The organism is Palleronia rufa, assembly GCF_000743715.1.
GTDB classification, from domain to species: Bacteria; Pseudomonadota; Alphaproteobacteria; order Rhodobacterales; family Rhodobacteraceae; genus Palleronia; species Palleronia rufa.
This window is the reverse complement of sequence record NZ_JQEY01000012.1, coordinates 54,661-111,200: the sequence shown is the minus strand read 5'-3', so window position 1 is coordinate 111,200 and position 56,540 is coordinate 54,661. Positions and strand designations below refer to the sequence as shown.

The 56,540-nt window shown below is 69.3% G+C and carries 53 protein-coding genes (1 of these 53 running past the window's edge); 32 read left to right on the top strand and 21 right to left on the bottom strand.

Annotated features, from left to right (window positions below):
- On the top strand, window positions 1-460 hold a 460-nt coding region (locus KW83_RS14580), incomplete at its 5' end, for an IS5 family transposase (RefSeq protein ID WP_152563601.1).
- 307 nt (window positions 461-767) lie between these two features.
- Here the strand turns inward: KW83_RS14580 and KW83_RS20070 are convergent.
- From KW83_RS20070 to KW83_RS14525, 10 genes are all read right to left on the bottom strand, one after another.
- A protein-coding gene (locus tag KW83_RS20070) for an IS630 family transposase (protein WP_161785428.1) occupies window positions 768-1,708 on the bottom strand; the annotation gives its coding sequence in 2 pieces (ribosomal slippage) (window positions 768-1,373 and window positions 1,376-1,708; 939 coding nt in all).
- Window positions 1,709-1,799: 91 nt separating this feature from the next.
- Window positions 1,800-2,276, bottom strand: coding sequence for a DUF6505 family protein (locus KW83_RS14565; RefSeq protein ID WP_036180333.1), 477 nt, complete (start codon window positions 2,274-2,276; stop codon window positions 1,800-1,802).
- Window positions 2,273-3,340 (bottom strand): Mrp/NBP35 family ATP-binding protein, encoded by a 1,068-nt coding sequence (locus KW83_RS14560; protein ID WP_036180331.1) that lies wholly within the window; start codon window positions 3,338-3,340, stop codon window positions 2,273-2,275. The genes KW83_RS14565 and KW83_RS14560 overlap by 4 nt, the downstream gene beginning before the upstream one ends.
- A gap of 2 nt (window positions 3,341-3,342) precedes the next feature.
- Window positions 3,343-3,534 carry a DUF6494 family protein gene (locus tag KW83_RS14555; RefSeq protein WP_036180329.1) on the bottom strand — a complete coding sequence of 64 codons (192 nt, stop codon included), beginning with the start codon at window positions 3,532-3,534 and terminating at the stop codon, window positions 3,343-3,345.
- A 57-nt stretch (window positions 3,535-3,591) separates the two neighbouring features.
- Entirely contained in the window at window positions 3,592-5,538 is a 1,947-nt protein-coding gene (locus KW83_RS14550) for a 4Fe-4S binding protein (RefSeq protein WP_036180327.1), read from the bottom strand.
- 66 nt (window positions 5,539-5,604) lie between these two features.
- Window positions 5,605-8,769 (bottom strand): adenylate/guanylate cyclase domain-containing protein, encoded by a 3,165-nt coding sequence (locus KW83_RS20675; protein ID WP_036180322.1) that lies wholly within the window; start codon window positions 8,767-8,769, stop codon window positions 5,605-5,607.
- A complete protein-coding gene (locus KW83_RS21210) occupies window positions 8,766-11,618 on the bottom strand; it encodes an NAD(P)-binding protein (protein WP_036180320.1) in 2,853 nt (950 codons plus the stop codon). The genes KW83_RS20675 and KW83_RS21210 overlap by 4 nt, the downstream gene beginning before the upstream one ends.
- A 225-nt stretch (window positions 11,619-11,843) precedes the next feature.
- The gene (locus KW83_RS14535) at window positions 11,844-12,482 is read right to left on the bottom strand and encodes a DUF3047 domain-containing protein (RefSeq protein WP_036180318.1); all 639 of its coding nucleotides are present in this window, start codon (window positions 12,480-12,482) and stop codon (window positions 11,844-11,846) included.
- 90 nt (window positions 12,483-12,572) lie between these two features.
- A complete protein-coding gene (locus tag KW83_RS14530) occupies window positions 12,573-13,436 on the bottom strand; it encodes a nitrilase-related carbon-nitrogen hydrolase (RefSeq protein ID WP_036180316.1) in 864 nt (287 codons plus the stop codon).
- Window positions 13,433-14,017 carry a GNAT family N-acetyltransferase gene (locus tag KW83_RS14525; protein ID WP_036180312.1) on the bottom strand — a complete coding sequence of 195 codons (585 nt, stop codon included), beginning with the start codon at window positions 14,015-14,017 and terminating at the stop codon, window positions 13,433-13,435. Before KW83_RS14525 ends, KW83_RS14530 begins: the two co-directional genes overlap by 4 nt.
- A gap of 223 nt (window positions 14,018-14,240) precedes the next feature.
- On the opposite strand from KW83_RS14525, the gene KW83_RS14520 reads away from it, so the two are divergent.
- Window positions 14,241-15,011 (top strand): HpcH/HpaI aldolase family protein, encoded by a 771-nt coding sequence (locus tag KW83_RS14520; protein WP_036180309.1) that lies wholly within the window; start codon window positions 14,241-14,243, stop codon window positions 15,009-15,011.
- Between the two features lie 13 nt (window positions 15,012-15,024).
- On the opposite strand, the gene choV is transcribed toward KW83_RS14520, so the two are convergent.
- On the bottom strand, window positions 15,025-16,050 hold the full coding sequence (gene choV / locus KW83_RS14515; protein ID WP_036180305.1) for a choline ABC transporter ATP-binding protein: 1,026 nt from the start codon (window positions 16,048-16,050) through the stop codon (window positions 15,025-15,027).
- A complete protein-coding gene (gene choW, locus KW83_RS14510) occupies window positions 16,047-16,883 on the bottom strand; it encodes a choline ABC transporter permease subunit (protein WP_036180302.1) in 837 nt (278 codons plus the stop codon). Before choW ends, choV begins: the two co-directional genes overlap by 4 nt.
- A gap of 70 nt (window positions 16,884-16,953) precedes the next feature.
- Here choW and KW83_RS14505 point away from each other — a divergent pair, with 70 nt between their 5' ends.
- A complete protein-coding gene (locus KW83_RS14505; protein ID WP_036180300.1) occupies window positions 16,954-17,577 on the top strand; it encodes a glutathione S-transferase family protein in 624 nt (207 codons plus the stop codon).
- Window positions 17,578-17,631: 54 nt separating this feature from the next.
- Here KW83_RS14505 and choX read toward each other — a convergent pair whose 3' ends face one another.
- The gene (choX, locus tag KW83_RS14500) at window positions 17,632-18,564 is read right to left on the bottom strand and encodes a choline ABC transporter substrate-binding protein (protein ID WP_036180298.1); all 933 of its coding nucleotides are present in this window, start codon (window positions 18,562-18,564) and stop codon (window positions 17,632-17,634) included.
- 65 nt (window positions 18,565-18,629) lie between these two features.
- Here choX and betI point away from each other — a divergent pair, with 65 nt between their 5' ends.
- The 17 genes from betI (at window position 18,630) to KW83_RS21000 (ending at window position 37,530) form a co-directional block, all read left to right on the top strand.
- Window positions 18,630-19,232, top strand: coding sequence for a transcriptional regulator BetI (gene betI, locus KW83_RS14495; protein ID WP_051928536.1), 603 nt, complete (start codon window positions 18,630-18,632; stop codon window positions 19,230-19,232).
- Window positions 19,229-20,749 (top strand): choline-sulfatase, encoded by a 1,521-nt coding sequence (gene betC, locus KW83_RS14490; protein WP_036180295.1) that lies wholly within the window; start codon window positions 19,229-19,231, stop codon window positions 20,747-20,749. Before betI ends, betC begins: the two co-directional genes overlap by 4 nt.
- 38 nt (window positions 20,750-20,787) lie before the next feature.
- The gene (betB, locus tag KW83_RS14485) at window positions 20,788-22,245 is read left to right on the top strand and encodes a betaine-aldehyde dehydrogenase (RefSeq protein WP_036180292.1); all 1,458 of its coding nucleotides are present in this window, start codon (window positions 20,788-20,790) and stop codon (window positions 22,243-22,245) included.
- On the top strand, window positions 22,245-22,502 hold the full coding sequence (locus tag KW83_RS14480) for a DUF6552 family protein (protein WP_081904627.1): 258 nt from the start codon (window positions 22,245-22,247) through the stop codon (window positions 22,500-22,502). The genes betB and KW83_RS14480 overlap by 1 nt, the downstream gene beginning before the upstream one ends.
- On the top strand, window positions 22,502-24,160 hold the full coding sequence (gene betA, locus KW83_RS14475; RefSeq protein WP_036180289.1) for a choline dehydrogenase: 1,659 nt from the start codon (window positions 22,502-22,504) through the stop codon (window positions 24,158-24,160). Before KW83_RS14480 ends, betA begins: the two co-directional genes overlap by 1 nt.
- On the top strand, window positions 24,157-25,068 hold the full coding sequence (locus tag KW83_RS14470; RefSeq protein ID WP_036180286.1) for an ornithine cyclodeaminase family protein: 912 nt from the start codon (window positions 24,157-24,159) through the stop codon (window positions 25,066-25,068). The genes betA and KW83_RS14470 overlap by 4 nt, the downstream gene beginning before the upstream one ends.
- 83 nt (window positions 25,069-25,151) lie before the next feature.
- On the top strand, window positions 25,152-26,045 hold the full coding sequence (locus tag KW83_RS14465; protein ID WP_036180283.1) for a TIM barrel protein: 894 nt from the start codon (window positions 25,152-25,154) through the stop codon (window positions 26,043-26,045).
- A gap of 212 nt (window positions 26,046-26,257) precedes the next feature.
- Window positions 26,258-27,244, top strand: coding sequence for a cytochrome c oxidase subunit II (locus KW83_RS14460; protein WP_036180280.1), 987 nt, complete (start codon window positions 26,258-26,260; stop codon window positions 27,242-27,244).
- Window positions 27,245-27,335: 91 nt separating this feature from the next.
- A complete protein-coding gene (locus tag KW83_RS14455) occupies window positions 27,336-29,891 on the top strand; it encodes a cbb3-type cytochrome c oxidase subunit I (protein WP_036180365.1) in 2,556 nt (851 codons plus the stop codon).
- Window positions 29,891-30,274 (top strand): hypothetical protein, encoded by a 384-nt coding sequence (locus KW83_RS14450; protein WP_051928535.1) that lies wholly within the window; start codon window positions 29,891-29,893, stop codon window positions 30,272-30,274. Before KW83_RS14455 ends, KW83_RS14450 begins: the two co-directional genes overlap by 1 nt.
- Before the next feature lie 5 nt (window positions 30,275-30,279).
- Complete coding sequence (locus KW83_RS14445; protein ID WP_407667870.1) at window positions 30,280-30,825, top strand: cytochrome c oxidase assembly protein; 546 nt, start codon at window positions 30,280-30,282, stop codon at window positions 30,823-30,825.
- A 91-nt stretch (window positions 30,826-30,916) separates the two neighbouring features.
- Window positions 30,917-32,071 carry a c-type cytochrome gene (locus KW83_RS14440; protein WP_081904624.1) on the top strand — a complete coding sequence of 385 codons (1,155 nt, stop codon included), beginning with the start codon at window positions 30,917-30,919 and terminating at the stop codon, window positions 32,069-32,071.
- Window positions 32,072-32,167: 96 nt separating this feature from the next.
- Window positions 32,168-32,356, top strand: a complete 189-nt coding sequence (locus KW83_RS14435; RefSeq protein ID WP_036180274.1) for a twin-arginine translocation signal domain-containing protein — start codon at window positions 32,168-32,170, stop codon at window positions 32,354-32,356.
- A gap of 11 nt (window positions 32,357-32,367) precedes the next feature.
- Window positions 32,368-35,520 carry a formate dehydrogenase subunit alpha gene (locus KW83_RS14430; protein ID WP_036180272.1) on the top strand — a complete coding sequence of 1,051 codons (3,153 nt, stop codon included), beginning with the start codon at window positions 32,368-32,370 and terminating at the stop codon, window positions 35,518-35,520.
- A 10-nt stretch (window positions 35,521-35,530) separates the two neighbouring features.
- Window positions 35,531-36,124 carry a formate dehydrogenase FDH3 subunit beta gene (fdh3B, locus tag KW83_RS14425; protein ID WP_036180269.1) on the top strand — a complete coding sequence of 198 codons (594 nt, stop codon included), beginning with the start codon at window positions 35,531-35,533 and terminating at the stop codon, window positions 36,122-36,124.
- 3 nt (window positions 36,125-36,127) lie between these two features.
- A complete protein-coding gene (locus tag KW83_RS14420; RefSeq protein WP_051928534.1) occupies window positions 36,128-37,375 on the top strand; it encodes a formate dehydrogenase subunit gamma in 1,248 nt (415 codons plus the stop codon).
- Window positions 37,372-37,530 carry a hypothetical protein gene (locus KW83_RS21000; protein ID WP_161785507.1) on the top strand — a complete coding sequence of 53 codons (159 nt, stop codon included), beginning with the start codon at window positions 37,372-37,374 and terminating at the stop codon, window positions 37,528-37,530. Before KW83_RS14420 ends, KW83_RS21000 begins: the two co-directional genes overlap by 4 nt.
- A gap of 330 nt (window positions 37,531-37,860) precedes the next feature.
- On the opposite strand, the gene KW83_RS14415 is transcribed toward KW83_RS21000, so the two are convergent.
- Window positions 37,861-38,454, bottom strand: coding sequence for an enoyl-CoA hydratase/isomerase family protein (locus KW83_RS14415; protein WP_036180266.1), 594 nt, complete (start codon window positions 38,452-38,454; stop codon window positions 37,861-37,863).
- Between the two features lie 5 nt (window positions 38,455-38,459).
- On the bottom strand, window positions 38,460-39,218 hold the full coding sequence (locus KW83_RS14410) for an SDR family oxidoreductase (RefSeq protein WP_036180263.1): 759 nt from the start codon (window positions 39,216-39,218) through the stop codon (window positions 38,460-38,462).
- A gap of 161 nt (window positions 39,219-39,379) precedes the next feature.
- Here KW83_RS14410 and KW83_RS14405 point away from each other — a divergent pair, with 161 nt between their 5' ends.
- From KW83_RS14405 to lpxK, 7 genes are all read left to right on the top strand, one after another.
- The gene (locus tag KW83_RS14405) at window positions 39,380-40,795 is read left to right on the top strand and encodes a hypothetical protein (protein WP_036180260.1); all 1,416 of its coding nucleotides are present in this window, start codon (window positions 39,380-39,382) and stop codon (window positions 40,793-40,795) included.
- Between the two features lie 86 nt (window positions 40,796-40,881).
- The gene (locus KW83_RS14400) at window positions 40,882-42,228 is read left to right on the top strand and encodes a TldD/PmbA family protein (RefSeq protein ID WP_036180357.1); all 1,347 of its coding nucleotides are present in this window, start codon (window positions 40,882-40,884) and stop codon (window positions 42,226-42,228) included.
- Window positions 42,215-42,988, top strand: coding sequence for a 3'(2'),5'-bisphosphate nucleotidase CysQ (locus tag KW83_RS14395; protein WP_036180257.1), 774 nt, complete (start codon window positions 42,215-42,217; stop codon window positions 42,986-42,988). The genes KW83_RS14400 and KW83_RS14395 overlap by 14 nt, the downstream gene beginning before the upstream one ends.
- A gap of 149 nt (window positions 42,989-43,137) precedes the next feature.
- Entirely contained in the window at window positions 43,138-43,266 is a 129-nt protein-coding gene (locus tag KW83_RS21725; protein ID WP_268745548.1) for a hypothetical protein, read from the top strand.
- Window positions 43,267-43,291: 25 nt separating this feature from the next.
- On the top strand, window positions 43,292-43,537 hold the full coding sequence (locus KW83_RS14390) for a DUF4170 domain-containing protein (RefSeq protein WP_036180255.1): 246 nt from the start codon (window positions 43,292-43,294) through the stop codon (window positions 43,535-43,537).
- Between the two features lie 11 nt (window positions 43,538-43,548).
- Window positions 43,549-44,670, top strand: a complete 1,122-nt coding sequence (locus KW83_RS14385) for a hypothetical protein (RefSeq protein ID WP_036180253.1) — start codon at window positions 43,549-43,551, stop codon at window positions 44,668-44,670.
- A complete protein-coding gene (lpxK, locus tag KW83_RS14380; RefSeq protein WP_036180250.1) occupies window positions 44,670-45,656 on the top strand; it encodes a tetraacyldisaccharide 4'-kinase in 987 nt (328 codons plus the stop codon). The genes KW83_RS14385 and lpxK overlap by 1 nt, the downstream gene beginning before the upstream one ends.
- On the opposite strand, the gene KW83_RS14375 is transcribed toward lpxK, so the two are convergent.
- Both KW83_RS14375 and KW83_RS14370 read right to left on the bottom strand, forming a co-directional pair.
- Window positions 45,657-46,334 (bottom strand): DsbA family protein, encoded by a 678-nt coding sequence (locus KW83_RS14375; protein ID WP_036180247.1) that lies wholly within the window; start codon window positions 46,332-46,334, stop codon window positions 45,657-45,659.
- On the bottom strand, window positions 46,334-46,870 hold the full coding sequence (locus KW83_RS14370; protein WP_051928533.1) for a DUF721 domain-containing protein: 537 nt from the start codon (window positions 46,868-46,870) through the stop codon (window positions 46,334-46,336). The genes KW83_RS14375 and KW83_RS14370 overlap by 1 nt, the downstream gene beginning before the upstream one ends.
- Window positions 46,871-46,933: 63 nt before the next feature.
- Between KW83_RS14370 and KW83_RS14365 the strand changes: the two genes are divergently transcribed.
- On the top strand, window positions 46,934-48,010 hold the full coding sequence (locus tag KW83_RS14365; RefSeq protein ID WP_036180244.1) for an A/G-specific adenine glycosylase: 1,077 nt from the start codon (window positions 46,934-46,936) through the stop codon (window positions 48,008-48,010).
- Window positions 48,011-48,040: 30 nt separating this feature from the next.
- A complete protein-coding gene (locus KW83_RS14360) occupies window positions 48,041-49,153 on the top strand; it encodes an alkane 1-monooxygenase (RefSeq protein WP_036180241.1) in 1,113 nt (370 codons plus the stop codon).
- Here KW83_RS14360 and KW83_RS14355 read toward each other — a convergent pair whose 3' ends face one another.
- The 4 genes from KW83_RS14355 to KW83_RS14340 are packed head-to-tail and all read right to left on the bottom strand — an operon-like array spanning window position 49,154 to window position 53,741.
- A complete protein-coding gene (locus tag KW83_RS14355; RefSeq protein ID WP_036180238.1) occupies window positions 49,154-50,413 on the bottom strand; it encodes an alpha/beta hydrolase family protein in 1,260 nt (419 codons plus the stop codon).
- Between the two features lie 24 nt (window positions 50,414-50,437).
- The gene (locus KW83_RS14350; protein ID WP_036180235.1) at window positions 50,438-51,472 is read right to left on the bottom strand and encodes an NADP-dependent oxidoreductase; all 1,035 of its coding nucleotides are present in this window, start codon (window positions 51,470-51,472) and stop codon (window positions 50,438-50,440) included.
- A 57-nt stretch (window positions 51,473-51,529) separates the two neighbouring features.
- Complete coding sequence (gene ppsR / locus KW83_RS14345) at window positions 51,530-52,942, bottom strand: transcriptional regulator PpsR (RefSeq protein WP_036180354.1); 1,413 nt, start codon at window positions 52,940-52,942, stop codon at window positions 51,530-51,532.
- Between the two features lie 31 nt (window positions 52,943-52,973).
- Window positions 52,974-53,741: a cobalamin B12-binding domain-containing protein gene (locus KW83_RS14340; protein WP_051928532.1), complete on the bottom strand. Its 768-nt coding sequence runs from the start codon at window positions 53,739-53,741 to the stop codon at window positions 52,974-52,976.
- Between the two features lie 208 nt (window positions 53,742-53,949).
- On the opposite strand from KW83_RS14340, the gene bchF reads away from it, so the two are divergent.
- From bchF to bchB, 3 genes are all read left to right on the top strand, one after another.
- Window positions 53,950-54,441: a 2-vinyl bacteriochlorophyllide hydratase gene (gene bchF, locus KW83_RS14335; protein WP_036180232.1), complete on the top strand. Its 492-nt coding sequence runs from the start codon at window positions 53,950-53,952 to the stop codon at window positions 54,439-54,441.
- A gap of 5 nt (window positions 54,442-54,446) precedes the next feature.
- On the top strand, window positions 54,447-55,721 hold the full coding sequence (locus KW83_RS14330) for a ferredoxin:protochlorophyllide reductase (ATP-dependent) subunit N (protein WP_036180350.1): 1,275 nt from the start codon (window positions 54,447-54,449) through the stop codon (window positions 55,719-55,721).
- Between the two features lie 70 nt (window positions 55,722-55,791).
- Window positions 55,792-56,540, top strand: partial view of a ferredoxin:protochlorophyllide reductase (ATP-dependent) subunit B gene (gene bchB, locus KW83_RS14325; RefSeq protein ID WP_036180229.1) — the start only. The gene runs 802 nt beyond the window's last position; the window shows 749 of its 1,551 coding nt (coding positions 1-749); its start codon is at window positions 55,792-55,794; its stop codon lies beyond the right edge, outside the window.

Here is a 56,540-nt window from a genome sequence, read left to right as displayed (position 1 = left end):
GGAGGTTSGGGCGCTCGAGATTACCGGAAGCGACATCGGTGATGCGCCGGTGATGCCGGATCTGCTCAACCAGATTCCGGCGGACGAGGCGATCGGCAGGGTCACTGCAGACGGTGCCTATGATACCCGCAAATGCCACGACGCCATCGCTGACCGCGGGGCGAATGCCGTCATCCCACCCCGCAAGAACGCCAAGCCGTGGAAGACCGTCACTGCGGGTGCCGTGGCCAGAAACGAGGCCCTGCGAGCTTCGAAATATCTCGGTCGCGCGATCTGGCGAAACTGGAGCGGATACCACCGCCGAAGCCGCGTCGAAACCAAGATGCACTGCGTTAAATTGCTGGGGCAGCGCCTCATGGCGCGGGACTTCGACCGACAAGTCGCGGAAGTCCAGGTCCGCATCGCCGTCATGAACGGCTACACCGCCCTTGGCATCCCTGTCACAGAGGCCGTGGGATGAATCCGTCCGGGGAAAGGGGAATCTCGGGTATTAAAAGCTTTGTGCAACAGAGCCTSWAWGMCTKAGMGATCRSYGWRGMMKTTGACAGTCAACGAACGACGGCGGAGTGCCCTGGTTGCCTGGGGCATCGCTAACTGTGGACCTGCCCAATAAGCGTGTCGCAGCGAGGCAACTCGCTGTATGACGGTACAGATAGAAGCAGGTCCGAGCAGTCGATTGATTGCAAAACCAGCTCTCGGCATGATCGATAGTAGTTGAAAGTCTGTAAGGTGTGCCGAAGGCATGAGGGCGCTAGAGCATGATGAGATTAGCTTGAAGCGTATCCAGTATTGGCGAGGTAGTTCGCGCACTCCTGTGGGCTGAAGCGGTCGAGCAGTGTCCCGATCCTGCGCCACGTTGCCTCCATTGTGCGCTCGGCTGCGTTGCGGAGCATGTGTTTGAGCTTCGAGAAGACCTGTTCAATCGGGTTCAGGTCGGGGCTGTAGGGCGGCAGAAAAAGTAGATGCGCTTTCGCGTTACGGATCGCCTGCCGCACGGCTTGCCCTTTGTGGCTGCCCAGATTGTCCATAACCACCACATCGCCCGGGCGCAGGGTTGGGACGAGCACGTGCGCGACATAAGCCCGGAACGCTTCGCCGTTGACGGGACCGTCCAAAACAAAGGGCGCGTCGATCCGATCATGACGCAGCGCTGCGATAAAGGTCATGGTGCGCCAGTGACCATGCGGGGCCCGCCCGATCAGGCGTTCACCTCTGGGAGCCCAGCCGCGCAGCGGGGCCATGTTGGTCTTGGCCCAGGTTTCATCAATGAACACGAGACGACGGGGGTCGATCCGGCCCTGGTGCCGCTTCCAGCGCACACGGCGGCGGCTCACGTCGGGGCGGTTCTGCTCCTCGGCGAGTTGGGTCTTTTTTTGAACGAGTAGCCCGTGCGGCGCACGAAGGCCCAGACGGTGCGGTAGTCGACCTTGAGCCCGCGCTCGGCCAGTTCCACCACCAGTCCGCGCAGTGTGAACGGCTCCGTTATCCGCTCCAGAAGCCACGCCTCATGCCCGCCTGCAATCTTGCGTGGCGGGTGGCCGCCTGTCCCTGCCGGAGCGCAACTCCCGGTCGCACGCAAACGCTGCGACCACTTCACAACACTGGACGGAGCCACATCCAGGGCCGCTGCGACCTGACGCACGCTCTCGCCCCCCAACAGCCGCGCCATTGCCCTCTCTCGAAGGTCCATTGAAAGTGCTCTACCCACTACTCGCCCTCCATCTTGTGGTCGGCAACAGTGAATCACCAAAATGCAGGCCTGTGAATCCTCTATCGATTCAGGCTGATTTCATCCCGCTCTAGTCCTCTCCGCCGTGGACCGCGAACTGGTCCAGCCCGGCCTCCTGCGGTGAGATCGCGCGGTAGCCTTCCCGCACGCCGCCATCCGTCAGTTCCCGCGTGACCGTGAGAAGCGTGTTGGGGTCATGGTCGCCGCAGAGATCGGCCATCTGCGCCAGTTCCTCGGCCGCGACGGGGCGGGCGGCCGCTTCGGACGGGGCGCCGTAATAGGTCACGAAATGCCGCGCCAGCAGGTCGGTCAGCCGCTCCAGCTCTGCGGGTTCGATCCGGGTGACGGCGACGAAGCTGACCCGACCGCCGGTCTCGACCCCCAGCCAGCCGTTGGTAAAGGCCTGCTTCGCCTTGCCGGCCAGATCGGCCTCGGACCAGTTCGAGAATTCGAACCCGCCGGAGATGCACCACTCCCCGGTCCGCGCGGGGCTGGCGAACACCCGCGTGTCGCTCTCGTCGAAATGGGTCGCGCGGGCCAGGTTCACGCCACCCCCTGCGCCACCAGCGCACGCGCGATGTCGTGGAACGCCTGCGCCTGGGCACTGTCCGGCTGGCTGACCACGATGGGCGCCCCTGAGTCGGAGGCCACGCGGATCTGCAGGTCCAGCGGCACCTCTGCCAGCAGCGGCACGCCCAGCTTGGCCGCCTCCGCCGCCACGCCGCCATGGCCGAACACGTGTTCCTCATGCCCGCAGTTCGAGCAGATATGCGTGCTCATGTTCTCGACCATGCCCAGGATCGGCACCTTGAGCTGGTTGAACATGTCGATCCCCTTGCGCGCGTCCAGAAGCGCCACGTCCTGCGGGGTGGAGACGATGATCGCGCCATCGACCTCGGCCTTCTGGGCCAGGGTCATGGACACATCGCCCGTGCCGGGCGGCAGGTCCACCAAGAGAACGTCCAGCGTGCCCCATTGCACCTGGAGCATCATCTGCTGCAAGGCGCCCATCAGCATCGGCCCGCGCCAGATCACGGCCTGATCCTCGTTCAGCATCAGGCCGATGGACATCATCGTGACGCCATGGTTGCGCATCGGCAGGATGGTCTTGCCGTCGGGGCTGGCGGGGCGTCCGGACACGCCCAGCATCCGCGGCTGCGACGGCCCGTAAACATCGGCGTCCAGCAGCCCCACGCGCCGCCCCTGCTGCGCCAGCGCGCAGGCCAGGTTGGCCGAGACGGTGGACTTTCCCACGCCGCCCTTTCCCGACGCGACGGCGACGATATGGGACACGCCGGGGATCTTCTGCGGCCCCGCCGGTGCCGCGGGCTTGCGCGGCTTGAGGTCGGGCGGCGCCGCGTCCTTGTGGCCGGTCATCACCACCGACACCGACGCCACGCCCTCCATCGCGCTCAGCGCCGTCTCTGCCTCGGCCTTCAGCCCCTCATAGGTCTTGGCGGCGCTCGGCGGGATCTCCATGACGAAGCGGACCGCGCCGGACTCTTCGACGTTGAGCGCCCGCACCACGCCGGAGGACACGATATCCCCGCCCGCCACCGTGTCGGCGATGGACTTCAGCCGTTCGAGGACCTGTTCCCTGCTGGCGGCCACGCTCACTCCTGTCCCTTGATGGTGCCCTTGACCTCATGGGTCAGGTCGAGCGCGTCGATGGTCACCACGGCACGCACGGCGAACGTCTTGCCGGCGGTGTCGTGGGCGCGCATCGCCTCTTCTATGGCCTGCTGGGAGGTGACCCCCAGCTGCTTGAGGAACTTGCGCATGGACATGTTGAACTCGTCGTTCATGGTGTCGCCCTTGTCATGTGTTGGATCTGGGGTCGGCCGGTCAACGCCGCAACCGCGTCAGTGGTCCCGCCGCCGGTTCATATAGTCCTCTGACGTCTGCGTGACGGGCCGCTGTCCCAGCTTGAACGGGCTGTCCTCCGCGTGGGCCTGCGACCGAACCCGGCAATCGTCGCACATCTGGATCATGCGGATCCGGTCTCCCCCGAACATCGGGTGGTCCGCCAGCTTCGCCGTGATCCGCTCGATGGTGGCGCGGGTGCCGAACGGTGTGCCGCATTCCACGCAATCGAACGGCTCTTCTTCCTTGGCGACGCGCTGGTGCAGGGCCGCGTCGGTCAGGTCCAGGCGCGGCTTCAGCGTGATCGCGTCCTCCGGGCAGATGGTCGCGCAGAGACCGCATTGCAGGCACGCGTCCTCCTGAAAGCGCAGCTGCGGACGGTCCGGGTTGTCGCCGAGCGCGCCGGACGGGCAGAGCGAGACACAAGCCAGGCAGAGCGTGCAGGCGGCGTCATCCACCAGCACGGCGCCGTAGGGCGCGCCCTGGGGCAGCGGGATCTGCGCCGCGTCCGGGTGAAGCGCCCGGGCCGATTGCCGGGCAATCTGGCGGCGGGTGCCGATGGGGCGGACCGGACGGGCGACCGGATCTGGTGTGGCGGCCCCATAGAGCGCGTCGGACACGGCATCGGGATCCGGCGTGTCCAGCACGGCGACATGTCCCGACCCGGCGATGGCCTCTGCCAGTGCGGTCTGCGCAGCCAGCGCCACCCGGTCCGCGCCGGGTCCGGGCAGGATCGTGACATGGGTGAAGCCGGCGGCCAGTGCGGCCAGCGCCTCCGCGTGGCCGAAGGCGCCGACGGCGGGAAGGTCCAGCGGGATCACATCCGCGGGCAGGCCGCGCCCGTGGCGCGCCGCCAGCGCGATCATCTCGCGCCCGTGGGCGTCATGGACCAGCAGGCGCGGCGCGGCGCCGCCGGCGTCCAGATAGGTCTTTGCCAGTGTCTGGACCCGGCGCATGGTCAGATCCACCGGCGGCGCGTCGAAGGAGATGGCGCCCGACGGGCAGGCGGCGGAGCATGCGCCGCATCCCGCGCAGATCATGGGATCGACGGTCACGTGGTCTCCGTCCGGGGCAATGGCGCCCGTAGGGCAGAGGTCGAGGCAGCGCGTGCACCCGATCTGCCCGGCGCGGGAATGGGCGCAGAGCGCGGGCTCCAGCCGAACGTGAAGCGGTTTCTCGAACAGGCCGACAAGGTGCGACGCGGCCAGGATCGCGGCATCGACCCCCGCGGCATGGTCGGGATCGGCGCGCAGATAGCCCTCTCGCTTCTCTGGCGCGGGAAAGAGCGGCGTGCCGCCGCGCAGGTCCAGGATCACGTCGCAGTCCGATACGCCGCCGTCGCGGGGCGCGGACAGGGTGAGCGGCCCGCGCCCGCCCGGCTCTACCTGGCGGAGCGCGTCGATCGTGACCGAGAACTGGCCCAGCGCGCCGGTGGCCCGGCGCAGCCGTCCGGTGACGACATCGAACGTCCGCGTGTCCGGGATGGCGCCGACGTCGTCGATCAGTACCGTGACACCCAGGAACGCGCTCAGCCTGTCGGCCGCCGCCAGGGCGACCTCGGACGGGCCCAGGATCAGGCACACGCCGTCGGATACCACGTCGATGGACCGCTCCGGGTTCTTTGGAAGGGCCGCCGCAGCGATCAGCGCGGCCATCTTCGCCGTCGGCGCGTCCGTGTTGTCGGTCCAGCCGGCGCGGTCCCGCAGGTCCAGAAGCTCCGGCATGGCAGCGTCGAGATCGGCGGCCAACTCGGAAAAGACGCGCTCTTCCTGGGTGCAGCAGAGCACAGCCTCACCGTCCCGGATCGCATCCGCCGCGACGCCCAGTTCCGCCGTGCAGAGCGCGCTGCAGGGCGCGCGCACCTCCAGTCCGGTGGCCGCCGACAGGGCGGCGGCGTCGATCTTCTGCGTGCCGAGGCACGTGCATGTGATCATGGTTCTGGCCATGGTGCTCTCCTTGCGGGGTGTGGCGCCGGTCCCGGTCAGGGGGAGGGGCCGCCCGGCGGACAGAGGCTATCCACGATTCCGCTCCGGCGACAACCGGTTTTCTGTCCCGCTCGCCTCCGGCGCCCGGGGCATCCCGTCGCGGCCGTCCGCGCCCTCCAGACGGTCGAGCACGGCAGAAGCATACCGATACGCGCCGTGGCGTTCCTGCGCGGGCCGCTCCAGCGTCGCCAGCGCCCCGCGCAGGGTCTCTGCCGCGGCGCGCCGGTCGCGGCGCGCTGTCGCATCGGCCCGGGTCGCCGCGATCATCCAGCGCCAGGCATGAAGGCCGTCCGCGACCGCCCGGGCGTCGGCCTCATCCAGCAACGCCGCGACATCGGCGCCGGCCAGCATCCCGATCCGCGCGCGCAGGCGCAGGATCTCCGGCCGGTAGAGGCGGCAGCGGCCCAGGGACAGCTCTGCCTCGGCCCGGCGGATCCAGGCTTCGGCCTCCTGCGCATCGCCATGGGCGGCGTAGCGCTCGGCCAGACGCGCCATGTGGTAACCCGCGCCCAGGGTCTGGCCTATGGCGATCTGCGTGTCCATGGCGGCGCGCATGGCGGGGATGGCCTCGGACGGCGGGCTCCGCCAGCACAGATCTCCGGCGCGCCAGACATGTCCCGCCGCCACCCAGAAGGGCTGCCCGATCTCTGCCGCGGTCTCTATCCCGTCGGCGATCCGCCGCGCCCGATCCGCATCGCCGGGCGCATAGGTTTCGGGCGCTGTGCCGTAGATGGCGATGTAGGGGGCGAGGAATCCCAGCTCCAGCGCGTCCTCAAGGCGCCGCGTCTGCGTCACCGCGGCCTCCCAGCCCGGCACGTCGCCCTCGATCCAGCGGACATGGGTGGCGAACAGCAGCGCCAGCGCCAAAGGGTCCATGGTGTAGGTCACGGCCAGCATCCGGTGGGTGGCCAGATCGTAGGCCCCGCGCACGTCGGCCACGGCCCTGTGATGCGCGGGCAGATCGACGTCGATCGACGCCTGGACGGCCCGGGCAGAGCGGGCAAGGACGCCCAGCCCGGGCAGTGTCCGGGCGATTTCCTCCATCCGCCGGCAGGAGGCAGAGGCTTCGTCGAGCCGGCCGACGACAACGCAATGCGCCCAGATCCCCCAGACGATCTGGAACTCCGCTTCCGTCGCGTCGCCGCGCCGGAGGCACAGGTCCAGCGCCCGCTCATAGGCCGTGCCCACGGTCGGGTCGGAAAAGCCCCGGATCTGGACCAGGGTCGCGCCGGTGAGGTATTGCAGCGGCATCTCGATCCGCTCGCGCAGGTCCGGATCGGCCACCTGGGGCAGCGTGTCGCGGGCCCGGCGCAACACTTCCGCGGCCTCGCGCAACTCACCGCCGCCGATCTGCGCCTTCGCGGCCTCGATCATCACCGGCAGGGCCTCTGTCGGGCGGCCGGCGCCGTAGAGGTGGATGGACGCCAGGATCGGATCGGCGGCCAGCGCCCCGGGTGCCAGCCGGCCGTATGCCGCCAGCGCCTTGCGGTGAAGGTCGCGGCGGCGGTCCGACAGGATGGTGCTGAGCAGGGCGTCGCGGACCAGCGCATGGTCGAATTCGATCCGCCCGTTCCCCGACAGGGTCAGCAGCCCGCGCGCGATCAATTCCGCCACGCGGTCGCGCACGTCCTCGTCGGCGCGGCCCAGCATGTCGGCCAGCACATCCGTGCGCACGTCGACGCCCAGCACCGCGACCGCCTCGATCAGTCCGCGGGACGCGCCCACGCTGGCGGCGCGCTCGATCAGCGCCTCGACGATGGTGTTGGGCAGCGCGGTCGGCTGGCCTGCCGCGCGGCGCTCCAGTACCGCGCGGGTCATGTGTTCCAGATAGAGCGGCACTCCGGCGGCGCGGGCCGCCAGCGCACGGCGGTCGGTGGCGGGGATGCGGTCCGTGTCGTCCAGCGCGCCGATCAGTTCCGCGCTCTCTTCCCTGCCGAAGGGCGCAAGCTCGATTGTCACGGTGCCGGGCAGAAGGGGACCGCCGTCCGGGCGCCGGGGCGCGAGTATCGCGATATTGCGGCTTTCCAGCACGCTCATGATCCGCGGCAGGAGCGCGCGGCTGTCCGGATCCAGCCAATGCGCGTCGTCCAAAAGCAGGACCGCGGCGCTTTCGGGCAGGCGGCGGGAGAGAAACGCCAGGACCGATTCCGCCATCCGGCTCAGCCGCAGCACCGGACTGACCGGCACCTGGTTGAGCCCCATCAGATCGAGGAGGCCGGGCACGTGGTCGTCCGCGACGAGGGTGGCCAGACGGCCGCGCTGGTCGTCGGCGCCGGTGCCGGGGGTCAGCCCGCCGACGCTGCGCACCAGGTTGCGAAAGCAAGAGAAGCTCTGCATCCGAAGGTGCCTTTCGGCCCGCAGTTCGAGCGTATTGGCCTCGTTGACGGTGTTGGCGATGAAATGCCGGGCGATGGCGGTCTTGCCGTAGCCGGCGGGCGCAACGATCTCGCAGAGCCAGGGGCCGCCGTCGCGGCGCCCCTCCCAGGCCGAGCCGAGTTGCGACAGCGCAGCCCGGCGGCCCACGAACAGCGACTGGGAAACGCCCGACGCCAGCGGCACCGCGCTCCACAGCTCGACCGGTTCGTGCAGGCCGCGCAGTGTCCTGCGCCCCCGCGGCGTCATCTTGAACCGCGCGGGGTCGAGCCGGCGGCGGGTCTCACCTGAGACCGCGATCTCGCGCGGTCCGGCCTCTGACTGGAGCCGCGCGGCCAGGTTCACCGTGCCGCCCACGGCCAGCGTCTCCGACGCCGGTCCCATGTCGTACATGTCTCCGATCACCATCCAGCCCGTCGCGACCCCGGCACTGGCGCTAAGATCGGGGGCCAGCCCGGACATGGCGCTCAGGATGTGGTCGGCGGCGCAGACCGCTGCTTCGGCGCTGTTCTTGACCGGTTCGGGGTGGCCGAAATAGGCCAGCATCCCGTCGCCCATGAACTTGGCGACCAGTCCGCCCTGCGCGCCCACGGCATCGGTGCAGATCCGCTGGAAGCGGGTGATGAGGGCGAACATCGCCTCGTCCCCCATGGCGTGCGTCATCGCGGTGGACCCCGACAGGTCGCAGATCAGGACGGTCATGTAGTGGGAGTGGGCATGGGCCGCCGCGCCCACCCGGCGTCCGCAACCCGGGCAGAACCGGGCCGTCTCCACCAGGGTGTGTCCGCACACGGCGCAGGCGGGAATCGGCAGGTTCATGCAGGGCCCTTTTTCAGCGTGGCCAGCAGGTCGAAGGATTGCAGCGGGTTGTTGATGGTCGCATCCGTCCGCAAAAGAAAGGCGCCGCAGGGGGCGTCGGCAATACTGGGGGGACAAAAGTACCCCCGTGGCAACCCCAGGTCGTCCGAACAGATTCGAAGCGACAGGTCGGCAGGGGTCAGCCGCGCCTGTGCCAGGGCGAAATCGTAGACCGAATACTGCCACATGTTCAAGCGGTTGCGTGTGACCATCATCATCTCGAACCCGTTGCGTGCGGTCGCGAACAGCGGGAAATCGACGGCGCGGCCTTCGGGACCGGCGGGCGTGAACTCCGCCGTCAGGATGGCGTGGCCGCCCGTTGCATGGCGGATGGTGTAGCTGGTCGCGTCGGCCAGCATCTCTGCCCGGACCTTGGGAAATCCGTAGCCGTAAATCCCCAGCAGGATCGGCGGCAGGCTGTCCAGGTAGAGCCGGGTCGGCGTGACGAGTGGACCCAGATGCGCCAGCTTCGGTTCGCTGTGCCGCACCCATGGCACGGCGCAGATGAACTCAAGGTAGTTCATCCCCAGGGGCGCGATGTTGGGACGGACGTTTCGCTGCCGACCCATCAGCAGGATCACCGGGTGTTCGGCGGGGCCGGTGACCGGCTGCGCGCCGGGTTCCAGCCCCCGGGGCAGCAGCGCCGCGACCGTGTCCCGCGGCACCGGCAGCATCAACGCAGCGCCCGTGGTCTTTGCCATGCCGAAGGCGGCGCTCCACGGCCATGCAGAATTCTGCGGCCGGATCGTCCGGGGCGCGGGGATCACCGGCGTGCGGATCGCGCCGATCCGCGGATCCGCCGCCTCACCGAAGATACGGACGGGCTGTCCGGCCAGCGCCTGGGCCGCGCGGATGCCGGACATTGTCGCCGCCTCGACGCAGCCGGCATTGATCGCCGTCCAGGTCCAGTCGCCGGCCAGCCAGAGATTGTCGAACCCGCTCCGGTCGGACCGCAGCCGCGCCGCGGCGGAGCCGGGCGTGGACATGACGTAGCGCTCCGACGGCGCCACGTTCATGCGGAAATACTGGCCGGTCAACGCATCCTCAGCGTCGCCCGGCGGGATCAGCCTGTCCGGATCCATCCGGCCGGCGGTCATCACCTGGGGAAAGATTCCCGCGCCGGCCTTCTGGATCCACAGCCGGCTCCGCTCTCGCATCCTGTCCCCAAGTGTGCGGGCGTAATCCGCGGCGGGTCCGTCGGGCATGTCGCCCGGGTCCGGCGTCGGTCCGCAGAAATAGGAAATCGCGCCGGGTGCGGACCCCTCCGGCCAGGCCTCGCGGGCCACCAGATGGCTCATGTCCGCCCAGGTGTTCATGTTGTCGGCATAGGCGGTCAGGATCGAGTCGCCATGGCGCCAGCCCAGGTCCTTCGGCACGTGCCAGAGCTGCATCGCCTGGGTGCCCACGGTTTCGACCCGGCGGACCATGCGCGACCAGAGCGGGCTCTGTGCGATCAGGTCGGCGGCGACGGCGGGCAGCGCGCCCAGGGAGATGCCCAGGATGACCGCGTCGAAATCCGCGCCGCGTTCCAGGATCACCTTGCCCACCGGACCCCAGGCGCGCCAGGGATCCTCAAGATCGACGCTGGCGGCCTTCAGCGCCTCGCCCTCCTCAAGCTGGTCGAACAACGGCTGCGACGGCCAGCAGTCCAGATCGCCGACCCGGACGAACGGCGCGTAGGCACCTTTCGGCGTCGCCTGCCGGTCGATCTCGATCCGCTCGACCAGCCGCCCGGCGGGGTCGAGCCGCAGCGCCGTGACCTCATGGAAAAAGCGGAACTTCACCCCGCGTTTGCGCAGCGCCTTGTAATAGGGCGTGAACATGGTGTCGCCCATGCCGGCGTTCATCTTCAGAAAGATCGCGTCCCGATAGGTCAGCACCAGCCGCAGGGTGCCCTGGATGAAGGTTCCGGCCCCGATGGCACGATGTGCCCTGTCGCAGATCCCGTCCCGGTAGCCGAACGCGTAGTCGTAGACCGCGCGGACGAGGGCGCTGTCCACCGTGTCGGGATGGGCGCCGTGCTCCGCGATCCAGTCGGAAAACTCCCGGTCCTCGATCGCGTCGAATCCGCCGCGGATCACCTCTTCGGACAGAAGGCCGCGCAGGATCGCGCCGCCCAGGTCCAGAACGCCGTAGATTCGCTGAAAAACCGGGTCGAAGTACTGACGCTCGATCAGGTCGCACCGCCCTTCGGCGACGGCGTCCTGATGCTGCGTCACCAGGGTGGCCAGCGTCGCGCGGGTCTCACCCCGCTCGCCGCGCGCGGCCGTCTCGGCCATCAGATCGGTCACGCCGCGCACAGGGCCGGGCGTGTCCGCGCCGCAGTCCTCGACCGGGCAGATGAACGGCGCGGCCAGGGCGTCTTCGGTGACGTCGCGCAGCGTTTCGGCCACCAGCCGGATGTAGGTCCACGGCCTGACCGCGCCGTAGCCCACGCTGCCGCGCTTGGGGGCCATCGCCGGCCGGAGCGGCCAGAACCCCCAGCCGTCGGGGGTGTCGTCTCCCAACACCACGTTGTTGTGCGGGGTGAAGGCCGCATCGAAGCCCGGGAACACCCCGTCCTCTCCGTCGAGGTCTTCGTAGCAGCGGCGCATCAGCGCGATGGCGTTTTCGTAGAACCCGGCCCAGACGTGAAGCCCGTGCTCCTCGATCCTGTGGCCGTGCGCGGCGTTGCGGCCGCTGGCGCATTTGCCGCCCAGCCGCCAGCCGGTCTGGTAGATCGTCACGTCGTAGGCATCCGGACCTGAGGTCAGCTCGAACGCGGCAGAGATCGCGCCGACGCCGCCCCCGAGTATCGCAATACGTTTCATGGCGTCCACTCCGCAGGGATCGAGGGGCCGGAAGGACAGTTTCCGATGAAATCGCATGTCAACAGCAGGGCTTCGGTTGACGTAACGGTACGTCGTGGACACGTGATCTGTCCACGCCCAAGGACACACCCAAGGACACAGACGAACGGCGCGGATGCGGAATCGGCCCCGCATCCGCTGCGACATCGCGCCAAAGCCGCCTTGGCCGCGGCGGCCGGCCGCCCCTCAGTCGAGCGTCAGGTCGGAGATTGTCGCGTCGATGCGGCTGTCGGTGTCATCGCTGTCTGCTGAGACGGCCACGCCCAGCAGAACCGGGGGCCGTTCGCCGAAGGCGCTGGTCAGGTCCGCATCGAAGGACACCTGCTCCGACTGCTTGCCCGTGCCGGACCCGTGGAGGATCACGGTCTTGCCCCGCGCGCCCAGGTACGGGCTGTCGAGCACGGTGCCCTTCGGGCTGTCGCCGCCCCAGACATAGACCAGGACCCGCACCTTTTCGGCGCCCAGGAGGCTGCGCAGGGAGGCGCCCTCAAGTTCTTGTGCCGTGGCCGCGTCGGAGAACACGAAATAGAGCGCCAGGTCGCGGTCGTCGCCGCCCTTCACCGACAGGTCCGTGGCCGGAACGCCCTCGGACACGCTCCAGGTCCAGCTGGCGGAGCCGGCCGCCGCCGCGTCGCCGGTGCGCCGATAGACCAGCGACACGCTGTCGTCGGAAACGACCCCCAGGGAGGTGCCGTTCAGCGCATAGTCGTTGTCGGCCTGGAACGGGAATTTCTGCGTCTGCCACTGGTCGTCGAAGGCGATCGGCGCGGCCATAAGCGGCGCGGACAGAAACAGCAGGGCGGTCGTCAGGGCGGCGGTTCTCATGGGATGCTCCGTCGATGGTCGGGAAATGATGCCCAGGGAACGGCCCGACGGCAGGGAACGGTGCGCGTCTCGCCCAGACGTGATCGGCTGTCACATTGCAAACCGCCTGAGCGGGGCGGGATGCGCCTGTGCCGCGCGGGGCCAGTCCCGCGCGATCGCCACCTCGCCCAAACCCGCCCGCAGCCGGGCCAAGGCGTCCACGGGAAGGTCCGCGCGCACCCATCCGGGCTGCCGGGGCACGCTCTCGGCCAGGATGCCGTCCGGCGGCACGCCCGCGTCGGGCGGTGCGTAGATGCCCGCCCGGCCGGAATTGGCGTCCAGGAAACAGCACCCCGGAACCTCTCCCACGGTCTGCGCCAGGATGGCGACGCATGTCCCCTCCAGCGCGCGGGCCCTTGCGGCCACGCGCACCCGCGCGGCACCCCGGTCCGTGTCCGTGCAGGCCGGGATCAGCAGCAGGTCGCACCGCAGGGCGCGGGCGTGGTCCGGGAATTCGGCGTCGTGGCAGACCAGCACGCCGACCCGTCCCAGAGCCGTCTGCGCGACCGTCAGCGGATCGCCCGGGACCAGGGCGGTATGCGTGCGTTCCCAGGGCGTCGGGATCCTCTTGTCCTGCCACAGCACAGCCCCGGCGGGCGACACCAGATAGGCCCGGTTCACCGGTCCCGAAGGTGAGGCCACCGGCAGGCTGCCCGCCAGGCAATGCACGCCATGGCGGCGGGCCAGGTCCACATGCAGTCCCAGCACCCAGGGTGCCGAGGCGGCGGCCAGGTCGATCCAGGCCCCCGGCGTGTCGCGGGGCGGCGGCGCCGTCAGGCTCGCCTCCATCCCGGCATATTCGGGAAAGACCAGCAGATCGGCCCGGGCCGTCTCGAACCACCGCGCCAGCTTCGCGGCATAGGCGTCCCGGTCGGCGTGCCACTCCAGGGGCCAGGCCGCGGCGGCGACCCTCACAGCGGGCGCGTCCAGACGCGCAGCGCCTTGCGGCTGGGCGCGTCCGCCCCGCGGTCCGTCCAGGTCATGTGGATCAGCGCGTCGCGGGCGCGGTAGCCGCGCGCCTCCCAGAACGGCGCCAGCGGGCGGGCGTCCGCGGGCCGGTCCGGATGATCGCGGGGCCGCTCCACGCCGCAGAACATCGACACGTCGAATCCCCGGGCGCGGGCGTGATCCTCGCGCAGGTCGAAGAACGCGTGGCCGGCCCCCTGTCCCCGGTAGGCGGGCAGAAGGACCGACTCCGCGCAGTAGAACACCCGCGCCACCTCCAGCCCCAGCGCGTCCAGCGGCACGTTCCGCGCATCCTCATGTCCGGCCAGCGGCATCCCCGTCGCGCATCCCACGATCGTGCCGCCATCGCGTGCCGCCACCAGGATCGCGCCGGGCGTGTTCCGGTAGCTTTGCAGATAGGCGGCTTCGTCCGCCGGATCGCCGTCGTAGAGATAGGGCCAGTCGCGGAACACCTCGCACCGGAGACGCGCCAGATCGTCCAGCGCCTCCCCCACGCCATCGTCGGTCAATGTGTCGAATGTCAGTGCCATGTGCCCCCCAACTTGCCGACGGCCCTCATCGGTCCGCAGGATCCCGTCCAGGTCGCGGCGGGCCGGCCTCGACCGTCGCCCGTCCGGGCCGCCAGCCGGCCCCCCGCGCCGGGGCCCGGACAGGCGATCCCGCGTCGGCCGTCATCTCGGGAACCCCGGGACGGGATTGCCGATCCCGCCCAGCCGTCTTAGCCTCTGCCGATCCACAGGGACACGGACGAAAATGGAGCTTTCACGAAACCGGTTCAAGGCCGGCCTGCGCGCCGGGCGCCACCAGATCGGCATCTGGAACGCGATGCCCGGGCGGATGATCCCGGAGATCCTGGCCCGCGCCGGGTTCGACTGGATCGTGGTCGATTGCGAACACGCCCCCACCTCCGTGGGCGAGGTGCTGAGCGCGCTTCAGGCCATCGCCGGGATCGACGGCGTCTCGGCCGTCGTCCGGCCCGAGGCGAACGATCCGGTGCTCATCAAGCGGCTCCTCGACATCGGTGCCCAGAGCCTTCTCATCCCCTATATCCAGTCCGGCGAAGAGGCCCGCGCCGCGGTCGCCGCCACCCGCTACCCGCCAGAGGGGATCCGCGGCGTCGCCGGCCACCACCGCGCCAGCGGCTACGGGACGGTCCCCGACTACATCGCCCGCGCCGCGCAGGAACTCTGCGTGATCCTCCAGATCGAGACCGCCGCCGGGCTGGATGCGCTGGACGAGATCGCCACGACCCCCGGCGTGGACGGCGTGTTCATCGGTCCTGCGGATCTCTCGGCCAGCCTGGGGCATCCGGGCGATCCGGGCCACCCGGAGGTTCAGGCGCGGATCGACGCCGCACTCGACCGGCTGGTGTCGCTCAAGGTGCCTTCGGGGATCCTCTATGTGGCGCCGGAGATGGCGCGCGCGGCCATGGCGCGGGGCACGCTGTTCACGGCCGTCGGTCTCGACGTGATGCTTCTGGCCGGCGGGGCCACGTCGCTGCGCGCCTCCTTCGCGGGGGGCTGATCCCCGCACCCCGTCACCGCTCCCGCGGGTCGAGCAGCCTGCGCATCAGCCCGCCGCGCGTCACCCGGCCGATGCCATTGCCGGCCTCGGTCACGCGCACCGGCCCGTCCGCCGCGATCAGCGCGCGCATGGTGTCTGCAACCGACGCGTCGGCCTCCACGCCCGTCGCGCCGGCGTCTCCCGGCTCCATGACGTCGCGCGCCGTAAGCACCCCCAACGGGTTCATATGCGCGACGAAATCCGCCACGTAATCGTCGGCGGGCCTGGAAAAGATCTCCTGCGGGGTGCCGCATTGCACGATCCGCCCGCCCTCCATGATCGCGATCCGGTTGCCGATCTTGAACGCCTCGTCCAGATCGTGACTGACGAAGATGATCGTCCGCTGCAGCCGCTGCTGCAGTTCCAGAAGCTCATCCTGAAGCTTGTTGCGGATCAGAGGGTCGAGCGCGGAGAACGGCTCGTCCATCAGCAGGATCGGCGCGTCCGTGGCGAAGGCCCGCGCCAGCCCCACCCGCTGCTGCATCCCGCCGGACAGTTCGCCCACCTTGCGCTCGGCCCAGTCCGACAGGCCGACCAGTTCCAGCTGCCGGTCCACCGCCTCCGCATACTGGGATTTCGACTGGCCGCCCAGTTCCAGCCCCAGGCCGACATTCTCGCGCACCGTGCGCCAGGGCAGCAGTCCGAACTGCTGGAACACCATCGACACGCATGCCTGACGGACCCGGCGCAGGTCCGACTTCGTCGCGTCCGTCACCTCGCACGACCAGTCGCCATCGGTCACCGTGACGCTGCCGCGCGCCACCGGGTTCAGCCCGTTGACGGCGCGCAGAAGCGTGGACTTGCCGGACCCCGACAGCCCCATGAGCACCAGGATCTCACCCTCCTCGACGTCGAGCGTGCAGTCGTGGACGCCCAGCACCTGACCCGTCCGCGCCTGAATCTCCGGGCGCTTCATCCCCTCGTCCATCAGCGGCAGCGCCACCTCGGGCTTGTCCCCGAACACGATGGAGACGTTGTCGATCCTCACCGCCGTGCTCATTTCCGCGTCCCCACGTTCAGCATCCGGTCCAGAATGATCGCCACCACCACGATGACGAACCCGCTTTCGAAGCCCAGCGCCGGGTTCACCTGGTTGAGCGCGCGCACCACCGGCACCCCCAGCCCGTCGGCGCCCACCAGCGCCGCGATCACCACCATCGACAGCGACAGCATGATGGTCTGGTTCAGACCGGCCATGATCTGAGGGAACGCGCTGGGCATCTCGACCTTCCACAGAAGCTGGCGCGGCGTGGCACCGAAGGCGCGCGCGGCCTCGATCAGCGGGGTGGGGGTGCTGGCGATGCCAAGGTAGGTCAGCCGGATCGGCGCCGGAAGCACGAAGATCACCGTGGCCAGCAGCCCGGGCACCATGCCGATGCCGAAGAACACGATGGCCGGGATCAGATAGACGAAGGTCGGCAGCGTCTGCATCAGGTCCAGAACCGGCCGCAGGGCGGAATAGAGGCGCGGCCGGTGCGCCGCGGCGATGCCGATGGGCACCCCGATGGCCATGCACACGATGCAGGCCGAAAGCACCAGCGTCAGGCTTTCGGTCGTCTCCTCCCAGTAATCCTGGTTGAGCACGAAGAGAAAGCCCAGCGCCACGAACAGGCAGACCTTCCAGTTGCGCTGGAGCGCCCAGGTGATCGCCACGAAGGCGGCGATGACCACCAGCGGGTTGGGCGTCTGCATTACCCACAGAATCGCGTCGATCAGCACCTCCATGAAGGTCGACAGCCAGTCGAGCAACAACTGAAGGTTGTCGTTGATCCAGTCGAACACCGTTTCGGCCGCGCGGCCGACGGGAATCTTGTTCTCGGTCAGCCAGTCCATGCGGCAACCTCCTTGAGCGATGGGATAGGCGGTGGCAGCATCATCCGGACCCCACCGGAGACGCGCCGCCATGTCCGACCTTGTCTTTTACACCAACCCGATGTCCCGGGGGCGCATCGTGCGGGCGATGCTGGAAGAGCTCGGCGCGGCGTACGACACCCGCGTGCTCGACTACGGAACCACCATGAAGGCGCCGGACTACCTGGCGATCAATCCCATGGGCAAGGTGCCGGCCATCGTCCACGGCGGCACCGTGGTGACCGAAGCGGCGGCGATCTGCGCCTATCTGGCGGATGCCTTCCCCGGCGCCGGCCTGGCCCCGCCGCCGGACCGCCGCGGCGCCTATTACCGCTGGCTGTTCTTCGGCGCCGGTCCGGTGGAGGCGGCGGCGACCAACGCCTCCCTGGGGATCGAAACGGCCACCCCAGAACTCAGCAGTCGGGTCGGGTACGGCACTCTCGGGTCGGTGCTCGACACGCTGGAGGGACTTCTGGCCGACGGTCGCCCGTGGCTTCTGGGCGACGATTTCACCGCCGTCGACGTCTACCTGGGCGCGCAGATCGGCTGGGGCGTTTCCTTCGGCACCATGGAGGCGCGGCCCGGCTTCGCCGAATACGTCGCCCGGCTGAACGCGCGTCCCGCCATCCGCCGCGCGGCAGAGCTCGACGACGCGTTGCTGCCGACGGCGGAGTGAGCCGGTCCCCTCTGGACCGGCCCGGGTGTCTGTGGGATCACCCACGGGCGCGGATCAGGACCCGATGCCCAGGTGCTCCTTGACCGCCGGCAGACCCTCCTGGCCGTCCAGGGTCGTCACGCCGGCAAGCCAGCCGTCCAGCACGTCGGGGTTCTCGCGCAGCCAGGCCAGCGCCGCGTCTCCGGCATCCTCGCCGTCATCCAGGATCGCGCCCATGATCTGGTTCTCCATCTCCAGAGAGAAATCCATCTGCGACAGCAGCTTGCCCACATTGGGGCATTCTTCGGAATAGCCCTTGCGGGTGACGGTGTTGACCACCCCCTCGCCGCCAAAGAAATCCTCTCCGCCGGGCAGGTACTTCAGGTCGAAATTGGCGTTCATCGGGTGCGGCTCCCAGCCCAGGAACACCACCGGCTCCTGCTTGTCGTAGGCACGCCGCACCTGCGCCAGCATCCCCTGTTCGGAGCTTTCGGCGATGTCGAAGTCGCCCAGGCCGAATTTGTCTTGTTCGGTCAGGCTGACAAGATAGGCGTTGCCCTCGTTGCCCGGCTCGATGCCATAGATCTTGTTGTTCAGCTCATCTCCGAACTTCGCGATGTCGGCATAGCTCTGCAACCCGGCCTCATAGGTATAGGTCGGCACGGCGAGCGTATACTTGGTGCCTTCGAGATTGACGTTCACCTGCTCGATCTCGCCGGACTCCAGATAGGGGGTGATCGCCTGGTTCTGGGCCGGCATCCAGTTGCCCAGGAACACGTCGATGTCGTCGTTCTCAAGCGAGGCGAACGTGACCGGCACCGACAGCACCTTCACGTCGACGCTGTAGCCCAGCCCCAGCAGCACGTGCTGGGCGATGGCGGTGGTGGTTGTAATGTCGGTCCAGCCCACGTCCGAAAACGTGACATCCTCACAGGCCGGATTGGCGGCGGCATTGGCCCCGCCCGCGACGAGGATCGCAAGGACGGAGGCGGTGGTCAGATGTTTCATCGAGGTCTCCCTGTTTCTCGGTCTCTACTTGATTGATCGGTCAATTAGATGCTAATCCCTGGCCCATGGCAACACTGGACACCGAAAAGCCGGCAAAGGAAAAGGCCGAAGTCAGGCGGCGCGCCGATCTGATCGCGGCGACCATAGCCGAAATCGGCCACTCGGGCTCTCTTGACGTTACGGTGGGCCGGATCGCCAAGCGGGCCGGGATCTCTCCGGCGCTGGCCTTTCACTATTTCGGCGACAAGGAAACCCTGTTTCTCGACGCCATGCGCCATCTTCTGACCGCCTACGGGAGGGACGTGCGCCGCCGCCTGGGTGCCGCCACCGGCGCGCGGGGCCGCGCGGAGGCGATCGTCGGGGCCAGCTTTTCGGAGCAGAACTTCCATCGCGGCTCCATCGCGGCCTGGCTCAACTTCTACGTCCTCGCCCAGAGATCGCCCCAGGCGCGGCGTCTGCTCGACCTCTACCGCCGCCGCCTGGCCTCGAACCTCAGCCATGCGCTGCGCCCCGCGCTGGACGACGGGGCCCCTGCCGCGGCCGAGCGGATCGGCGGGCTGGTGGACGGGCTCTACCTCCACGCCGCGCTCGACGCGGATACCAGCGCCACGGCGGCCCGGGCCCATGTGCTTGCCGCCCTCGACAAAGAGATCGGAGCCCCCGCATGAGCGACGGCACGGCAGCGCCCAACATCCTCGTCCTCATGGTCGACCAGCTGAACGGAACGCTCTTTCCCGACGGGCCCGCCCCGTTCCTGCACGCGCCGAACCTGAAGCGCCTGGCCGCCCGCTCGGTCCGGTTCCGCAACAGCTATACCGCCTCGCCGCTCTGCGCGCCGGCACGCGGGGCCTTCATGTCCGGGAGGCTGCCGTCCTCCACCGGCATCTACGACAACGCGGCCGAATTCCCCTCGGCCCTGCCGACCTACGCCCACCACCTGCGCCGCGCCGGCTACCAGACCGCGCTCAGCGGCAAGATGCATTTCGTCGGCCCCGACCAGCTTCACGGTTTCGAGGCGCGCCTGACCACCGACATCTACCCCGCCGACTTCGGCTGGACCCCGGATTACCGCAAGCCGGGCGAGCGGATCGACTGGTGGTACCACAATCTCGGCTCCGTCACCGGCGCGGGCGTGGCAGAGATCACCAACCAGATGGAATACGACGACGAGGTCGCCCATCACGCCACCGCCAAGCTCTACGACCTCGCCCGCGGCCACGACACCCGGCCCTGGATGCTCACCGTCAGCTTCACCCACCCGCACGACCCCTATGTCGCGCGCCGCCGGTTCTGGGATCTCTACGAGGGCTGCGAACACCTGCAACCGCGCGTCCCGGCGATCCCCTATGACGATCAGGACGCCCATTCGAAGCGTCTGTTCGATGCCAACGACTGGCGCGCCTTCGACATCGGCCCGCAGGACGTCGCCCGGTCGCGCCGCGCGTATTTCGCCAACATCTCCTATCTCGACCGGAAGATCGGAGACATCCTGGACGTGCTTGAGGCCACGCGGCAAGAGGCGATCGTGCTGTTCGTCTCCGACCACGGCGATATGCTGGGAGAGCGCGGCCTGTGGTTCAAGATGAGCTTCTTCGAAGGCTCCGCGCGCGTGCCGATGATGCTCTGCGCCCCCGGTCTGGAGCCGGGCCTGGTGACCGAACCGGTCTCGACCATCGACGTCTGCCCGACGCTTTGCGACCTTGCCGGCGTGGACATGGGCGGCGTCATGCCCTGGACAGAGGGCGAGAGCCTGCGCCCGGTCTGCGCCGGCGCCCCGCGCCGCCAGCCCGTGCGCATGGAATACGCCGCCGAGGGCAGCGTCGCGCCGATGGTGGCGCTGCGGCAGGACCGCTGGAAATACACCAACTGCGCCGTGGACGATGAGCAGCTCTTTGACCTGGACGCCGATCCCGATGAGCTGACCAACCTTGCCGCCGACCCGGCCCATGCCGCGACGCTCGATCGTTTCCGGCTCATGTCCAACGCCCATTGGGATCTGGACCGGTTCGATGCAGACGTCCGCGCCAGCCAGTCCGCCCGCTGGGTCGTCTATGAGGCGCTGAGCCGGGGCGGCCAGTACCCGTGGGATTTCCAGCCGCTGCAGAAGGCGTCAGAGCGTTACATGCGCAACCACATGGATCTCAACGTGGTCGAGGAACGCCAGCGCTTCCCCCGCGGCGAGTGACACGAATTTTCACCGAAAATTCGAGACCCGGAGAACGAATGCAAGATCTGCAGCCCAAGGCCAGCCACTACATTGACGGTGCCTATCACGAAGACACCGGCGGAAATCCGATCCCGGTGATCTATCCCGCCACCGGGGCGGAGATCGCGCGTCTTCACGCCGCGACCGACGCGGTGATCGACCGCGCGCTTGCCGCGGCCAGCGCCGCCCAGCCGGCCTGGGCCGCCCTGACCGGCACGATGCGCGGCCGCATCCTGCGCCGCGCCGCCGACATCCTGCGGGATCGCAACCATGAGATGTCGGTGCTGGAGACCCACGACACCGGCAAGCCGCTGTCCGAGACGCTGGTGGCCGACGCCACCTCCGCCGCCGACGCGCTGGAATATTTCGGCGGTCTGGCCGGCAGCCTGACCGGAGAGCACATTCCCCTTGCGGACGGCGATTTCGTCTATACCCGGCGCGAGGCGCTGGGCGTGGTGCTGGGGATCGGCGCGTGGAACTACCCCACCCAGATCGCCGCGTGGAAGGCCGCGCCGGCGCTGGCCTGCGGCAACACCATGGTGATGAAGCCGAGCGAGACGACGCCGCTCTGCACCCTCAAGCTGGCCGAGATCCTGACCGAGGCCGGCGCCCCCCCGGGCGTGTTCAACGTCGTGCAGGGCTACGGGGCCCAGGCCGCGAAACTGCTGGACGATCCGCGTGTGGCCAAGGTGTCGCTGACCGGATCCGTGCCGACGGGGCGCAAGGTCTATGCCGCCGCCGCCGCGCAGCTCAAGCACGCCACCATGGAGCTGGGCGGCAAGTCGCCCCTGGTGATCTTCGACGACGCGGATCTCGACAACGCCGTGTCCGCCGCGATCAACGCCAATTTCTACTCCACCGGGCAGATCTGCTCGAACGGGACGCGGGTCTTCGTGCAGAAGGGACTCCGCAAGAAATTCCTGAAATCGCTTGCCCGCCGCATGAAGGACGCGGTGATCGGCGATCCGCTGGATGAGGCCACGACGATCGGACCGATGGTCTCCCAGCGCCAGCTCGACATCGTCCTGGATTACATCGAGCAGGGCAAGGTAGAGGGTGCGACGCTGGTGGCCGGCGGCGCGCGTCTCGACCGTCCCGGCTTCTGGATCGCGCCCGCGCTCTTCGCGGATGTCACCGACGACATGGCTATCGCGCGTGAGGAAATCTTCGGCCCGGTCATGTCGGTCCTCGAATTCACCACCGAAGAAGAGGCGATCCGCCGCGCCAACGCCACGGAATTCGGCCTTGCCGCAGGTGTGTTCACCTCCGACCTGGTCCGCGGCCACCGCATCGCCGCCGCGTTCCAGGCCGGCACGACCTATATCAACGCCTACAACCTCACCCCGGTCGAGGCGCCGTTCGGCGGCAGCAAGGCCTCCGGCGTGGGGCGCGAGAACTCCAGGGCCGCCATCGCCCATTACAGCCAGGTCAAGTCCGTCTACGTGTCTCTGAACAAGACCGAGGCACCGTTCTGATGGCGATGATCGACCGGCCGAACGCGCGGCAGCGCCCCACCGGACTCGCGGACCGGACCGCCACGTTCGTGTATCTGACCGGCTACGCCCTGACCGTGCTGAACCACGTCCCCCGGAACGTGTACGCCCTCTTCGCCAAGATCATCCGGTGGTTCACAGTCGGCGTCATGCGGCAGGACCGCGCGATCGGGATCGTCCGCCTCGGCGCCCCCGTCTCGCTGTTCATCGGCTATCCCGGCGCGGACGGGACCGGCTGATGGAAGCAGATTACGTCATCGTCGGCGCGGGCAGCGCCGGCTGCGCCATGGCCTGGCGCCTTACCGAAGCCGGCCGTTCGGTCATCGTGATCGAACACGGCGGATCGGATGCGGGCCCGTTCATCAACATGCCCGGCGCGCTCAGCTATCCGATGGGCATGACGATGTACGACTGGGGCCTGCGGACCGAACCGGAGCCGCATCTGGACGGACGCCGCATGGTCGTGCCGCGCGGCAAGGTGGTCGGTGGCTCGTCTTCGATCAACGGCATGATCTACGTGCGCGGCCATGCGCTCGACTACGACCACTGGGCCGAGCAGGGTGCGGCGGGCTGGGACTACGCCCACGTCCTGCCCTATTTCAAGCGGCTGGAGACCTGGCACGACGGCGGCCACGGGGGCGACCCGTCCTGGCGCGGCACCGACGGTCCGCTCCACGTCACCCGCGGCGCGCGCCGGAACCCGCTGACACGTGCCTTCGTCAAGGCCGGAGGGCAGGCGGGCTACCAGTTGACCGACGACTACAACGGCAAGAAGAACGAGGGCTTCGGCCCCTATGACGCGACGATCTGGAAAGGCGCGCGCTGGTCGGCGGCCAAGGCGTACCTGCGCCCGGCGCTGCGCCGCGACACCTGCACGCTGGTCCGGGCGCTGGCGCGCCGTATCGTCATCGACGAGGGCCGCGCCATCGGGGTCGAGGTCCGCCGCAAGGGCCGTATCGAGACCATCCGCGCGCGGCGCGAAGTCATCCTGGCGGCCTCCGCCATCAATTCGCCCAAGCTTCTGATGCTGTCGGGGATCGGTCCCGCCGACCACCTGTCCGAGCATGGCATCGAGGTGATCGCGGACCGCCCCGGCGTGGGCCAGAACCTGCAGGATCACCTGGAACTCTACATTCAGCAGGCCGCCACCAAGCCGGTCAGCCTCTACCGCTACTGGTCGCTTCTGGGCAAGGCCTATGTCGGCGCAAGATGGCTCGTCACGGGGCGCGGGCCAGGGGCCTCGAACCAGTTCGAAAGCGCCGGATTCGTGCGGTCCCGGGCAGGCATCCGCTATCCCGACATCCAGTACCATTTCCTGCCCATCGCGGTGCGCTACGACGGCCGCACTGCGGTCAAGGGGCACGGCTTTCAGGCCCATGTCGGTCCGATGCGCTCGAAATCCCGGGGACACATCCGGCTCAGCACCCCGGACCCCGACGCCAGCCCGGAGATCCGGTTCAACTATATGGCCCATCCTGAGGACTGGGAAGAGTTCCGCACCTGCATTCGCCTCACGCGCGAGATCTTCGCCCAGCCCGCCTTCGACGACTTCCGCGGCCGGGAGATCAGCCCCGGCGCCGACGTGCAATCCGACGCCGACCTCGATGCCTTCATCCGCGCCGAGGTCGAGAGCGCCTATCACCCCTGCGGCACCTGCCGGATCGGCGCGGCGGACGACCCCATGGCCGTGGTCGATCCCGACTGCCGGGTGATCGGCGTGGACGGGTTGCGCGTGGCCGACAGCTCGATCTTTCCGCGGATCACCAACGGCAACCTGAACGCGCCGTCGATCATGGTGGGCGAAAAGGCCGCGGACCATATCCTGGGAAAGGGGACCTTGCCGCCGTCCAATGCCGAACCCTGGATCCACCCCGACTGGCGGACATGCCAGCGATGAAGCGGATCGGAGCCGACATCGCCCCCCGGCTCGACTGGCGCGGGGCCGTCGCGGCGCTGGAGTCCGGCCACCGCCGTCCCCGCGCCGAAATCGGCGATCTGTTCCTCGGCCCGCCAGAGGCCACGTCCCTGACCCGCGCGGCCCGCATAGAGGGGCTGGGCGTCGGCGTGAAATCCGTGACCGTGCATCCCGGCAACCCGTCGCGCGGCCTGCCGTCCGTCCAGGGCGCGATGCTGGTGTTCGACCCCGACGACGGCCGGCCCACGGCGCTGATCGACTCCGCCCTGGTGACCACGTTCAAGACCGCCGCCGACAGCGTCCTCGGCGCGCGTCTGCTGGCGCGGCCGGATCCCGAAACGCTGCTCATCGTCGGGGCGGGCGCGGTGGCGGCCAGCCTGACCCGCGCCTATCCGGCCAATTTTCCGTCACTGCGGCGAATTATGGTCTGGGCGCGCCGGCCTTCGCAGGCGCAGCAATTTTCCGCGGAACACGGGCGCGACCTGCCCGTTGTGGCAGTCATGGACCTTGCAGACGCGGCGAAGGATGCCGACATCATCTCCACCGCGACCATGGCCGCCGCGCCTGTACTTTCCGGCGAGATGGTGCCAGACGGGGCCCATGTCGACCTGATCGGCGCATTCCGCAAGGACATGCGCGAGGCCGACGACGCCCTGATGAAACGGGGTGCGATCTATGTGGACAGCAAGGCCACGACGATCGACCATATCGGTGAGCTGACGATCCCTCTGTCGGAGGGCACGATTGCACGGGACGACATTCTGGGTGACCTCTACGATCTGGTCGCCGACCGGCCGGACCGCGCGGATGGGGCCGTCACCGTATTCAAGAACGGCGGCGGCGCGCATCTCGACCTGATGATCGCCGACTGGATCGCCCGACACGCGTGATCCGCCGGATGTCCGCCATCCATTCGCCTGCGACCGGGGCCCGAAGCCCCGGAGCAATCCGTACACAAACGAAGGAGATATTCATGAGCCGCATCGCCACCACCCCCGCCGCCTGGAGCAATGAGCTCGACCGCACGCTCGGCGCCGATACCCCGCTCGACACCTGCCTGGAACAGGCCGCCGCGATCGGTTTCACCGGCATCGAGAGCGGATACAAGTTCCCCGAAGACGGCGCGGCGCTTGCCGCCAAGCTGGCAGAGCACGGCCTGACGCTGGCCTCCGCCTCCCACGGGCTGGCCCTGCTGGACCGCTCCGTCGAGGACGAGCGCGCGGCCATGCAGCCCGCCATCGACCGGCTCAAGGCCGCCGGCGGCGATGTGCTGGTGGTCACGGAACTGTCCAACGCCACCTTCGCCGACGACGGCGCGCCGCTGTCGCGCCGGCCCACGCTGGAGGCTGCCGACTGGGAGAGCTTTGCGCTCAAGCTCGACCAGATCGCCACGTTCTGCGCCGATCAGGGCGTCACCTGCGTGTACCGCCATCACGTCGGCACCATCGTGCAGACCCCCGAAGAGATCGACCGCCTGATGATGGAGACCAGCGTCGTGGCGCTGCTCTTCGACACGGCCCAGGTCTACATGGGCGGCGGCGATCCGGCGCAGGTTCTCACCCGCCACCTGCCCCGCGTCCGCCATGTCCGGCTGGGCAACATCCGCGTGCGCGAGCTGACCCGCGCCCGGATGAGCGACGTGTCCCTGCCGGAAGCCGTCCGCATGGGCGTGTTCGCCGTCCCGGGCGACCGCGACGGGTCGGTGGATTTCAAGACCTGCATGAACCTGCTCTCCGCGTCGAACTACGAAGGCTGGGTCGTCGTCTCTGCGGGTCAGGATCCCGCGCAGCGCAAGCCCTCCGATGAGCAGGCCACGGGTTTCGCCACCGTCGACGGTCTGATCGGACGCGCCGGCCTCGCCGCCTGACGGACCCGGGCGCGGGCGCTCCGATGGGGCGCCTGCCAACCGTCGCATCCCGCCTGCGGTAACGACCGCACCGGCGGTGGAAGGCGCGTCCAAAATTCTTGCAGTCCCCCGGAACCCGGTGCAAATTCCGGATCACGGATACAAGGGCCGAACGGCCAGGGGGACGGTAGGATGACCGCCAACGACGATCGCGGCACGCCGGGCGGACGCGGGTGACACGACGCGCGGCCGCGGCGCTGTGCCTTCTATCGCTCTTGGCGCTTGCGGCCTGCACCGGCCCGCAGTCGGCCCTCGACCCCGCGGGGCGCGACAGCGCCACCCTGTCCCGGCTGTTCTGGTTCATGCTCGCCGGCGCGGCGGTGCTCTGGGCGGCGATGAACGGCCTGATGTTCTATGCCTGGCGCGTCGACCCGCGGCCCATGTCTGTCAGGGGCGCGCGGACGCTGATCTTCGCGGGCGGCGTGGTCCTGCCCACGGTCGTCCTATCCGGCCTGCTGGGCTATGGCCTGTCGATCATGCCCGACCAGCGCGCGCCGGGAGACGGCCTTCGCGTGGAGGTTACCGGAGAGCAGTGGTGGTTCCGCGTCGACTACTGGCCCGACGGCGCCGCAGAGCCGATCCGCTCGGCCAATGAACTGGTCCTGCCGGTGGGCAGCCGGTCCGAGATCACGCTCAAGGCCGATCAGGTCATCCACTCGTTCTGGCTACCGTCGCTCGGCGGCAAAACCGACATGATCCCGGGTCGCGTAAACCGCATGTCGCTGGAGCCTACCGATGTGGGCGAGTTCCGCGGCCAATGCGCCGAATTCTGCGGCGAAAGCCACGCCTGGATGGCCTTTACCGCCAAGACCCTGTCGCCCGACGATTTCGCGGCCTGGCTGACGGCCGAGGCCGCCCCCGCCGCGCCCCCCCGGACCGATCTGGCGCGCAGCGGCCGCGACGCCTTCATGGCGCAGGGGTGCGGCGGCTGCCACGCGATCCGCGGCACCCCGGCGCGGGGCCAGGTCGGGCCGGATCTGACGCATCTGGGCAGCCGGCTGAACCTGGCCGCCGGTGCGCTGGAGGTGACGCGCCCCGACCTGATCGCCTGGATCACCGATCCGTCGGCAATCAAGCCCGCGGCCAGGATGCCGGCCTACGACCACCTCGACACCGGCACGATCGCCGCCATGGCCGCCTATCTGGAGGGTCTCCGATGACCTATTTTTCGCCGGCAGATCGCCCCCGAAGGCCGCGGCCGTGACTGACCTCGGCGAAGGATCCCCGCGCCTCGACAGCCGCCGGCGCGACCTGGAAAAAGACCAGGCCCACGTCGCCCGCGGCACCTACCCCCCCACGGAAGAGTCCCTGACCCGGCCCATCGACCCCGAAGAGGCCGAAGCCCAGGCCGACCGCCTGCGCGCGGTCTGGGACGACCCGCCCGGCTGGCGCTACTGGTCGGCGGTGAACAATTCCGAAGTCGGCGTCTGGTATTCGATGACCGCCTTCGGCTTCATGCTGATCGCCGGGGCGCTGGCCCTGGTCATGCGGCTGCAGCTGGCGGTCCCCGACAACGAACTCATCTCGGCGGACCGCTTCAACCAGTTCTTCACCATGCACGGCTCGGCGATGATGTTCCTCTTCGCCGTCCCGATGTTCGAGGCGGTGTCGATCCTGCTGCTGCCGGCCTTCCTGGGCGCCCGGGACATGCCGTTCCCGCGCCTTTCTGCGTACGGTTTCTGGGCCTTCCTGATCGGCGGCGTCTTCGTGATGGGATCGCTCCTCTTCGATGCGGCGCCCAGTTCCGGCTGGTTCATGTATCCGCCGCTCTCGACCCTGGACGAAGGCCTGGGCACCGACATCTGGCTTCTTGGCCTCAGCTTCATAGAGGTCGCGTCGATCGCCGCGGCGGTGGAGCTTATCGTCGGCACGATCAAATGCCGCCCGCCCGGAATGCGCATCAACCTGATGCCGCTCTACGCCTGGTACGTCCTGGTCGTCGGGGCGATGATCCTCTTCGCCTTCCCGCCGCTCATCGCCGGGGACTTCCTGCTGGAGCTTCAGCGCAGCCTCGACTGGCCGTTCTTCGATCCGGCCCGCGGCGGCGATCCGCTCCTGTGGCAGCACCTGTTCTGGATCTTCGGCCATCCGGAGGTCTACATCGTCTTCCTGCCCTCCATCGCCGTCGCCGCCATGATCGTGCCCGCCGCGGCGCAGCGTCCGATGGTGGGCTACAACTGGATCGTGCTGTCGGCCGTGGGCACGGGGTTCCTCAGCTTCGGGCTCTGGGTGCACCACATGTTCACCACCGGGCTGCCGTCGATCAGCCTGGGGTTCTTCTCGGCCGCGTCGGAGGCCGTCGTCATCCCCACCGGCATCCAGCTCTTCGCCTTCGTGGCGACGCTGCTGGCCGGCCGGGTCAAGATGATCCTGCCGATGCTGTGGATCGCGGGCGCCCTGGCGATCTTCACCGTCGGGGGGCTGACCGGCGTCATGGTCGCGCTGGCACCCTTCGACTGGCAGGCCCACGACACGTACTTCATCGTCGCGCATCTGCACTACACGCTCTTCGGCGGCATGGTCTTTCCGCTGATCGGCGGGATCTATTTCTTCTATCCGTTCATCCGCAAGCGGACCTTGTCGGAGCGGCTCGGCCGGATCTCCTTCTGGCTGACGTTCACCGGCTTCAACATCGCCTTCCTGCCCATGCACCTGACCGGCCTCAGGGGGATGCCGCGCCGGGTCTACACCTATCCCGGCGACGTGGGCTGGGACACGCTCAACATGATCTCGACCGTGGGCGCCTTCGTGGTGGCCGCCGGCATCCTGGTGTTCGCCTGGGACCTGGTCCGCCCCAAGGGCGCGCCGATGTCGACGCGCAATCCCTGGAACGCCGGCAGCCTGATGTGGTCGCACGACATCCCCGACCAGTTCTGGGGCGTGCGCTCGATCCCCTACGTCACGTCGCGCAACCCGCTCTGGGACCAGCCCGGCATCGTCGCGCGCATGGACCAGGGCGGCTACTACCTGCCCGACGCAAGGGAGGGGCTGCGCGAGACCATCGTCACCTCCGCCATCGACGCGCGCCCGCAGCTGGTGGCGCGGGTCACCGGCCCCGCCTGGTGCACGATCTGGGCGGCGGTCTTCACCGGCGGCGCGTTCATCTTCCCGACCTTCTCCTGGTATCTGCCGGCCCTGCTCAGCGGCATCGCCGCGGTGGCCTGCATCGTCTGGTGGCTCTGGACCTCGACCGCGCTGATCCCCGAACGACCCATGAAGGACGTGGGCCTGGGCCTCAGCCTGCCGACCTATGTCTCGGGGCCGTCGGCGCCGGGCTGGTGGGGTGTGTTCATCACCATGCTGGGCGACATGGTCGCCTTCGCGTCGCTGATCTTCGGGATGTTCTTCTACTGGACCGCGCGCCCCGACTTCCCGCCGCCTCAGGCGGAACACGCCGCCGGCGGATGGGTCGTTGCTTCGGCGCTGCTCTACACGGCCAGCTGGGCGGCCACGCGCGCCGCCCGCCCCGTCCAGCGCCGGGGGCGGGTGCCCCTGGCGCAGGTGCTGCTGACGGCCGGCGCGCTCACGGCCACCGCCGGCGCGGCGGCATTGGTGCTCAGCGTCTCCGGCCTCGACCCCACGTCGCATGTCTATCCCGCGATGCTCTACGCGGTCGCCGTCTGGACTGCCGCCCATACCGTTGCCGGCGTGGTCATGCAGCTCTACTGCCTGGCCGGAACCGTCTGGGGAAAGGTGCTGCCCGAATACGACGCGCCGGTATGGAACACGGTGCTCTTCTGGCACTTCATGCTGGTGACGGCCCTGGGCTCGGCCGCCGCCATCGGCCTGCTTCCGAGGCTGCTCTGATGGCCGGCCGCGACAAGCCGGACCTGCCGGCGCACCGCAGCCTGTTCCGGACGATCCTGGCGCCGACCGTCTGGGCGGTGCATTTCCTGTTCGTCTACGGGTTCTCCGCCGTCTGGTGCGCCAAGGACTGGGGGGCGGCCGGGACGCTCTCGTGGTCGATCACCGCCGCCACGCTCCTGGCGCTGGCGCTGATCGTCGGTCTGGCCGTCGCCATGTGGCGCCAGTGGGACTACATGGACGACAACGACTACATCCACGATCTGTCCACGGACGAGCATCGCCGCGAATTTCTCGGCCATGCCGGCTTCATGCTCGCCTGCCTCAGCTTCGTGGCGGTGGTCTTCTCGACCATGCCGGCCTGGTTCGCGGGAACCTGCCTGTGAGACCGGTGCCCCTCACCCTGGGCCTCGTCGCGCTCGCCCTTGTCTGGGGGCTGCCGCTGGAGGGGCGGGCCGGGCCGTTTCCCGTCCACATGATCCGCCACATGACGCTGGTCGCCATCGTCCCGCCGATCCTGGTGGCCGGGCTGCCGCGCCTGCCGTCGCCGCCGATCCTCATCGCCGCGCTGGTCGAGTTCGCCGTGGTCTGGGGCTGGCACGCCCCCGCCCTGCATGAGGCCGCCTGGCGCGCGGTCCCGGTCTTCGCGGTCGAGCAGGCCAGCTTCCTGGCCGCCGGGCTCCTGGTCTGGTCCTCCGCCCTCCAGGGCCGGGCGCCGCTGGCCGGGGCGGGCGGAATGCTCCTCACCTCCATGCACATGACCCTGCTGGGGGCACTGCTGATCCTGTCGCCCACGGCGCTCTACAGCTACAGCGGCCTGGCGCAGCAGCAGATCGGCGGCATGCTCATGCTGGCCATCGGCACCCCCGTCTATCTTGTCGCCGGGCTCTGGCTCACGTCCCGCGCCCTTGGGCAGGATCCGGAGGCCCGGCCATGACCAAACCCTTCGTCCGTCCTCAGATCGTCCGGGGGTCTGTCCAGGCCCGCCCCGGTCGGAACGGCCAGCGTCCCGGAAGCGTGACCCACCCATGAAGATCCACGTCAGATCCGTCCTCCTGACCCTCGCCGCGCTCGCGGCGCTCGGCGCCGTCGGGGCAGGGGCCGTGGTCGGTTTCGGCCTCTACAACGTCTCGGCCCGGGTCGGGCACTGGCCGGGCGTGTCCTGGATCCTCAACACCACCTTCCGCAACTCGGCCGCGCTGCGGGCGCCCGCCGCCGACACGGTGCCCGAACTCACCGACGCCATGGCCGCCCTGGGCGCGCGGCATTACGACACCGCCTGCCGGGTGTGCCACGCCGCGCCCGGACAGGAAAAGACCGCGACGACCCGCGCGATGGTCCCCGAACCCCCGCATATCACCGAGGCCGTGCAGACCTGGTCTCCGGCCGAGCTGCACTGGATCGTGGACGAGGGCGTGAAGATGTCCGGAATGCCCTACTGGCCCGCCGACCGCCCCGATGAGGTCTGGCCCGTGGTCGCCTTCCTGATGGAGGTCAAGGCGGGCATGACCGGCCAGCGGTACGACCGGCTCGCCGGCCGCGACGACGGCCGTGCGCCGGAGGGGTTCGCCTATTGCGCCTCCTGCCACGGGGCCACCGGGGCCGCCGGGAACCCCGACATTCCCCGGCTGGACATTCTGTCCCAGACCTACATGACCCAGTCTCTCGCCGCCTATCTCAGCGGTGCGCGCGGCAGCGGCATCATGGCGCAGGCCGCGTCGGAGGCGCCGGAGGGAGCACTTCCCGGCTATGCCCGCCGCTTTGCCGCCATCGCCCCCGCCGGTGAGCGGGCGCCGCCCACATCGCTCGGCGCGGCGGGTGAGGCCATCGCCATGGCCGGCGTGCCGGGGTCCGACGTGCCCGCCTGCGCGGCCTGCCACGGCCCCTGGCCGGAGCCGCTCGATCCGGCCTACCCGTCGCTGTCGGGCCAGTACCGCCCCTATCTGGAGGCGCAGCTGAGGCTCTGGCGCGACGGGGCGCGCGGCGGCACGCGGGTGGCCGGGCTGATGCATGAGGCTGCCAGACGCCTGTCGGACGCCGACATCGCCGCCGTCTCCGCGTGGTACGCGGGCCGGGCGCCCGCCAGGATCCCGTCGGATCGGGCCCGGCCCGCCCCCGGGGAGGGGGACGCGCCCGGCCCCCGATCCCGCCGTCCCTCCCCCGACCAAGGTCGTAGTCGATGAAATTGTGATCGCCCGCGGAACGGTTTAGGCTTTCCTTGCCGCTGACCGTGGCAGATTGTCGAACAGGTCCTGAACCGTAGCCCGGAGAGAGTTTCCATGAGTGCATCCCCCGTCTCCCGCAGACATCTCCTCCTCGGGACCGCCGTCGCGGGCGCGTCCGCCGCTCTGGCCAAGGGCGCGGAGGCCGCCGACGTCCCGGTGCCCGGCCCCGACGATCACCTGACCGTGACGCTCAAGGACACGCCCCACACCCGCGCCTATTACGCGCTGGCCCGCGAAACCTGAGGAAAGACCAGATGCTCAAGCGCAAATCCTCCACCGCCCGCAGCCGCCGCAGCGGCCCCCGCGCGGACCTCACCCCGGCCCAGGCCGGCGGGCAGCTGTCCCGCCGCGGGTTCCTGCAGACCTCCGGCGTCGTCGGACTGGGCCTCGCGGGCATCGCCGGCAGCCAGCCGCGCACCGCCCGCGCGCAGACCGCGCAGGAGGCCGCCGACCTGCCCGAGTTCAAGAAGACGATCTGCCAGTTCTGCTCGGTCGGCTGCTCCATCTGGGCGGAAGTCCAGAACGGTGTCTGGGTGGGGCAGGAGCCCGCCTTCGAGAGTCCGATCAACCAGGGCACCCATTGCGCCAAGGGCGCCGCCATGCGTGAGATCTCGATCGGCGAGCGGCGGCTCAAGTACCCGATGAAGAAGGTCGGCGGCGAATGGACCCGGATCAGCTGGGACCAGGCCCTGTCCGAAATCGCCGAGAAGTTGCTGGCGATCCGCGACGAGTTCGGCCCCGACAGCGCCTATTGGCTGGGATCGGCCAAGTTCTCGAACGAACAGGCCTATCTGTTCCGCAAGTTCGCCGCCTACTGGGGCACCAACAACGTCGATCACCAGGCGCGGATCTGTCACTCGACCACCGTCGCGGGCGTGGCCAACTCCTTCGGCTACGGCGCGATGACCAACACGTTCAACGACATCCGCAACTCCAAGAGCATGATCATCATCGGCGGCAACCCCGCCGAGGCGCATCCCGTCTCCATGCTCCACGTCCTGCGCGCGCGTGAGAGCGGCTCGAAGCTGATCGTCGTCGATCCGCGCTTCACCCGCACCGCCGCCCATGCCGACGAATACGTGCGCATCCGCCCGGGCGCCGACATCCCGTTCATCTGGGGCATCATCCGCGAGATCTTTGCCAACGGCTGGGAGGACAAGGAATACCTCGACCAGCGCGTCTGGAACATCGAGGAGGTCCGCGCCGAGGTCGAGAACTGGACCCCCGAAGAGGTCGAGAACGTCGCCGGCATTCCCGCCGAGCAGACGCGCAAGGTCGCCCGGATGCTGGCGGAAAGCCGCCCCGGCACGCTGATCTGGTGCATGGGCCTGACCCAGCACACGATCGGGTCGTCCAACACCCGCGCCGCGTCGATCCTGCAGCTCGTGCTGGGCAACATCGGCAAGGAAGGCGGCGGCGCCAACATCTTCCGCGGGCACGACAACGTGCAGGGCGCGACCGACCTGGGCGTGGCCGTGGACAGCCTGCCGGCCTATTACGGCCTGGCCGAAGGCGCGTGGAAGCACTGGTGCCGCGTCTGGGACACCGATTACGACTGGATGACGGCGCGCTTCGCCTCCAAGGAGCTGATGGGCGCCGCGGGAATGCCGCTCAGCCGCTACATGGACGCGATCACCGAGGCGGCCGAAAACCTCGACCAGCCCAATCCCGTCAAGGCGATGATGTTCTGGGGCCATGCCGCCAACTCCATCACCCGCGGTCCGGCGCAGATGCAGGCGCTGGAGACCGTCGACCTGCTCTGCGTCATCGACCCTGTGCCGACCCAGGTCGCGATCATGACCAGGAAGCAGGACAACGTGTACCTGCTGCCGGCCTGCACCACCGCCGAAATCGACGGTTCGGTCACCAACTCCAACCGGTCCGTCCAGTGGCGCGACAAGGTGTTCGACCCGCTCTTCGAATCGAAGTCGGACTATGAGATCACCTATCGCCTTGCCGCCGCGCTGGGCTTCGCGGACGAGATGTTCAAGCACATCGAGGTCAAGGACAACAATCCCCAGGCCGAAAGCGTCCTGCGAGAGATCAACCGCGGCACCTGGACCATCGGCTATACCGGCCAGAGTCCCGAACGCCTCAAGCGCCACATGCGCCAGCAGGAGGATTTCGACGGGCTCACCCTGCTGGGCAAGCCCGGCACGGAGGTCGAGGGAGAGTATTTCTGCCTGCCCTGGCCCGCCTGGGGCACGCCGGAGATGGGACATCCGGGCACGCCGATCCTCTACGACACGTCCAAGACCGTGGCAAAGGGCGGCCTGCCGTTCCGCGCCCGCTGGGGCGTGGAATACGAAGGGTCGAACCTGCTTGCCGTCGACAGCTTCACCAAGGACTCCGACATCGAGGACGGCTACCCCGAGGTGACGCTCGGCATGCTCCACGCGCTGGGCTGGTCGAATGAGTTGACCGCCAAGGAACGGCTCATCATCGCCTCTATCGGCGCGGACACGTTCGAATGGTCGATGTTCGACATATCGGAAGAGGACGCCAAGGCGCGCATCGCCGGCATGTCGCTGGCGCAGCTGGCCGGCGGCAAGTCCGGCGGATCTAACGACGTCGACGGGTCCTGGCAGGGCGGTCAGGGCGGTCGCGCCAAGGCTCCCACCCAGCAGACAACGGACAACTACAGCGGCTATCCGCAAAAGGCGCTGGTCGCGATCCAAGCCTATATCAACAACAACGAGGATGCGCCCGACGGGGAAACGAAGTCGATCCAGGCCAAGATAGAGGCCGTCAACTGGAAGACCGACCTGTCCGGCGGCCTTCAGCGGGTCGCCATCGCCCACGGTCTGGCGCCCTACGGCAACGGCAAGGCGCGCGCCGTGGTCTGGAACTTCCCCGATCCCGTGCCGCTGCACCGCGAGCCGCTCTACACCCCGCGCCGCGACCTGCTGCCCAAATACGCCACCTACGACGACCGCCGCCTGTGGCGCCTGCCGGTCAAGTACGCCTCCATCCAGGAGCAGGACTTCACCCCGGACTTCCCGATGGTGCTGACCTCCGGCCGGCTGGTCGAATACGAGGGCGGCGGTGACGAGACCCGCTCGAACAAGTGGCTGGCCGAATTCCAGCAGCAGATGTTCGTCGAGCTGAACCCCGAGGATGCCGGCACCGCCGGTGTGGGCATGGGCGACATGGTGTGGGTCGAAACCCCGGAGGGCCGGGTCCGCGTCGCGGCCCTGGTGACCAAGCGCGTCGGTCCCGGCACGGTGTTCATGCCGTTCCACTTCGCCGGCTACTTCCAGGGCGAGGATCTGACCGGCAACTATCCAACCGGCACCGTCCCCTTCGTCACCGGAGAGGCCGCCAATACCGCCTGGACCTACGGCTACGACGTGGTGACCCAGATGCAGGAAACCAAAGCCACCCTCTGCCGCATCTCGCAGGCCTAAGGAGCGACACATGGCACGAGTCAAATTTCTCTGCGATACGGACCGTTGCATCGAATGCAACGCCTGCGCGACCTCCTGCAAGAACGAGAACGAGGTCCCCTGGGGCATGGTCCGGCGCCGCGTCGTGACCATCGGCGACGGTGAACCGGGTGAAAAATCCATCGCCATCTCCTGCATGCACTGCACGGATGCGCCCTGCGTGGCGGTCTGCCCGGTCTCGACCCTCTACCAGACCGACATCGGCGTGGTGCTGCACAACAAGGACACCTGCATCGGCTGCGGCTACTGCTTTTACGCCTGTCCCTTCGGCGCGCCGCAGTTCCCGCGCTCTACGCTCTTCGGCACCCGCGGCATCATGGACAAGTGCACCTATTGCGCCGGCGGGCCGGAAGAGAACGGCTCCGAGGCGGAGTTCAAGAAATACGGCCGCAACCGCATCGCAGAGGGCAAGCTGCCGATCTGCGCAGAGGTCTGCTCGACCCGCGCGCTCCTGGCCGGCGACGGAGAGGTGATCGGAGAGATCTACCGCGAGCGCGTCGTCGCCCGCGGGTTCGGCACCGGCGCCTGGGGCTGGGAAACCGCCTATTACCCTGAGGAGGCCTGATCCATGACCGACGCGACCCATGGCGCCCATCGCCCGCGCGACCCGCACGGCTCTCCGCCGCCCTTCACCGGCTACCGCATCTTCGGCGCGGTGATGGTCCTGCTCCTGCTCATCGCCCTGGCGGTGCAGGTGTTCGAACTTTTCGACGGCGACAACCGTACCGTGCCGGAAGTCCGCTGGGGCAGCCCGCCGACCTCCGAGGTTCAGTCCGGTCTGTCCAGCGTCGGGGCTACCGACATGCTGCGAGAGCGGGCCACGCTGCAGGGGCCGCGCGACATCTACGGCCCGTCGCCGGAGGATGACCGCTCCTTCCAGGTCGGGTCCGAAACGCGGCTGAACACCGAAGCCATCCCCAATCCCGACGGCTTTCTCACCGGCGCCTGGTCCACGCCGGACGCCGACACCCTGCCGCTCGTCCGCGGCACCGACCGGGTCGAGGGGATCTCGTCGCTCCCCTACACCGGCGCGGCGATCTATGAGCGTCCCTTCGCCCGGGACTGGCGCCTGGGGCTTGCCGATATCGCCACGCATCTGGGCGCGCTGGTGATCCTGGGCTTCTCCCTGCTCCTGGCGCTGATGCTGGCGCTGCGCGGCCGCGTTCCCATCGTGCGCGGCAAGTCCGGCCGGAAGGTCGAGCGGTTCGGCTGGTTCGAGCGTGCGACCCACTGGATGACCTCGGTCAGCTTCCTGATGCTGGCGCTGACCGGCATCGTCATCGCCTATGGCGACACGCTGATCCTGCCGTTCGGCGACGCGCTGCTGGGCTCCACCGGCTGGCTGGCGACCTGGGGCCACATGATGTTCTTTCCGTCCTTCGCGCTGGGCGTGGTGATCATGTTCGTCATGTGGGTTCGCCACAACCTGCCGTCGCGGCTGGATGTCAACTGGCTGGCCAAGGGCGGCGGCATGTTCTCGGACGACGTGCATCCCTCGGCCCGCAAGTTCAACGCCGGACAAAAGCTCATCTTCTGGTCGGTGATCCTGGGCGGCGGCGCGATGATCCTGTCGGGGGTCCTGCTGATGTTCCCGTTCTTCCTGCTGGACATCAACGGGATGGGGTGGACGATGCTGATCCACGCCGTCGTCGGGCTGATCATGATCGCCATCATCATCGGCCATATCTACATCGGCTCGGTCGGGATGCAGGGCGCGTTCTGGGCCATGTGGTCCGGTGAGGTGGACCGCAACTGGGCCGCAGAGCATCACGACCTCTGGCTTTCGGACATGGAAGAGAAAGGATCGGCACGATGATCGGATTCCTGACCGGCACCGCCGCCGCCGTCCTTCTGGCCGTGGTCACCTGGGTGGGCATGGAGACCCTCTATGTCCCGACAGAGATCCGCTATGGCGGCCCCCAGGTCCATCTGAGCGAGAACGTGATCGAGGAAACCGTCGGAGGCCAGTAGCGGACGGGCCTGGTTCCGGCGGCGTCGTCTGCGGAACGCGACCGGGGCGCTGTCCCGGTCGCGCCGCGGTCCCGCAGCCGCATCCGATCGGCCCGCAGGCGCCCCGGCAGCCCCCGGCATCACGGCCGGACCGACCGCGGTGCCGGGCAGGGGCCCTGCGGGCGGCGCAAAGGGACTGGTCCTCCGCTTGGGACCCGGGGCGCTGGATCACCGACATACTGCCGAACCAAGCGGGGCCATGCGGCGAAAGGCACCGCCGCAAAGGCGCACCTCGCCCGCTTCCCGGCGCGCGGCGGCGAGCGGACACCGCCTCCCCCCCGCCAAGGCGCCTCAGATCATCCGCTTGATCGCCGGGCCGTGGCCGTCGGGCGCGGCCAGCACATCCGCCGACAGTGCCGCCGCCGCCGCATCCACGTCCTCTGCCACGGCATCCAGAAGGCCCATGGCCAGCGCCTCTGCGGCGCCGACCTTCGCCCCGCCCATGAGCAGCAGCTTCGCCCGCGACGGCCCCACAAGGGCGCGCAGCCGCCCCGGGTCGGACGGCTGCGGCAGGTAGCCCAGCCGCATCACCGGATAGAACATCCGCGCCTCCGGCACCGCCACGCGCAGGTCGCAGGCCAGCACCATGCCCAGCGCGCCCCCGGCGCAGGACCCGTTCAGCGCCGCGATGCTCAGCCCCGCGAACCCCGCCACGGCGGCAGAGACCTCCTCCCACAGCGGCGATGTCGCCAGACCCGCCCGCGCCGCCTCCAGATCGGCCCCGGCGGAGAACACCGTCCCCGCGCCGGTCAGCACCAGCACCCGGTCCTGTGCCGCCAGAACCGCGTCCCGCAGGGCCGCTAGCATCTCCGCGGTCAGGGCGTTCGCCTTCCCGGGCCGGTCCAGCACGATCCGCGCGATGCCGCCGGACCGCGCCACGACCACGCCGGTCAGCGGATCAGCCCCACGGACCGGCGCACGGCCTCGTCGCGCAGCGACACCTCCCGGCCCAGCCAGTCGTCGCCGCCCGGCCCCGCCAGCCAGACCAGCGCCCGCGCCGGCCAGTCGGGGGGGATGTGGTCGTCCCAGTCCAGCCGGCTGACCGGATTGACGCCAGAGGCCTTGATCTCGCGCTGCATCTCCGTCGCCACGGTGCCGGGCGACAGGGCGATGACGCGCAGGCCGCCCTCCCGGCCCTCCAGATCCGCCGCGCGGGTCAGCATCGCCGCCCCCGCCTTGGACGTGCAGTAGGCCGACCAGCCCTCCATCGGGTTGGACGCCGCGCCCGATGAGATCGTCAGGATGGTGCCCGCGCCCTGGTCCAGCATCACCGGCATCGCCGCGCGCATCCCGTGAAACACGCCCTTGAGGTTGGTGTCGACAAGCTGGCCCCAGGCCTCCGGATCGGCCTGGGACAGCGGCGCGATGGGCGCGATCACCCCGGCGTTGTTCACCAGCACGTCGAGCCGCCCGAACGTGTCCACCGCCGCCTCCACCGCCGCGTCGACCTCCCAGTAGCGGGAGATGTCGCAGGGCACCGCCAGCGCCCGGTCGGGACCGATCTCGCCGGCCAGATCGGCGATCTCCGCGCGTGAGCGGGCCAGAAGCACCACGCGCGCGCCCTCCGCCGCGAAGGCGCGAACGGCCGCCGCACCGATCCCGCGGCTTGCCCCGGTCACCATCGCCACCTTGTCCGTCATCGCGCCCATCGCCGGCCCTTTCCTGTGCACCGGGGCAAGGGTAGGGCGCGCGCGCCCCGCCGCCAAGCCCGCGCCAACGCAGCTGTGACCGCGGCGGGAGGGTCCGCGCCTTGACCCCGGTCCGGCGCCGCAGCATCGTCGCGCCGATCTCCCAGCCGGAAGGATCCGCGATGCGCCCCCTGTCCCTGCCGATCCTGGCGCTGGCCGTCACGCTCGCCGTCCCGGCGCGGGCGGAAATCGCCCCGGAGGCGCTCTGGTCCGCGCTGCGGTCGGGCACGCCCCTGGTCACGGCATCGGGCGGCACCGCCAGCCCGGAGGGCGACGGCCTGCGCGTGACCGACCCGGTGCTGGCCCTGGGCCGCGGTCCGGACGCCGCGCGGATCGAGGCCGCGTCGCTGGTCCTGACGCCGGAGGGGGACGGCACGCGGATCACCCTGCCGGACCGCTTCGCGATCGCGCGCGGCGGGCTGCGCTACGACATCGCCGCCCCCGGGCTGGCCCTGGTCGCCACCGGCGCGCCGCAGGATCCCGCCTACCGCATCGACGCGCCGCGGCTGACCGCCGACGGTCCTGGCCTGCCGGGCGGCACCGTCGCGCTGTCGCTCTTGGACACCGCTGGGCAGATCGGCGCGCAGCAAAGCCGCATCGACGCCGCGGCGCTGACGCTGCGGCTGTCGCAGCCGGACGCCGCCCGGCTCGGCGATGTGTCGGATGAGCGTCGGGCGGTCAGCGTGACCCTGGACGGCCCGCCGGGCGCGCTCTTTGCCGGGGGGACAGAGCCGGTGGCCCTGTCGATCCGCTCCGGCAGCGGGTCCCAGACGCTGGATGCGCGGACCGGCACCGGCCGGAAACTGACGCTGGAGATCGGCTATGCCGACCGCGACGAATCGCTGTCCCTCGACGGGCTGAGCCTCGGCTTCGAGCAGTCGGCCACGGCGCTGACGCTGGCGGTCTCCGGCCCGCACCTGCCGTTGCGCGATGCCGGCGTGACCGTCGCCAGCAGCCGCATCGCCACCCGCGCGCCGGTCGTCCCGACAGAGCAGCCGCAGCCGTTCCGGACCGACATCGCGCTGACCGGCATCGTGCCCACGGGCGCGACCTGGGACGCGCTCGACCCCGACGGCACGCTCCCGCGCGATCCCGGCACCCTGTCGCTGCGGCTGTCCGGCACCGCGCGGGTGGGCCCCCGGGGACAGTTCATGCCGCGCCAGGTCGCGCTCCAGGAGTTCGACGCGCGGCTTCTGGGGGCCGAGGTCTCGGGACAGGGGGCGGTGGAGTTCGTGGACCCGCCCGCCGCCAACACCGGCCCCGACACCGGCCCCAATTCGGGCCCCGGCGCCACCAGCGGCATCGGCCGTCCGCTCGGCAGCCTTGCCTTTGCCCTGACCGGCGTGACGGAGCTGTTCGACCGGCTCGCGGCGCTCGGCACCGTGCCGGCCGGCCCGCTCATCGGCGCGCGGATGGGGCTGGGGTTCTTCACCCGTCCGGGCGACGGTCCCGACACGCTGACCACCGCCGTGGAGTTCGCCCCCGACGGGCAACTGGTGGTCAACGGTCAGGCGCTCGGCCCCGTGCCCACCCGCTGACCGCCCCCCCGGCGCGGCGATCGGCCCGGCTTGGCGCGGACCGCGCGATGGCCTACCTGTCGCGGGACACATCCGAAGGGCACCCCATGACCGAAGACCTTGCGCGGCTCTCCGCCGACCTGCTCGACGCGGCCCGCCGTGCCGGGGCCGACAGCGCGGATGCCATCGCCGTCCGCGACGCCTCCCTGTCGGTGGACGTCCGCGACGGACGCCTGGAACAGGCCGAGCGCGCGGAGGGCACGGAGATCGGCCTGCGCGTCCTGATCGGCTCGCGGCAGGCCTGCGTGTCGGCATCGGACCTGACCCCCGCCACCATGGCCGCCATGGCAGAGCGTGCCGTCGCCATGGCCCGCGAGGCGCCGCAGGATCCCGGCGCCGGGCTGGCCGATCCGTCGCAACTGGCCCGCGACACCGATTCGGGTCCGCTCGACCTCTGCGACGACGCGCCGGAGCCGGCGCCCGATCGTCTCGAACAGCTTGCCCGGCGCGCCGAGGCCGCCGCCATGGCCGTCGCCGGCGTCTCCCAGGTGCAGTCCAGTTCCGCGTCGTGGGGAGCACGGCGGATCCACCTGGCCGCGACCAACGGCTTCTCCGCCGGCTATGCGCGCAGCGGGTCGTCGCTGTCCTGCGTGGCGATCTCCGGTGAGGGCACGTCGATGGAGCGCGACTACATGGGCGAAAGCCGCACCCACGCGGCCGACCTGCCGGACCCCGCAGAGATCGGGCGCATCGCCGGGGAACGCGCTGCGGCGCTGCAAGGCGCCCGGAAACCGCGGACCGGCGCCTATCCGGTGATCTACGACGAGCGGATCTCGGCCGGTCTCATCGGCCATCTGCTGATCGCCATCAACGGCAGCGCCGTCGCCCGCGGCGCGTCCTGGGCGCGGGACCTGATCGGGGCAGAGGTGCTTCCCGGCGCCCTGTCGCTGACCGAGGACCCGCATCGCCCGCGCATCGCAGGCTCGCGGCTTTTCGACGGAGAGGGGCTGCCCACGGCGCCCCGCACCATCGTCCGCGACGGCGTGCTGACGGGCTGGATCCTTGACCTCGCCACGGCGCGCAAGCTGGGGATGGACAGCACCGCCAACGCCTCTCGCTCCACCTCCGCGCCGCCGTCGCCGGCGGCCACCAACGTCACGCTGACCCAGGGCACGCGCAGCCGCGACGACCTCATCGCAGACATGGGCACCGGCCTGCTGGTCACCTCCCTGCTGGGCGCGTCGATCAACCCCAACAACGGCGACTATTCGCGCGGGGCCTCCGGCTTCTGGATCGAGAACGGCCGGATCGCCCATCCGGTGAACGAGATCACCCTGGCCGGCAACCTGCGCGACATGCTGCGCGGCATCGTCCCGGCCAACGACGCCCGCGATCACCTGTCGCGCCGCGTGCCGTCCCTGCTGGTCGAGGGGCTGACCCTTGCCGGCGACTGACCTGGCGCTGCTGACCGACGCGGCGCGCCTGGCCGGACAGACCGCCCTGGCCTACTGGCGCCGCGACCCGGAAACCTGGACCAAGCCGGACGATACCCCCGTCTCGGCCGCCGACCTGGCCGTGGACCGGCTGATGCGCGACGCGCTGACCCATGCCCGCCCCGGTTACGGCTGGCTCAGCGAAGAGGGAGAGGACGATCCCACCCGCCTCGACCGCGCCCATTGTCTGATCCTCGATCCCATCGACGGCACCCGCGCGTTTCTGGACGGACAGCGCACCTGGGCGATCTCCCTTGCCGTCACCACCGGGCCGGATGTCACCGCCGCCGTCGTCCACCTGCCGGCCCGCGACCTGACCTATACCGCCACGCGCGCGGGGGCGTTCCTGAACGGCGCGCGTCTGTCCTGCGGCACCCACGCCCGGCCGCAGAACGCGCGCGTCATGGCCAACCGGGCCGTGCTGCGCCCGGAGCACTGGCGCGCGCCGCCGCAGGTGCGGCAGATCTTCCGCCCGTCCATGGCCTATCGCCTGGCCTGCGTGGCCGACGACAAATGCGACGCCATGCTGACCTTCCGGCAGGCCTGGGAATGGGACATCGCCGCGGGCGCGCTGATCGCCGCCGCCTCCGGCGCGACGGTCACCGACCGGACCGGCGGGCCGCTGCGTTTCAACTCTCCCCGCGCCGCCACCGACGGGGTGCTGGCCGCCAACCCCGCCCTTCACGCCGGTCTGCGCGCCGCCCTGGCCGACGCGGCCTGACAGCGGCCCGCCTCCCGGTCCCCCGTCCAGCCCTGCAACGGCCGAATGGCGGCCCTTCGCGCAGCGCCCTTCTCATCCGCGCGCCGGCCGGCCATCTGGATGGCAAGGCGCGACGCGCCACCACCGCCACACCCGAACAGGAGCCCGCCATGCTGCGCGCCATCCGAACCTTCATCGGCGAACTCGCCCTGGCGAACCGGCTTGCCCGGAACCCCTATGCCATCGACCCGCGCAGAACCCGCGACGGACACGTTGTGCGGACCTCCTCCAGGGCCTAGAAGGCTCGCCAGAAGGAGAATCCAGATGGCCCAGCGATTGCACCTCGTGTTCGGCGGCGAACTCGAAACCCCGTCCAAGAACGTGTTCAAGAACGTTGCCGACCTTCACATCGTCGGCATCTTCCCGGACTACGCCTCCGCCTACAACGCCTGGAAGACAGAGGCCCAGCGCACCGTGGACAACGCCCACACGCGCTATTACATCGCCCATCTCCACCGGCTCCGGGATGAAGAGGCCGCCGCCTCGGCCACCGAAGAGATCGGCGTCTGAGAGGCCGCGGGGTGCGGGGGTTTTCCCTGGCACTTCTGCGCCACCGCCTGCACGCGGCCGCCCAGGCCCGTGCCGACGGCGCTCTGGCGGTGCCTCAGGATCGCCCCGACGGCCGGCTGCTGTGGCTCCACGTGGGGGAGGACGCGGACCCCACCGGGGCGCAGATCGTGCTGTCGGCGCTCTGCCGGATCCACACCGACCTGTCGATCGTGGCCACCGGCATCGCCGACCGCCCCGGACCCGCCGACACCCCGTCCACGGCGGACGCCTTCCTCACCGCGCTCAGGCCCGATGTGGCCCTGTTCATCGGCAACGACCTCTACCCGGTGCTGTGGTCGGCGGCGCTCGACCGCGCGATCCCGCTGGTCGCGGCAGAGATCGTGCCGGAGCGCCATCCGCCCGGCATGATCCGCCCGCTGTCCCGGTTCGAGGCGGTCCTGTCCTCCGGCACCGATCCCGCCCCGCCCGCGACCGCCTGCGTCGGGCCGCTGTCGACCGTTCCGCTGTCGCCCGGCGTCGATGCCGCCGCGCTGGACCGGATGGCCCACCGGCTGGCGGGCCGCCCCCTCTGGCTGGCGCTCGACGTGGACGGCCGAGAGATCGCGCCGGTCCTGACCGCCCATCGCATCGCCTCCCGGATGAGCCACCGGCTGCTGCTGATCCTCTGCGCCCAGGAGGCGGCCGCGCGCGACGCCTTCGCCGCGGACGGCTGGCGCTGGTGCCATGCCGACGACGACGCGCCGCCGCCCACCGACTGCCAGGTGATGCTGGCGCCGTCGCCCTACGACCGCGGTCTCTGGATGCGCCTTGCCCCGATCACCTTTCTGGGCGGCACGCTGGAGGGGCGGGGGCCGGTGACATCCCCGCTCGTGCCCGCCTCGCTGGGGTCGGCGCTGATCCACGGGCCGCGGATGCGCGCCGCCGGCCGGGCCATCGCGCGCCTGCATGAGGGCCGTGCCGCCTGCCGCATCGGCGATGCCGACGCGCTGGGCCTGCAGGTGGAGCGTCTGCTGAGCCCGGATGCCGCCGCGGAGCTTGCGCGCGGCGGCTGGGTCGTCACCAGCGTGGGGGCGGAGGCCTCTGCCCGGCTCCTGGAGGTTCTGGACGACATCCTGGTGGGGATCGACGTCTGATGCGCCCCCCGGCCTTCTGGTCGAACCCGCCGGACCGCCCCGGCCTTCCCGCCCGTCTGCTGCGGCCGCTGTCGGCCCTCTACGCCGCGGCCACCGCCCGCCGTGTCGCCGGGCCGGGCCACCGGGCCGCCGTCCCGGTGATCTGTGTCGGCAACCTCACCGCCGGCGGAACCGGCAAGACGCCGGTGGCGGTGGATCTGGTCCAGCGCCTTCTGGCGCGGGGCCGCGCGCCGCATGTCCTCAGCCGGGGCTACGGCGGGCGCCTGTCGGGGGTCCGGGTGGACCCCGGGCGCCACGGTGCCGCCGATGTGGGGGACGAGCCGCTGCTGCTCTCCGCCTTCGCGCCGGTCTGGGTCGGCTCCGACCGGGCCGCGACCGCCGATGCCGCGGTCGCGGCGGGGGCGGACGTGCTGGTGATGGACGACGGGTTCCAGAACCCCGGCCTGGTCAAGGATCTCTCGATCGTCGTGGTCGATGCCGCCGCCGGGTTCGGCAACGGCCGGGTGATCCCCGCCGGTCCGCTCCGCGAACCCGTGGCGGCGGGGCTGGCGCGGGCCGACCTTCTGGTGACCGTCGGCGATGCCGAGGCGCAGGCGCGTCACGACGCCCGCTGGGCAGAGGCCTGGTCCGGTCCGCGGCTCCGGGCCTCGCTCGCGCCGCTCGGGACCGGGATGGACTGGCGCGGTCTGCGGGCGCTTGCCTTCGCCGGGATCGGACGGCCCGAAAAGTTCTTCGACACGCTGGCGGGGCTGGGCGTCGATCTTGCCGGGACGCGGGCGCTGGACGACCACCAGCCGCTGACCCCGGCGCTGCTGTCCCGGCTCCGGCACGACGCCGCCGCGCTGGGGGCCCAGCTCGTCACGACGGAAAAGGACGCATTTCGACTCCCGGCGTCCGAAAGGGGCAGAATTTTGACTCTTCCCGTACGTTTGCACGCCGAAAACGACTCGGCCCTGGTCCTGTCGCTCTCCCGGATCGGACTTTAGTCAGCCGTCCTCGGCCAGCTTCTCGTCCAGGACGCGGGCGAAGTCGTCGTAGCTCATGTTCGGGAATTTCTCGCCGTCGATGACGAAGCTGGGGGTCGAGTCGATGTCGTCGGCCTTGGCGTTCTTCTCGTAGGTCGCGACCAGCGCCTCGGCCATCGCGCCGTCGCTGAGGCACGCGTCCAGCGCCGCGTCGTCCAGCCCGGCCGTCTTGCCGATGGTGCGAAGATTCTGTGCGATATCAGCCGGTTCGCCCTTGGTCCATTCGGACTGACGCTCATAGATCAGGTCCGCGATGCCGAAGTACTTCGACTCTTCCCCGCAGCGCGCGACCATCCCGGCCCAGAGCCCGTAGCGGTCGAAATAGACCTCCCGATAGACGAACTCGATCTTGCCGGTGTCGATGTACTCGGACTTGATGTCGTCAAAGACATTGTCGTGGAAGTTGCGGCAATGCGGACAGGTAAAGGACGCGTATTCAATGACTTGAACCGGGGCGTCCGGGTCGCCCAGGGTCATCTCGGCGACCTTTGCGTCCTTTTGCGGCGCGGCATCCGCCTCATCCGCCTGCTGCGCGAAGGCGGGCGCGACCAGCCAGGCGGACCCCGGAACGGCGGAACTCATGTACCACCCTCCCAGAACGGCAGTGGCGGCAAGCGCGATGGCGGAACGTCGGGTCATCAGGGGTCCTTCCTGTCGGATCGAGGGCTCAGCACGTTGCGGCCGAGGTTTTCAAGGGCGGCGCGCAGGCCGGGGTCGGCAACGCCATCCGCGCTTTCGCGCGCACGTGCCGCCACGGCCGGGTCTTGCCGCGGGGCGACCCGCGGCGGGGCAGGCGTGAACGGGGTCGCGGTCTCGGAAAAGCCCGTGGGGGCGGTCTGCGTGACGTGTATACGGCGGATCGCGCCGTAGCCGCCATAGCAGACATTCACCCGCTCCTTCAGATTTTCCTTTTGCATTTCAACGAATTGGGCGTTTGCCCCGGTGGTCAGGAGCACCAGCGTCCCGCCGATCCCCCCCTGGGAGTAGGACACCTTCACCGGTCGCGCGATGGCGGCCAGCTCCTCCCCCGCGACCTCCTGCCAATGGGTCAAGAGGCGCGACACCGCAAAGCCGCGGCTCTCACCGACCTTGCGGATCTGCCTCTCCACAAGAGAGGCGGCGCGCACGGCCCCCTTGCGAAACGGACGGCGATATGGCGTCTGGGTCTGGCTCATCGCCGCCAGTCTAGAACCTGTGGCGCTGTGCGGAAGGGGAAACGGAACCGGGGGGCCAAAAGATTGCGTGACGCGGATCTCTCGGACGGGCTTCTGGCGTGGTACGATCGCCACGCCCGCGTCATGCCCTGGCGCATCGGTCCGGCCGAGCGCAAGGCCGGCCTGCGCCCCGACCCCTATCGCGTCTGGCTGTCGGAAATCATGCTCCAACAGACAACGGTGGCCGCCGTCAGGGCCTATTTCGTTCGATTTACCGACCTCTGGCCCGATGTGAGCGCGCTGGCCGGGGCAGACGATTCTGCCGTGTTGGGCGAGTGGGCGGGACTTGGCTACTACGCCCGCGCCCGCAACCTGCTGAAATGCGCACGGGTCGTGGTGTCCGACCATGGCGGGCGGTTTCCCGACACGCGGGACGGGCTGCTGGGTCTGCCGGGCGTCGGCCCCTACACGGCGGCGGCCGTGGCGGCGATCGCCTTCGACCGGCCGGAGACGGTCGTCGATGGCAACGTGGAGCGCGTCGTCTCGCGGCTCCGGGCGGTCCGGACCCCGCTGCCGGCGGCCAAGCCCGAACTGACCGCGCTTGCCGCGGCGCTCACGCCACGGACGCGTCCCGGAGACCACGCGCAGGCGATGATGGACCTGGGCGCCACCGTCTGCACGCCCCGGTCCCCGGCCTGCGGGATCTGCCCCTGGCGGGACCCCTGCGCGGCACGCGCCCGGGGAATAGCGGGCGACCTGCCGCGGAAATCGCCGAAAAAGCCCAAGCCGGTGCGCCACGGGATCGCCTATCTGGCCCGCCGCCCGGACGGAGCCTGGCTCTTGGAGACGCGGCCCGGCTCCGGTCTGCTCGGCGGGATGCTGGGGTGGCCCGGTGCCGCATGGGTCGAGGGCACGCCCGACGCGGACCCGCCGCTGGACGCGGACTGGCAGGACGCGGGAGAGGTGCGCCACACCTTCACCCATTTCCATCTGATCCTGTCGCTCCGCGCGGCTGAAACCTGCGCCGCGCCCAGCCGGGGGACGTGGCACGCGCCGCCGGGGTTTCGCGCCAGCGACCTGCCCACGGTCATGCGCAAGGCGCTCGATCAGGCGAATTCGCGGCTTCCGCCGCTTGAGCGGACCGGACCGGGCGCGCTATAGATCACGCCGTGGGCACAGAGGAGACCGCCGATGGACCATCTGTCGAAGGCCCTGCCGTTCTGGCTGTCGCTCATGCTTGTGCCGGTCATCCTGGCGGCGACCTGGGCGGGGGGCTGGTGGCTGCTGCTGGTGCCCGCCTCCACCTGGTGGCTCTTTTCGACCATCGACAGCTTCGCCGGCCTGGAGGAATCGAACCGCGCCCCGGACACGCCAGACGCGCAGCTTTTCTGGTACCGGCTGGTGACGCTGATCTGGTTCCCGATCCAGGCGGCGCTGACGTTCGGCCTGATCTGGTGGGTCAGCCGCTCGGACATGGGCGGCGTCGAGAAATTCGGCGTGTTCTTCGGCATGGGGGTGCTGTCGGGCACGGTGGGCATCACCTACGCCCATGAGCTGATGCACCAACGCAACCGGGTTGAGCGCTGGCTGGCCGACCTGTTGCTCGCACTGGTGTTCTACTCTCACTTCCGGTCGGAGCACCTGCTGGTCCACCACCGCTACGTGGGGACCCCGAAGGATCCGGTGACGGCGCGCTACAACGAAGGGTTTCACCGTTTCTATCCGCGCGTGCTGCGCCAGAGCCTGGTGTCCTCGTTCCGGGCGGAAGCCGCGATGCTGGCGCGCAGGGGCCGCCCGTGGTGGGACGCCCGCAATCCGTTCTGGCGCTATTGGGCGTTGCAATCGGGGTTCGTGGCGATTGCCTTCGCGCTTGGCGGAGCGGGGGGCGTCGCGCTTCTGCTGGTCCAGGCCGGCGTCGCGATCTGGCAGCTGGAACTGGTGAACTACGTCGAGCACTACGGACTGACGCGGGAACACCTGGGCGACGGCCGGTATGAGCACGTCCGGCCGCGCCACTCCTGGAACGCGTCGCACAAGGCGTCGAACTGGCTGCTCATCAACCTGCAGCGCCATTCCGACCACCATTACAAACCCGACCGGCGCTTTCCGCTTCTCCAGACCTACGGCGCGGCGGACGCGCCGCAGCTTCCGGCAAGCTATCCGGTGATGACCGTCGCCGCGATGATCCCGCCGTTGTGGCGGCGGATCATGAACCCCCGCGTGCGCGCGTGGCGGCGCACGTTCTACCCGCAGATCGACAACTGGCGGCCCTACAACAGGGCCACCAATCCCCCGCCGCGCTGATCATTCGGGCGCGCGCGTTTCGAACCGCAGACCCTTGGCGGTCCGTTCCGGGAACCCCTTCCAGTAGGTATGCTCCGGCTCTTCCGTGCCGTCCTCGGCCACGGCCCAGACGCCGTCTTCCGCGCGCTCGGTCAGATCCAGATAGGCGGACTTGGCGTCGTCGCCCTTGAGATTGAGATCCATGAAGGCGGTGACGAAATGCTGCAGGATGTTGTTCATCCGCACATTGTCCCAGACCGCGTCCGCATAATGGGCGTAGATCGAAGGATCCGCCCAGGCCTCTGCCGGGGCAGGCATGGGCGCGGCGGCGTTGTGATTGGCGGAGTCGAAGGTCAGCAGGTGGCGGGTCGTGCCGGTCGTCTCTTCGAAGATCTTGCGGATCGCGTCGTATTCGCTGACGTCATCCACGCCGCCGGCGACGATCATCAGCGGCACGTCGATCCGGCTCAGCCCGTCCCCTGACCAGAAGTCCCGGTTGCGTCCCCAGGGCCCGATGGCGACGACGGCGGCCAGCCGGTCGTCCTGGATCTCGGCCAGCCGCGCGCCGCCGACCGCGAGTTCGGACAGCAGATCGCCCGGGGCGGTGTAGCGCTCGGGGCGGTCGCCGTCCTCGATCCCGGCACCGGAAAAGATCAGCGCGCCGTAGCCGCCCATCGAATAGCCGACAAGGCCCGTGCGCTCGGCATCGACGATGGCGCCGATCTCCCCGTCCAGCGAAGCCATGGAGTCCAGCACGAAGGACTGGTCCTGCGGCCGGTTGTAAAGGGTCGATCCGAACGCCCCCATGTCCGAATAGGTGCTGTCGGGATGGTCGATCGACGCCGCGACATACCCTTTCGAGGCCAGATTCTCGGCCAGATGCGCCATGAGAAAGCGGTTGCCGGGATAGCCATGGGAGATCAAGACCAGCGGGTAGCTGCCCTCTGCCGGGGCGGCGTCCCGCGCGGCGCGTCCCGTCAGCGTCACCTCCGTCTCGCCGTCGCGGAGAAAGGCAGTATAGGTGCCGCCCGGCTCCGTGTCCGGCGCGGCGGGGTAGAACACCTCTACCGTGATCTCACGATCGGCACGCGCAATCGCGTCGTCGGTGGAGTTCACCACGTCGACGACGTCCGGGCGGGTGAAGGTCATCGTCCGCACTCCGGTGGGCATGGCGCCGAAGGCCGCAAGTTCCGGCGCATCGGGACGCACCAGCGTGATCGGGTTCTCCTGCGCCAGAACGGGGCTGGCGGCGACAAGCGCGACAAGGGCCAGGTAGTTCATGTGGTATCCTCCCATTTTCAGTACTCAGGCGTCCGGTCCGACCCGAACCAGCGCCTTTCCGAAGTTGCCCCCGGTCAGCATGTCCATGAACGCGGCAGGCGCGTTCTCCAGCCCGTCTGTCACGTCCTCACGGTAGTGTAGCTTGCCGGACCGGACGAGAGGGGCGACATCCGAAACGAAGGCGTCGAACCGGTCGTAGTGGTCCATCACGATGAAACCGCGCACACGCAGGCGCCTGGTCAGGATCGTCCGCCACAGGACCGGCAGGGGCAGACCCTCCGACAGATTGTCGCCGGAGTACCAGGCCACCATGCCGCAGACGGCGATGCGTCCGCCCTCGGCCATGTTGGGGATGATGCCCGCCAGGGTCTTGCCGCCGACATTCTCGAAATATCCGTCGATCCCGTCCGGTGCGGCTTTGGCCAGCGCCTCTGCCATGGCCTTTCCGTCCGTCATCGCGTGGTGGTCGATGCAGGCGTCGAAGCCCAGCGTATCGGTGGCGAAGGCGCATTTCTCCGGTCCGCCGGCGATGCCGATGACGCGGCACCCCCGCGCCTTGGCGATCTGCCCGGCGACCGATCCCACGGCGCCCGTCGCCGCCGAGATCGCGATGGTCTCGCCCTCGCGCTGTTCCATGATGTCGGTCAAGCCGGTCCAGGCGGTCATGCCCGGCATGCCCAGCACCCCCAGGGCGGACTGTACGGGGGCCAGCGACGGGTCGAGCTTGCGCAACTCTTTCGCGTCCATGACCGCATGGCTGACCCATCCCGTGGCGCCGGTCACGATATCGCCCGCGGCGAAGCCGTCGGCGTTGGAGGCGATGACCTCACCGACCGTCTGGCCCGTCATCACGCCATCGACCGGAACGGGGTCCGCGTAGGACGGTCCGGCATCCATCCGCCCGCGCATGTAGGGGTCCAGCGACAGCCAGATCACGCGGATCGCGACCTCACCGTCACCGGGATCGGCCAGGGGGTGCTCTTCCAGCCGAAAGTTGGCGTCCGTGGGCTTGCCCTTGGGGCGCTCTGCAAGGTGGATGGATCGTCGGGTCTGGGTCATCTGTGGCTCCGTCTTCGGGAGAACCACAGGTGGGCCGTTGCGCCGCGACGTCCAGGTTCAATCGTCGCGGGCGAGCAGGTCGTACTTCCTGAGCTTCACGTAGAGCGACTGGCGGGAAAGCCCCAGCATCTCCGCCGCGGCAACACGGTTGTTTCCGGTAAGCTCGACGGCCGTCTCGATGCACATCTTCTCGATCACTTCGGTGGTCTCGGCCACGATGTCGCGCAGCGTGGCGGCGCCGACCAGCTCACGCGCCGGGCGCATGTCCTCCGGGACGGACCCCGCGGACGCGCCGCGCACCCCGTCGACCCGGCTGACGTCACGAAACACGAAGCCCAGGGCGGGATGCAGCGGATCGTCCAGGAACGCGGCGGAAATCTCCACCGGGGTCTCGCCACCGAACTGCCCGGTCGTCCGGGTAGAGAAGAGCCGCATCTGTCCGTTGCGCACCGCATTGTCGATCAGTACCTTCAGATCCACACTGCCACGGACCAGGAAATCGGCCAGGGACCGTCCCTTGAGTCCGGCGGCGTTGTCCTCGTCGACAAGGGCCAGGAACGCGTCGTTGGCAGTCAGGATAGCGCCGGTCCGGTCCGCGAATACCATGGCATCGGCGGTGCGGTCGAAATGGCGCGCCAGCCTGGCAGAGGCTTCGGTTTCCGGCGCAACGCCTTCGACGGCGCGGTCGATCCGGCAGATGAGCATCCTCTGGCCCGCCGCGCGGAACGGGGTCGCCCGCAGGCTGATGGGCTTACGCGATGTGACAAGCTGGAGCGCGACCGGCCCCGAGGTCTCGCTCTGCGCGTCGGCCGTGAGAGCCGCCAGCTCGAACGGTCCGTCGCGCCGGGTGAGAAGCTGAGCCAGCGGCTGGTCCACCAGCGTGTCCACCGTATCGCCCAGCATCCGTGCGGCCTGCGCGTTCAGATCCGCGATCCGGCCCGTGACGCTGTTCACGAAGAGTACCGCATCCTGCGTCGTCTCCATCAGCACCTTCATGCGCGTGGCGATCTCACGCTGGTGCTCATAGTCGCGTTCCAGCGCCATCTGCGCCTCGACCAGTTGCTGCTGCATCTGCGCGATGGGGCGCAGGTCGCGGCCAAGCATCAGGATCGCACCTTCGGGCCCGATCGGGTGGAAGGAGTAGCGGACCGGAAATCCCAAACCCGTCGTGTCGGTGTGGTTCAACTCGATCCCGCGCGACGGGGAGTCGCCGCCAGCGATCGCGGCCAGCCGCGCTTCCAGCTTGGGGATGCTTTCGGTCTGCAGCAGATTGCGAAGGTCACGTCCTTCCCAGTTGTCGAGCCGCCCGAAACGCGGATGGCCGGGATTGACCATGACCGACAGGATCTCTCCTATCGCGGTGATGACCAGAGATATGTCGGCCGCGGATGAGATGATGTCGCCCAGCACCTCGGGCCCGATCAGCGGGATCGATCCATTCGACCAGTATCGTGTGCCGCGGCTCGTCATCGGTTCGTCCCGCTTGGGTGCGACCGTCGGGTCATCGGTCTGGCCCAGCAACGGCGCCGGAGCCGGTTAGTTGCAACGCCTCGGCCGCGGTCCCTGCAATGTGATCGGCGCCGGTGAGGGTCCGCGCGCTCTCTGCCCCAAGATCCAGGATGCTGCCGCCCGCGACGATGGGCACGCGGCCGCCCGTCATGTCGCGAAGTTCCCGGATAATCCGGTTCACCTCGCGGTAGCACTCCGCCAGCGCGACGGAGATCAGGATGGCGTCGAACCCGCCGTCGCCGACGAGTCGCCGGATTTCTGCCTCCGGCCGTCCCAGAGCCAGCCTGACGGAGGCGCCCAGTCGCCGCAACTGCCCGGTCAAGACCATGGCGCCCAGGGTGTGGTATTCGTCGGCCAGGACGATCACGGCCAGATTCTCCGCCCCCTGCATGGGCGCGCCCCCACCTTGCAGCGACGCGTCGCGAAGAAGAGCCTGAAGCCTTGCGGAGCCGATCGTCACATCCGCAAAGCTCATGCTGTCGCGGCACCAGTCGTCACCCATGCGCCGCGCGACGGCCGGAATGTAGTGGTCGCAGATCCGTTCCGGCGAAATTCCGGCCTTGAGCATACTGCGGAGCAGCGTGTCCTTTTCCGTGGGGTCGGGCGATGTCACGGCGGACTGGAGCGCCTCGGCCCAGCTATCCTGTGCATGATCCTTGCGCCGACTCGCCAGCAGGTCGAGCGCGCAGGTGGCAAGATCGACGACGCCGGTCTCAGACGACCGCGTTCGACTCTTTCCACTGCTGCCGGAGCTTCCCATCCGCACCCACCGATATGCTGCGATCCCGAGGTATCGCGGAAAAGCCTAGCAGCATTCAATTTGAAAAGCGATTGTCAATTCTGACTGACAGGTATGGCCGAACATGGCTCCTTTCCGCTTATTTTGAGGGATAGAGCGTTGGCGAGAGTTCTCGAGCGAGTGTAAATTATAATTGACACATTGCATCCGGAGTGCTGTAGTTTTCTGCATGACAGAGGTTGCATTCCCTTCTTCCGGTAGCGGCCAGGCGGCAAGGCCGATCTACACCTCCGCCGAGCGGGCGCGCCGTGATTCCACCCGGTGGACGCTGGTGCAGGGGGTGCTGGCGCCGGTCCAGTTCCTGGTCTTTCTGGTGTCGCTGGCGCTGGTCCTGCGGTTCATGGTGACGGGCGCCGGCTACGGGGTCGCGACTGTCTCCATCGTGGTCAAGACCGGCACGCTCTATGCGATCATGGTGACCGGGGCGATCTGGGAAAAAGTCGTCTTCGGCCGGTATCTTCTGGCGCGCTCCTTCTTCTGGGAGGACATGATGTCGTTCCTGGTGATCGCACTGCACACCGCCTATCTCTGGGCGCTCCTGACGGGCGCCATGGGGCCCGGCGCGCTGATGTCTCTGGCGCTGGCCGCCTATGCCGCCTATGCGGTGAACGCCGCGCAATTCGTCCTCAAGCTCCGCCGCGCCCGGCAGGAGGCGCCGTGACCGACATGGCCCCTCTCCCGGCGCGCGGATGCGGCGCGACCCCGGTCCTGAAAGAGCGCGGACAGCGTGAGGTCTTTTGCGGGCTGACCGGAATCATCTGGCTCCACCGCAAGATGCAGGATGCGTTCTTCCTGGTGGTCGGCTCACGGACCTGCGCGCATCTGCTGCAGTCCGCGGCAGGCGTGATGATCTTTGCAGAGCCCCGGTTTGCCACCGCGATCCTGGAAGAGACCGACCTGGCCGGGCTGGCCGACGCGCAGGATGAGCTCGACCGCGAGGTGGCGCGGCTGCTGGCACGCCGCCCCGACATCCGTCAGTTGTTCCTTGTCGGCTCCTGCCCGTCCGAGGTCATCAAGCTGGATCTGGCCAAGGCGGCGGAGCGGCTGACCCGCGCCCATGCCCCCCATGTCCGCGTGCTCAACTACTCCGGCAGCGGGATCGAGACGACCTTCACCGAAGGCGAGGACGCCTGCCTCGCCTCCATGGTGCCGGCGCTGCCCGAGACATCGGAGCGCGCGCTGCTTCTGGTCGGCGCCCTTCCGGACGTGGTCGAAGATCAGGCGCTGGCGCTGCTGTCCGCCCTCGGGATCGACGCGGTGCGCTGCCTTCCGGCGCGCCGGTCGGACGATACGCCGGCGATCGGGCCGAACACCGTCTTCGCGCTCTGCCAGCCATTTCTGGGCGAGACCCATGCCGCCCTGCGTCGCCGCGGCGCGCGGCCGATCCCGGCGCCCATGCCCTTCGGCGAGGAGGGCACGACCCAGTGGCTGGCCGCCATCGCCCGGGATTTCGGCGTCTCCGCCGAGCGGTTCGAAGCGGTGACCGCCGCCCCACGCGCCCGCGCGCGCCGCGCCGTCGCCGCGGCCGCCGAGACCCTGAAGGGCCGCAGCGTCTTTTTCTTTCCCGACAGCCAGCTGGAAATCCCGCTGGCCCGCTTCCTGGTCCGCGAATGCGGCATGGAGGCGATTGAGATCGGCACGCCATTTCTCCACCGCGAGATTGCCGGACCCGACCTGGACCTGCTGCCCGAGGGGCCGGTCATCTCCGAAGGGCAGGACGTTGATCTGCAGCTCGACCGCGCGCGTGCGGCGCGGGCGGATCTGACGGTCTGCGGCCTTGGCCTTGCCAACCCGCTGGAGGCACAGGGGCTGGCAACGAAATGGTCCATCGAACTGGTCTTCACACCGGTGCATTTCTACGAGCAGGCGGGGGATCTCGCGGCCCTTTTCGCGCGCCCCCTGCGCCGCAAGGCCCGCCTGAAGATCGAGGCCGCCGAATGACGTGCCTCCTTCATCCTTTCCGAAATACCCCGGGGAGCGCGAGGGGCTGGCCCCTCGCTCCGGAGACGCCATGAAGCTGTCGGTCTGGACATACGAAGGCCCGCCCCATGTCGGCGCCATGCGCGTGGCGACGGGGATGCGCGGTCTGCATTACGTGCTCCACGCGCCCCAGGGAGACACCTATGCGGACCTCCTGTTCACCATGATCGAGCGTCGCGAAGAGCGCCCGCCGGTCACCTACACCACCTTCCAGGCCCGCGACCTGGGCGCAGATACCGCGGATCTGTTTCGCACCGCCTGCCGCGACGCGGTGGAGCGGTTCGCCCCGCAGGCGATCATCGTCGGCGCCTCCTGCACGGCCGAACTGATCCAGGACGACCCCGGCGGCATGGCCGAAACCATGGAGCTTGATATCCCGGTGATCGCGTTGGAGCTGCCCTCTTACCAGCGCAAGGAAAACTTCGGCGCGGACGAGACGTTCTACCAGATTGTCCGGCATCTGGCCCGTCCCATGGAGCGGACCGCGCGGGTCAGCTGCAATATCCTCGGTCCGACCGGGCTGGGGTTTCGCCACCGCGACGACGTGGCAGAGATCACGTCGCTTCTGGCCGATATGGGCGTCGAGGTAAACGTGACCGCACCCATGGGCGCCTCTCCGCAGGACCTGACCGGGCTGGGCCGGGCCCATTTCAACGTTCTTCTCTACCCCGAAACGGCAGAGGCCGCGGCGCGCTGGTGCGAAAAGGAACTGGGCCAGCCCTTCACGCGGATCGTCCCCATTGGCGTCGGCGCCACGCGCGATTTCGTGGCCGAGGTGCG

Bases quoted from the DNA above. Each gene is read 5' to 3' on its own strand.
- KW83_RS14555 (WP_036180329.1), bottom strand. From the start codon at position 3,534: ATGAACGACGAGTTCAACATGTCCATGCGCAAGTTCCTCAAGCAGCTG.
- KW83_RS14550 (WP_036180327.1), bottom strand. From the start codon at position 5,538: ATGGCCAGAACCATGATCACATGCACGTGCCTCGGCACGCAGAAGATC.
- KW83_RS20675 (WP_036180322.1), bottom strand. From the start codon at position 8,769: ATGAACCTGCCGATTCCCGCCTGCGCCGTGTGCGGACACACCCTGGTG.
- KW83_RS21210 (WP_036180320.1), bottom strand. From the start codon at position 11,618: ATGAAACGTATTGCGATACTCGGGGGCGGCGTCGGCGCGATCTCTGCC.
- KW83_RS14535 (WP_036180318.1), bottom strand. From the start codon at position 12,482: ATGAGAACCGCCGCCCTGACGACCGCCCTGCTGTTTCTGTCCGCGCCG.
- KW83_RS14525 (WP_036180312.1), bottom strand. From the start codon at position 14,017: ATGGCACTGACATTCGACACATTGACCGACGATGGCGTGGGGGAGGCG.
- KW83_RS14520 (WP_036180309.1), top strand. From the start codon at position 14,241: ATGGAGCTTTCACGAAACCGGTTCAAGGCCGGCCTGCGCGCCGGGCGC.
- choV (WP_036180305.1), bottom strand. From the start codon at position 16,050: ATGAGCACGGCGGTGAGGATCGACAACGTCTCCATCGTGTTCGGGGAC.
- choW (WP_036180302.1), bottom strand. From the start codon at position 16,883: ATGGACTGGCTGACCGAGAACAAGATTCCCGTCGGCCGCGCGGCCGAA.
- KW83_RS14505 (WP_036180300.1), top strand. From the start codon at position 16,954: ATGTCCGACCTTGTCTTTTACACCAACCCGATGTCCCGGGGGCGCATC.
- choX (WP_036180298.1), bottom strand. From the start codon at position 18,564: ATGAAACATCTGACCACCGCCTCCGTCCTTGCGATCCTCGTCGCGGGC.
- betI (WP_051928536.1), top strand. From the start codon at position 18,630: ATGGCAACACTGGACACCGAAAAGCCGGCAAAGGAAAAGGCCGAAGTC.
- betC (WP_036180295.1), top strand. From the start codon at position 19,229: ATGAGCGACGGCACGGCAGCGCCCAACATCCTCGTCCTCATGGTCGAC.
- betB (WP_036180292.1), top strand. From the start codon at position 20,788: ATGCAAGATCTGCAGCCCAAGGCCAGCCACTACATTGACGGTGCCTAT.
- KW83_RS14480 (WP_081904627.1), top strand. From the start codon at position 22,245: ATGGCGATGATCGACCGGCCGAACGCGCGGCAGCGCCCCACCGGACTC.
- betA (WP_036180289.1), top strand. From the start codon at position 22,502: ATGGAAGCAGATTACGTCATCGTCGGCGCGGGCAGCGCCGGCTGCGCC.
- KW83_RS14470 (WP_036180286.1), top strand. From the start codon at position 24,157: ATGAAGCGGATCGGAGCCGACATCGCCCCCCGGCTCGACTGGCGCGGG.
- KW83_RS14465 (WP_036180283.1), top strand. From the start codon at position 25,152: ATGAGCCGCATCGCCACCACCCCCGCCGCCTGGAGCAATGAGCTCGAC.
- KW83_RS14450 (WP_051928535.1), top strand. From the start codon at position 29,891: ATGGCCGGCCGCGACAAGCCGGACCTGCCGGCGCACCGCAGCCTGTTC.
- KW83_RS14440 (WP_081904624.1), top strand. From the start codon at position 30,917: ATGAAGATCCACGTCAGATCCGTCCTCCTGACCCTCGCCGCGCTCGCG.
- KW83_RS14435 (WP_036180274.1), top strand. From the start codon at position 32,168: ATGAGTGCATCCCCCGTCTCCCGCAGACATCTCCTCCTCGGGACCGCC.
- KW83_RS14430 (WP_036180272.1), top strand. From the start codon at position 32,368: ATGCTCAAGCGCAAATCCTCCACCGCCCGCAGCCGCCGCAGCGGCCCC.
- fdh3B (WP_036180269.1), top strand. From the start codon at position 35,531: ATGGCACGAGTCAAATTTCTCTGCGATACGGACCGTTGCATCGAATGC.
- KW83_RS14420 (WP_051928534.1), top strand. From the start codon at position 36,128: ATGACCGACGCGACCCATGGCGCCCATCGCCCGCGCGACCCGCACGGC.
- KW83_RS21000 (WP_161785507.1), top strand. From the start codon at position 37,372: ATGATCGGATTCCTGACCGGCACCGCCGCCGCCGTCCTTCTGGCCGTG.
- KW83_RS14410 (WP_036180263.1), bottom strand. From the start codon at position 39,218: ATGGGCGCGATGACGGACAAGGTGGCGATGGTGACCGGGGCAAGCCGC.
- KW83_RS14405 (WP_036180260.1), top strand. From the start codon at position 39,380: ATGCGCCCCCTGTCCCTGCCGATCCTGGCGCTGGCCGTCACGCTCGCC.
- KW83_RS14400 (WP_036180357.1), top strand. From the start codon at position 40,882: ATGACCGAAGACCTTGCGCGGCTCTCCGCCGACCTGCTCGACGCGGCC.
- KW83_RS21725 (WP_268745548.1), top strand. From the start codon at position 43,138: ATGCTGCGCGCCATCCGAACCTTCATCGGCGAACTCGCCCTGGCGAAC.
- KW83_RS14390 (WP_036180255.1), top strand. From the start codon at position 43,292: ATGGCCCAGCGATTGCACCTCGTGTTCGGCGGCGAACTCGAAACCCCG.
- lpxK (WP_036180250.1), top strand. From the start codon at position 44,670: ATGCGCCCCCCGGCCTTCTGGTCGAACCCGCCGGACCGCCCCGGCCTT.
- KW83_RS14375 (WP_036180247.1), bottom strand. From the start codon at position 46,334: ATGACCCGACGTTCCGCCATCGCGCTTGCCGCCACTGCCGTTCTGGGA.
- KW83_RS14370 (WP_051928533.1), bottom strand. From the start codon at position 46,870: ATGAGCCAGACCCAGACGCCATATCGCCGTCCGTTTCGCAAGGGGGCC.
- KW83_RS14360 (WP_036180241.1), top strand. From the start codon at position 48,041: ATGGACCATCTGTCGAAGGCCCTGCCGTTCTGGCTGTCGCTCATGCTT.
- KW83_RS14355 (WP_036180238.1), bottom strand. From the start codon at position 50,413: ATGAACTACCTGGCCCTTGTCGCGCTTGTCGCCGCCAGCCCCGTTCTG.
- KW83_RS14350 (WP_036180235.1), bottom strand. From the start codon at position 51,472: ATGACCCAGACCCGACGATCCATCCACCTTGCAGAGCGCCCCAAGGGC.
- ppsR (WP_036180354.1), bottom strand. From the start codon at position 52,942: ATGACGAGCCGCGGCACACGATACTGGTCGAATGGATCGATCCCGCTG.
- KW83_RS14340 (WP_051928532.1), bottom strand. From the start codon at position 53,741: ATGGGAAGCTCCGGCAGCAGTGGAAAGAGTCGAACGCGGTCGTCTGAG.
- bchF (WP_036180232.1), top strand. From the start codon at position 53,950: ATGACAGAGGTTGCATTCCCTTCTTCCGGTAGCGGCCAGGCGGCAAGG.
- KW83_RS14330 (WP_036180350.1), top strand. From the start codon at position 54,447: ATGGCCCCTCTCCCGGCGCGCGGATGCGGCGCGACCCCGGTCCTGAAA.